This is a genomic window from Microbacterium sp. CFBP 8801, from assembly GCF_014839455.1.
Taxonomy (GTDB): domain Bacteria; phylum Actinomycetota; class Actinomycetes; order Actinomycetales; family Microbacteriaceae; genus Microbacterium.
The window spans coordinates 567910-625255 of record NZ_JACYNU010000001.1 but is presented as its reverse complement, the minus strand read 5'-3'; the positions used below and the strand labels follow the sequence as shown (position 1 = coordinate 625255).

Genomic DNA, 57346 nt, shown 5'->3' with positions numbered 1-57346 from the left:
TGCATTCCTGAACCGCGCTGGGTGACCTCGCCCCGCGGACGTGGTCCATCTGCATGACAGGTGGGGCAGGAGTTCATGGTCGGCGTCACCTCGGCCTCTCATCGCGCGGTCGGTCATGCAGATGTGCCATCACCTCGCGTTTCGCGGCCCCGAAATGCTGGCATCCGCCCGTCGGCATCCGCGTCTTTCCGGGCTTCGGAGGCCCGAAATGCTGTCAGTGTCAGCCGACGCGCCCGGGGGAGCGATGGGCGCTCATTACGGTGGTGGGCGACCCGAAGGAGCCCGAGTGACGACCCTCGCCACCCCGACCGCCCGTGATCGCCGCCGCTGGGCGCGCTATCTCGTCGACGAACGCGCCGAGGCGCGCGTCTACCGCGAGCTCGCCTCGCGGCGCACCGGCGAGGAACGCGACATCCTGCTCGCCCTCGCCGAGGCCGAGGGGCGCCACGAGCAGCACTGGCTCGACCTGCTGGGTGAGACTCCGCCGCGCCTGCCGCGGCCCGGGATCGGTACGCGGTCCCTCTCGTGGATGGCCCGCCGCTTCGGCTCGATCTTCGTGCTCGCCCTCGCCCAGAACGCCGAGGCCCGTTCGCCGTACTCCGACGAGCCGTACGCGACCCCCGCGATGGCCGCCGACGAGCGCGTGCACCACGAGGTCGTGCGCGGTCTCGCCGCCCGCGGCCGCCGCCGTCTGTCGGGAACCTTCCGCGCCGCCGTGTTCGGGGCCAACGACGGCCTCGTCTCGAACCTGGCCCTCGTGATGGGCGTGGGGGCCACCGGCGTCGCCCCGAGCTTCGTGCTGTTCAGCGGCATCGCGGGTCTGCTCGCCGGAGCGCTGTCGATGGGCGCGGGGGAGTTCGTCTCGGTGCGCTCGCAGCGCGAGCTGCTGGAAGCCACCGAAGAGAGCGACTTCGCCGACTCCGCGCTTCCCCACCTCGACCTGGATGCCAACGAGCTCGCCCTCGTGTACCGCACGCGCGGCATGGACCCCGAGGCCGCCCTCGATAAGGCCCGCGAGGCCGTGACCGCCGCGCGAGCGGGAACGGCGCCCGCCGCCGCGGCTCCGGGGGAGTCCGCGCACGACGTCGTCGGCAGCGCCTGGGGTGCCTCGATCTCGAGCTTCCTGTTCTTCGCCTCGGGCGCGATCATCCCGGTGCTGCCGTGGATTCTCGGCATGACGGGTCTCGGTGCCGTCGTCCTCGCCCTCGCCCTCGTGGGCATCGCGCTCATGGCGACCGGGGCGATGGTGGGGCTTCTGTCGGGGGCGTCGCCGCTGAAGCGGGGACTGCGCCAGCTGGCGATCGGCTTCGGCGCCGCCGCCGTGACCTACGCGCTGGGTCTGGTGTTCGGCGTCTCCGCGGCGTGACTCCGAGGCCTCTGGAGACGCCGCGCGAGACACACCGATTCGCGCGAGACACGGCGCGACACCGCGCGTCTCGCGAGAGCGAGCGTTTCTCGGCCGCGATGCCCGGGCGGCTGGGGGCGGCGCCGCATGCCGGGGCGACCCCGCGTCAGCCGCGACTCGCCGCCACGCGCGCGGCCTCGCGGACCGCCGTCACGTTGCGCCGGCCCGCCCGCGAACCGGCGAGCTTGGCGGCGATGTGCTCCCGCACGGTCACCGGGTCGTAGAGCGCGGGCGCGTCGGGCGAGACGAAGTGCGGCAGGGGAGCGATCACCGCGTCGGCGTTGCCGTCGTGGAAGAACGCCGCCGATCGTCGGCGTTCGATCGTCCCGTCGATGACGGGCGGCTTCACCCGGTGGAGCGTCGACATCCACCGGTCGTTGGTGAGCCGTGCCGCCACGTCGCCCAGGTTGACCAGCAGCGCGCCGTCGGCGGGCGAGACGTCGTTCCACGACCCGTCCGACCCCAGCACCTGCAACCCCTTCACCTGATCGGCCCAGAGCACGGTCACGAGTCCGAAGTCGGTGTGCTCGCCCATGCCCGTGAGCTCGCCGTCGAGTTCGATCGTGCCGGGCGGCAGGGCGTAGTTGTTCATGCGCAGCACGTCGATCGAGTGGCCGGTCAGGTCGTCGAAGAAGTCCTCCGGCACCCGCAGCGCTGCGGCGAACACGCGCGTGAGCGTGTGGGCGACCCGGCGTGCCTCGTCGTAATAGGTGCGGACCGCGGGCTCGAAGACGGTCGTGTCGGTGGGCCAGGTGTTCGCGGCGTAGTCCTCGGGGGTCGCCGTCGACCCCGGATACTCGGCGGCCGACGTTCCCACGTTGAACGCCTCGAAGAAGTCGTTCATGCGCGTGACCGGGTCGACGCCGAGGCTGTAGCTCAGCGACTCGCTCTTCGGCGGGCTGTACCCCCGGTTCTCGCTCGCCGGTCGCACGTACGTCTTCTTCGCCTCGAGAGGCAGGGCGAAGAATTCGTCGAGTCCGGCAGCGAGGTCCGCGACCGCGGCATCCGGGATGCCGTGCCCCACGATCTGCATGAACCCGACGGTGCGGCACGCGTGATCGACGGCGGCGACCACCGCCGCCCGGGCATCGGGCGAGCCGCGGCCCACCCAGGCGGAGATGTCGATCGTCGGCACGCGGAACGAGGGCATGCCTCGACGCTAAGCGGGCCGTGTCACGCCGGTGTTTCTGGGGCGTCACGTTCGCGCGGAACAGGCGCGGCGGGGGAGGGTTCCGAGGACACCGACGCCGGGCCGCGAGGGGAACAGAAAAGGCCCCGGGGATGAACCCGGGGCCTTCGTCGTTCTGTGCGCGAGGGGGGACTTGAACCCCCACGCCCGTTAAAGGGCACTAGCACCTCAAGCTAGCGCGTCTACCTATTCCGCCACCCGCGCATTGGGTGTTTCGTCGCTTTCGCAACGAGGAACGACATTACCATGCTCCCGACCCCGCCTCGAACCGGGGCGACGCCCCGGGCGCGTCTCACGATGACACGCGACGGGAGGGGTCGCGCTCCCCGGGTACCGTAGAACGCATGTCCGAGCTCGAAACCGACGTGCCCGAGGTCGCCCGCATCGCGTCCGACCTGATCCGGTTCGACACCTCGAACTACGGCGGGGGTCGTGCCGAGGGGGAGCGCGAGGCCGCCGAGTACGTCGGCGCCTACCTCGAAGCGCTGGGCCTCGACGTCGAGTACTACGAGCCGGTCGAGCGCCGCACCAACGTCTGCGCGCGCATCCCGGGCCGCAACCGCGACAAGCCCGCCCTGATCCTGCACGGCCACCTCGACGTCGTGCCGGCCGTCGCCGCCGACTGGAGCGTCGACCCGTTCGCGGGCGAGATCCGCGACGGGGTGCTCTGGGGCCGCGGCGCCGTCGACATGAAGGACATGGATGCCATGATCCTCACCGCCGTCGCCGACGTGCTGCGCGCGGGGGACCAGCCCGAGCGCGACATCATCGTGACCTTCTTCGCCGACGAGGAGAACGGGGGCGTCGAGGGCTCGGCGCGCGTGGTGAAGGACCGCCCCGAGTGGTTCGCCGGCGCGACCGAGGCCATCAGCGAGGTCGGCGGCTACTCGATCGCCGTCGGCGACCGCCGGGCGTACCTGTTGCAGGTGGGCGAGAAGGGCCTCATCTGGATCAAGCTCGTCGCCCGCGGCCGCGCCGGCCACGGCAGCGGTCTGCATCCCGACAACGCCGTGACGGCCCTCGCCGAGGCCGTGGCGGCCCTCGGGCGCACGGAATGGCCCATCCGGCTCACCGACACCACCACGCAGCTGCTGGCGGGACTCGCCGAGATCACGGGTGACGACGCGGGCGATCCCGATGCTCTCGCCCTGCGCACCGGCGCCGCATCCAGCTTCATCCGCTCCACGCTTCGCACCACCACGAACCCCACGGGTCTCACCGCCGGGTACAAGCACAACGTGATCCCCGACCGCGCCGAGGCCCTCATCGACGTCCGCGTGCTGCCGGGCACCGAAGAGGCCGCCCTCGCCGACATCCGCCGCATCGTCGGCCCGCACGTCGACATCGAGATCGTGCACCAGGACATCGGCCTCGAGGTGCCGTTCTCGGGCGACCTCGTCGACGCCATGATCGAACAGCTCGGTCGTCACGACCCGGGCGTGCCGGTCGTTCCCTACCTGATGGGCGGAGGCACCGACAACAAGGCGCTGTCGACCCTCGGCATCGCCGGCTACGGATTCGCACCGCTGCGACTCCCCGCCGATCTCGACTTCACCGGGATGTTCCACGGTGTCGACGAGCGCGTCCCCGTCGACGCGCTCGAGTTCGGTCGACGAGTTCTCGCCGACCTCCTCCGGACGTACTGAAGGACCGCATGCATATTCTCGAGGTCATCATCCTCGGGCTCGTTCAGGGCCTGACCGAGTTCCTCCCCATCTCCTCCAGCGCGCACCTGCGCATCGTGGGCGAGTTCCTGCCGTCGCGCGTCGACCCGGGCGCGACCTTCACCGCGATCACGCAGATCGGCACCGAGCTCGCCGTCCTGATCTACTTCCGCAAGAAGATCGGTCGGGTCCTCTCGCGCTGGTTCGGCTCGCTGACCGGCCGGGTTCCGCGCAGCGACCCCGACGCCCGCATGGGCTGGCTCGTGATCATCGGCACCATCCCGATCGCGGCGGCGGGCTTCCTGCTGCAGAGCCTCATCCGCGACAACTTCCGGAGCCTGTGGATCACCGCGATCGTGCTGATCGTGTTCGGCGTCCTGCTCGGTCTCGCCGACCACTACGGCAAGCGCCGCCGCGAGCTCGACGACCTGACCTATCCGCACGGCATCGCGTACGGCTTCGCGCAGGCGCTCGCGCTCGTCCCGGGCGTCTCGCGCTCGGGCGCGACCACGACGCTCGGTCGCGCCCTCGGCTACAAGCGCACCGCCGTGGCCGAGTACTCGTTCCTGCTCGCCGTGCCCGCCGTCTTCGCCAGTGGCTTCTACGAGCTGTACAAGAGCTTCGACGAGGGCACCGGTCCCTACAGCCTCGGTGAGACGGCCCTGGCCACGGTCATCGCGTTCGTCGTCGGCTACGTCGTGATCGCGTTCCTCATGCGCTACCTGCAGCGCGGCAGCTTCCTGCCGTTCGTGATCTACCGGGTCGCCCTCGGCATCCTGGTCATGGTGCTGCTGGCGCTCGGCGTGCTGCCGGCGTACTCGGCGATCACCGGCTGACGGGCCGCGCCCCGACGGGCCGGAACAACGGAAGGCGCCGTCCCCTCGGGGGCGGCGCCTTCGTTCTGTGTTCAGCGACGCGGCGGGTCGTCTCGACCGGGCTTCGTAGGACCGTCGCCGCCATGGCGGAGGTAGCGCTCGAACTCCTGCGCGATCGCGTCGCCCGACGCCTCGGGGGAGTCCCACGTGTCGCGGGTCTGCTCGAGCTGGCGGATGTAGTCGCTCATCTCGTCGTCGTCGGCGGCGGCCGCGTCGATCGAGGCGACCCAGGCGCGCGCCTCGGTCTCGAGGTCGCCGCGGGGCACCGCGATGCCGCTGATGGTCTCGAGGCGTTCAAGCAGTGCCAGCGTGGCCTTGGGTGAGGGGGTGTGCCCGGCGACGTAGTGGGGGACGCTCGCCCAGAGGCTCGCGGTGGGGATGCCGACGGCCTCGGCGGCGTGGCCGATCGCGCTCAGGATGCCGACCGGCCCCTCGTACAGGCTCTTCTCGAGGCCGAGCGACTGGCGGACGTTGTCGTTGTCGCTGCCGGCGAACACCGAGATGGGCCGCGTGTGGGGCACGTCCGACATCATCGAGCCGAGGGCCACGAAGCCGGTGACGTCCTCGCGCAGGGCGACGTCGATGAACTCGGCCGCGAAGGCCTGCCACGCGCGGGCGGGCTCGACGCCGACGAGCAGCCAGATCTCGGCCTCGTCGGAGCGCTCGACGGGCCGCAGCAGCGTCGCCTCGGGCCAGGTGAGCGTGCGCCGCCCCTCGGCATCCAATCCGATCTGCGGTCGTGTGTACTGGTAGTCGAAGTACAGCTCGGGATCGACCGTGTGCACGACCTCGTACTCGACGTCGGCGCGCAGCATGGCGGCCGCCGCCGACGCGGCTTCTCCGGCGTCGTTCCAGCCGTCGAATGCGGCGACGATGATCCGGCGACCCAGTGCGTCCACACAACCTCCTCTGCCCCGTCGGGGCTGGGTTCCAGGATAGGCGCACGCGCGCGACGACGGCCGGACGTGCGGCGCGGGGCCGCGCGGGGCGCTGGATACGATGGAACGATGACTTCCCCCGCGCGTCCCGCGCCGTCCGCGGTCCTCTGGGACATGGACGGCACCCTCGTCGACACCGAGCCGTACTGGATGGCCGCCGAGACCCCGCTCGTGGAGCGCTTCGGCGGCACGTGGTCGCACGAGCAGGCGCTGGGCATGGTCGGCCTCGCGCTCGAGGACTCCGCCCGCCTGCTGCAGAACGCCGGCGTGCCGTGGGGCGTCGACGAGATCATCTCGTACCTCACCGACGAGGTGCTGCGGCAGCTCGCCGTCACGGGGGTGCCGTTCCGCCCGGGCGCGCGCGAGCTGCTCGCCGATCTTCGCGCCGAGGGCGTCCAGACGGCGCTCGTGACGATGTCGATGCGGCGCATGGCGCTCTCGGTCGTCGATCTGATCGACTTCCCCGCCTTCGACATCGTCGTCGCCGGCGACGACGTCGAGCGCCCCAAGCCCCACCCCGACCCGTACCTGCAGGCCGCCGCCGCGCTCGGCGTCGCCATCGTCGACACCGTCGCCATCGAAGACTCCCCGAACGGCCTGCGCTCGGCCATCGCCAGCGGCGCCGTGTCGCTCGGCGTCCCTCTCATGGTGCCGCTCGAGGGCGTCGGAGCGCACGCGCTCTGGCCAAGCCTCGAGGGCCGCACCACCGCCCACCTGCGCGCGCTCCACGCCGCGCACGTCCCGACCCGCCAGGAGAACCGATGAGCGAGACCCCCCACCTGAGCGGTCCGTTCCGCATCGGCGATCGTGTGCAGTTGACCGGCCCCAAGGGCCGCATGCACACGATCACGCTGCGCGAGGCGGGCGAGCTGCACACCCACAACGGCGTGCTCAAGCACGAGCTGCTCGTCGGCCAGCCCGACGGCAGCGTGGTCACGAACAGCTCCGACCATGACTACTTGGCCGTGCGCCCGCTGCTGCGCGACTTCGTGATGTCGATGCCGCGTGGCGCGGCGATCGTCTACCCGAAGGACGCGGCGCAGATCCTCGCGCAGGCCGACATCTTCCCCGGCGCCACCGTCGTCGAGGCCGGCGTCGGCTCCGGCGCCCTATCGCTGTGGCTGCTGCGCGCGATCGGGCCCGCGGGTCGGCTGCTCTCGTTCGAGCGTCGTGAGGAGTTCGCCGAGGTCGCCCGCGCGAACGTCGCGACCTTCCACGGCGAGCTCCCCCCGACGTGGGACGTCATCGTCGGGGACCTCGTCGAGAGCCTTCCGGATGCCGTGGCCCCGGCATCCGTCGACCGCATCGTGCTCGACATGCTCGCGCCCTGGGAGTGCATCGACGCCGCCGCCGACGCCCTCACCCCCGGCGGTGTGGTGCTGTGCTACATCGCCACCGCGACGCAGCTGAGCCGTGTTGCCGAGTACATCCGTGCCACGGGTCTGTTCACCGAACCGGATGCCAGCGAGACGATGGTGCGCGGGTGGCACGTCGAGGGCCTCGCCGTGCGCCCCGACCACCGCATGATCGCGCACACGGGGTTCCTCATCACGGCCCGCCGTCTCGCGCCGGGCGCCGTCCCGCCCGAGGTCAAGCGCCGCGCGTCGAAGTCGAGCTACGGCGATGAAGACGTGGAGCTGTGGACCCCGGGAGCCGTCGGCGACCGCGAGATCACTGACAAGAATCTGCGCAAGCGCGTGCGCGAAGCGCAGAAGTCCGCCGAGGGTGTGCGGCAGTCCGTCGCGGGCGCGGCGGAGGAGTCGGGCCCGAGCGCCTAAACTGATCCGGTGCGCAGACTTCCCGCTCTCGTGGCCGTGACCGCTCTGGCCGGATTCGGCCTCGTCGGATGCTCGGCGACCGCCGCGTCCTCCTGCCCGACCCCCACCGACAGCTCGATCGCCTCGGTGGTCGAGGCGACCGGTAACTTCGGTACGACGCCCACGGTGACCGTGCGATCGCCGTTCATCCCGTCGCAGGCGGGCACGCAGACGCTCATCGAGGGCGACGGCACGCGCATCACGACCGACGATCAGCTCTCGCTGATCGACGTCACCGTGCTCGACGCCGCCACCGGCGAGCAGGTGGGGGCGACGAAGTACAGCTCCGACCTCACCACCGCCACCCCGATCACGCGCCTCACGCAGGCGGTGCCCGCCGTCGCCCCGCTGCTGAAGTGCGTGACCGAGGGCTCGCGCGTCGCGGTCGCCCTCCCGGGCGACCAGGTCGGTGCGCAGGGCGCCCAGGGCTTCGGTCTGGGCGAGGGCGACGGCGCGATCTTCGTGTTCGACGTGCGCAAGGTGTTCCTGCCCGCCGCCGACGGTGCCGACCAGTACAACGCCGAGTCCGGCATGCCCTCGGTCGTGCGCGCGCCTGACGGACAGCCCGGCATCGTGACCCCGGCGGGCGACGCCCCCACCGAGGTGCGTTCGCAGACCATCATGAAGGGTGACGGCGATGCGCTGACCGCCGACTCCTCGGTGGTCATCCACGTGCAGGGCGTGGCGTGGGGTGCCAAGACGACGTTCGCCTCCACCTGGAAGAACGGCGCGCCCGGCCAGGCGAAGGTGTCGGCTCTGCCGCCGGCTCTCGCCTCGGCCCTCGAGGGGCAGACCGTCGGTTCGCAGGTTCTGGTCGTCGTCCCCGCCGACCAGACCGAGCAGGACCAGCAGATCCTCCAGGCCCCGGCCGACACCGCCCTCGTGTACGTCGTGGACATCCTCGGCACCGTCGGCTGACCCGCCCCGACGCCTAGGATGGGCGGGTGCCCGCCACCCCGTCCAGAAGTGCTCCCGAGGAGCGCCTGGTGAACCTCGTCGTCGCCCTCATGGCGACCGAGCAGGGGCTGACCAAAGACACCATCCTCTCCTCGGTCGCGGGCTACCGCGAGCAGCTCGAGGCGGGCGCGTCGAAGGATGCGCTCGAGAAGATGTTCGAGCGCGACAAAGAGAACCTCCGCGGGCTCGGTGTGCCGATCGAGACGATCGGCAACCGCTCCGACCCCGACGATCTGCGCGAGGCGCGCTATCGCGTGCCGACCGCCGAGTACGAGCTGCCCGACGACATCTCGTTCAGCCCGGCCGAGGTGGCGCTGTTGAACATCGCCGGAGGCGTGTGGGGGAGCGAGTCGCTTTCGGTCGACGCCCGCAGCGGGCTGCGCAAGATCCGCGCGCTCGGCATCGCCGTCGACGAGCCGATCATCGGGTACGCGCCCCGCATCCGGGTGCGCGACGCGTCGTTCGCGACCCTGCAGCGGGCGATCGAGCAGTCGCGGGTGGTGACGTTCACCTACCTGCGTCCGGGCGAGGCGCGTCCGCGCGAGCGACGCATCCGTCCGTTCGCCCTCGTCGAGTACGAGGCGCGGTGGCACGTCTACGGGTTCGACCAGAACGTGCAAGCCGATCGCACCTTCCTCTTGGCCCGCATCGTCGGCGACGTCACCGTCGCGCGCGAGAAGTTCCCGGCCGACCTGCGAGACGGCGCCGGAGAACGGGCGCTGGCGGGCCTGCGGGCCGTCGCCGCGCGTCAGCGGGCGCTGCTCGAGGTGCACCCGGGAACCGAAGCCGCCCTGCGGCTGGCGCGCCGCGCCGATGCGGCGCCGCAGGGCATCCTGGTGCCGTACGTCGACCTGCACGTGTTCGCCGACGAGCTCGCCTCGTACGGTCCCGAAGTGCGCGTCGTCGCCCCCGACGACCTGCGCGTCGAGGTCATCCGTCGCCTCGAGGCGACGCTGGCCCTGCACGGAGGTGCCGCGTGAGCACCGATCGGCCCATCGCCGCCCTCGACCGCGCGGCTCTGCTGCTGCAGCTGGTGCCCTACCTGCTCGGCAAGGGCGAGGTCTCGGTGGCCGAGGCCGCGGCCGACTTCGACGTCGCTCCCGGGCAGATGCGCGCGATGGTGGAGCGCCTCACCGTCATCGGCCTTCCCGGCGAGCAGGGGTACTGGCAGCTGCCGCACGACCTCTTCGACATCGACTGGGACCTGCTCGACCGCGAAGACGTGATCGCGATCACCAACACCGTGGGATTGGAACGCTCGCCCCGGCTGACCGCACGCGAGGCCGCGGCTCTGCTGGCGGGTCTGCAACTCGCGCGGAGTCTGCCGGGCGTCGGCGACAACGACCTCGTCTCGGGGCTGCTCTCCAAGCTCGCTCGCGGTGCCGCCGCGGCGCCGCCCGCCGTCATCGTCGCGCCCGGGCCCGTCGACGGGGTGCGCGATGTCGTCGACGAGGCGCTCCGCGCCCGCGTGGCGGTCATGTTCACGTACCGCGCGCCCGGCGCCGGTCCCACCACGCGCACCGTCGACCCCATCAAGGTGCACATCGCCAACGACCAGTGGTACCTGCAGGGCTGGTGCCACCTGCGCCAAGCCGTGCGCACGTTCCACCTCGACCGCGTGAGCGACCCCACCCTCACCGACATCCCGGCCGTGCACGGCGGCGATCCGGTTCCCGACCTGTTCGCCCCGGCCGACGACGAGGTGGTGGCCCGGTTCCGCTTTCCCCGCGCGGTGGCGCCGTTGCTGGCCGACTACCTCGAGCGCGCCGACATCGACGACTCCGACGGGGTCACCTCGGTGGCCTCGCTCCATCTCGCCGACGAGCAGAGCCTGAAGCGCCTCGCAGCCCGGCGCGGCGGCGAGGTCGAGCTGCTCGAACCGGCCGGCGCCCGCCACGCGGCGGCGGCGTGGGCGGCGGCGGGGCTGGCGCAGTATCGCGCGGAGCCCTGAGCGCCTGCCCGCACGGCCCTCCGCGACGACGAGGAGCCGCTGGCCGACCCGATCGCCGCGCCTGAGCGTCCGCACCGAGTCGTCGCGCCCGTGGGCCTGTCCGGTCCGCGGCGGAAACCGCGGGTTAGACTGATGTCCACGCCCGAACAAGACGAGGAGTCCTCATGATTCAGGGATTGACCGGATGGCACCTGCTGATCGTCTTGGCCGTCATCCTTCTGCTGTTCGGCGCCGCCAAGCTCCCCGCCCTCGCGAAGAGCGTCGGCCAGTCAGCTCGCGTGTTCAAGAGCGAGATGAAAGAGATGAAGCGCGACGACGAGGTCGCGGCTCCCACTCCCGAGACGCCGCGCGCCACCGAGACCGGCACCGCTTCGACCGCCGCCCCCGAGCCGCGCAGGTCGAACGACCCCACGATCTAAGTCGTGGTGACGGCAGGCCCGCCGCGCATCGACCTCCCCGAGGGGCCGCGGCGCGATAAGCGCATGTCCATCGGCGCGCATCTCGTCGAGCTGCGCAAGCGTCTGATGATCGCCGCTGCCGCCCTCGTGGTGGGCATGGTGGTGGCCTTCATCATCACCGACCCGATCATCCACCTCATCACCGAGCCGATCCGTGCGATCGCGGAGCGCCGCGGCGACGACTTCTCGGCGCTCAACTTCACCTCGGTGACCTCGGCGTTCGACCTGCGTATGCGCATCGCCTTCTCGATCGGGATCTTCCTGTCGGCCCCGGTGTGGCTGTGGCAGATCTGGGCGTTCATCATGCCCGGACTCACGCGCAAAGAGGTGCGCTACACGGTCGGGTTCGTGGCATCCGCCGTCCCGCTGTTCTTCGTGGGCTGCTGGGTGGGGCTCCTGATCGTCCCGCACGTGATCGAGCTCATGTGGGGCTTCACGCCCGAAGGCGGCGTCAACTTCTACAACGCCACCGACTACTACGATTTCGTGTTCAAGCTCATGATCGTGGTGGGCGTGGCGTTCGTGCTGCCGGTGTTCCTGGTCGCGCTGAACGTCGCCGGCATCATGAGCGGCAAGGCGATCCTGAAGGGCTGGCGGGTCGCGATCCTCATCGCCACCCTGTTCTCTGCCCTCGCCACCCCCGCGGCCGACATCATCAGCATGCTCATGCTGGCTGCCATCCTCACCGTGCTGTTCTTCGCCGCCGCCGGGGTGTCGATGCTGTTCGACCGCCGCAAGGCACGTCGCGCCGCCGCGGCCGGAATGCCGTCGGGGCCCATCGCGTGAGCGCGCCGAGTCCGGCCGAGCGTTTCGCGCGCGCCAGCGCCCGTTCGACGCACCCGCACACGGCCGACTTCGCCGAGATGCAGCGGTTCGAGCTCGACGACTTCCAGATCGCCGGATGCCACGCCCTCGAAGACGGACGGAGCGTGCTGGTGGCGGCCCCCACCGGCGCCGGAAAGACCATCGTCGGCGAGTTCGCGATCCACCTCGCGATGTCGGAGCCCGGGGACAAGGCGTTCTACACGACGCCGATCAAGGCGTTGTCGAACCAGAAGTTCCACGAGCTGCAGGAGATCTACGGCGACGACGAGGTGGGCCTGCTCACCGGCGACACGAACATCAACTCCTCGGCGCGCATCGTCGTGATGACGACCGAGGTGCTGCGCAACATGCTGTACGCCGATTCGCCCGCCCTGCGTGGCCTGCGCTTCGTTGTCATGGACGAGGTGCACTACCTCGCCGACCGCTTCCGCGGCGCGGTGTGGGAAGAAGTCATCATCCACCTGCCGTCGTCGGTCAAACTCGTGTCGCTGTCGGCGACCGTGTCGAATGCCGAAGAGTTCGGCGACTGGCTCGACACCGTGCGCGGCGACACCGAGGTGATCGTGTCGGAGACCCGGCCCGTGCCCCTCGAGCAGCACGTGCTCGTGCGCGGCGACCTGCTGCCGCTGTTCGACGATCGAGCGGGAGTCGCCACCGCCCAGGTGAACCAGGAGCTGCTGCGCATCCGCGGGGGCAACTCCGGGGGATACGAGAACAACCGGCGCGCGCAGGAGTACCGCTCGGCGCGCCACGCCGGAGGTCCGCGTCACGCGGGCCAGCGCCGCGCCGGGCACAAGCCCACCCGTCCGGCGCAGGGGCCGCGCATCGAGCGCATCGACCGTCCCGAGGTCGTGGAGCTGCTGCAGCGCAACCACCTGTTGCCGGCGATCTTCTTCATCTTCAGCCGCGCCGGCTGCGACGCCGCCGTGCAGCAGCTGCGACGCGCGAACGTGCGGCTGACCTCGGCCGAGGAGCGCGTCGAGATCCGCCAGATCGTCGACGAGCTGACTTTCACACTGAAGGACGAGGACCTCGCCGTCCTGCACTTCTGGGAGTGGCGCGACAACCTCGAGCGCGGCATGGCCTCGCACCACGCGGGCCTGCTGCCGGCGTTCAAAGAGGTCGTCGAGGAGCTGTTCCGTCGCAAGCTCGTCAAGGTCGTCTTCGCCACCGAGACCCTGGCGCTCGGCATCAACATGCCGGCGCGAACGGTCGTGCTCGAGAAGCTCGAGAAGTTCAACGGCGAAGCTCGCGTGGCCATCACCTCGGGGGAGTACACGCAACTGACCGGTCGCGCCGGCCGCCGCGGCATCGACGTCGAGGGCCACGCGGTGGTGCAGTTCACCGAGGGTCTCGACCCGCAGTCCGTCGCGGCGCTGGCCTCGCGCCGCACCTATCCGCTGAACTCGAGCTTCCGGCCCACGTACAACATGGCCGTCAACCTCATCGACCAGTTCGGTCGGGCCCGGGCCCGCGAGGTGCTCGAGTCGTCGTTCGCGCAGTTCCAGGCCGACCGCTCGGTCGTCGGTCTCGCGCGTCAGGTGAAGGATGCCGAGGAGTCGCTCTCGGGCTACGAGCAGGCGATGACGTGCGACCGCGGGGACTTCCGCGAGTACTCCACGATCCGCCGCGAACTCAGCGATCTCGACAAGATCAACCGGCGCGACGCCACGGCGCCCCGTCGCCTGCGCGACGAGCGGCAGGAGCAGATCCAGTCGCTGCGCCGGCGCATGCAGCGGCACCCCTGCCAGTCGTGCCCCGATCGCGAGGCCCACGCCCGCTGGGCGGAGCGGTATTGGAAGCTCAAGCGCACCACCGACAAGACCCGGCAGCAGATCGATCAGCGCACCGGCAACGTCGCGCGCGTGTTCGACCGGGTCGTCGAGGTGCTCGCCGCCCTGGAGTACGTCGCGATCGAAGACGACGGTGCCACGGTGCTGACCCCCGCGGGTCGCACGATGCGCCGCATCTACGGTGAGCGCGATCTGCTCGTGGCCGAGTCGCTGCGCCAGCGCCTGTGGGACGGACTCGATGCTCCGTCCCTCGCCGCCCTCGCCTGCTGCCTCGTGTACGAACCGCGCCGCGACGAGGCCGGGCCGGGCGAGCGGGGTCTGCCGCGCGGCGCGTTCCGCGGGGCGCTCGATGCCACGCAGACCCTCTGGCAAGAGCTCGACGACCTCGAGCGCGACCACCGCCTGCCGGGCTCGGCGGAACCCGCCTCCGGCCTGGCCCCCGCCATGCACGCGTGGGCGAAGGGTCTGCCCCTCGACAGCGTGCTCACCCTCGCCGACATGGCCGCGGGGGACTTCGTCCGCTGGGTCAAGCAGACGATCGACCTGCTCGACCAGATCTCGCTCGTCGCCGAACCGAAGCTCGCGTCGACCGCGCGCACGGCGTTGGATTCCGTGCGGCGCGGCATCGTCGCGTACACGTCCGCGTGAGCGCCGTGTCGACGCGCCGTCCGCGCGCGCGCCTCGCCGAGCCCGCCCCGTCGGTGCTGCGTCTGGCGTTCGCGGCGCCGCTCTCGGTCGTGGCGGGTCTGCTGCTGGTCACCGCGTTCCCCGCGTTGGCGTGGTGGCCGATGGCACTGCCCGCCGTGGTGCTCGCGCTCGTCGTCCTCGCTGGTCGGGGCATCTGGTCGTCGCTGCTCGTGGGGTTCCTGTTCGGGGCGGCCTTCTTCTCGGTCAACCTGCTCTTCACGGCGCGCTACCTGGGACCCATCCCGTGGATCGCGCTGTCGGTGCTCGAAGCGCTGCTCACCGCGGTGTTCGCCATCCCCATCGCGCTGGCCTACCGATGGATGCCGCGGCTGGCGCCGGGAACGCTCGGACGGCTCGTGCTGCTGCCGGCCCTCGTCGCGGGGCTGTGGACGTTGCGCGAGCAGATCGTCGGCTCGTGGCCGTACGGCGGCTTCCCCTGGGGACGTATCGGCGTCTCGCAGGTGAACGGGCCCTTCGCCGAGGTGGCGTCGTGGGTCGGCATGTCGGGGCTGACGTTCCTCGTCGTGCTGCTGTGCGCCATGGCGATCGAGTTCGTGCGCACCGGGCGGTTCCGCCGTCTCGCGCGTGCCGTGCCGGCCGCGCTCGTGCTGATCGTGCTCGTGGCGCTGCCGCAGTTCCCGACCACCGACGCGGGCTCGCTGCGCGTGGGCGCGGCGCAGGGCAACGGTCCCGCCGGCTACTTCGACCAGCGCTCCCGCAACGCCGTGCTGAACGCGCAGCTGGCGGCATCCGCTCCGCTTCTCGGGCAGGACATGGACGTGCTGCTCTGGCCCGAGGGTGGCGTCGACTCCGACCCGACCGCCTCGCGACCGACCGCCGCCGTGCTCGACGAGCTGTCGCGCCGGGTCGACGCGCCGCTGCTCGTGTCGGCGGTGACCGAGCGCGGGCCCGACCTGTTCAACTCCGCGCTGCTGTGGACACCCGACGGCGGGGCGATCGCCACGTACGACAAACGGCATCCGGTGCCGTTCGGCGAGTACGTGCCCGACCGGGCGTTCTGGGAGCCGTTCGCTCCCGACCTGATCGGTCTCATCGGGCGCGAGTACACCCCCGGAACGGCGAGCCCGCTCTTCGACCTGAACGGTGTCGGCATCGGTGTGGCCATCTGCTTCGACGTGATCTACGACGACGTGGTGTGGGACGGCGCGGCCGCAGGGGCGCAGATCTACATGTTCCAGACCAACAACGCCGACTTCCGCGGCACCGACGAGAACCTGCAGCAGCTCGCCTTCGCGCGCATGCGGGCGATCGAGACCGGTCGCTCGGTGGTGAACCTCTCGACCGTGGGCACGAGCCAGGTCATCGCACCCGACGGGGCCACCCTCGACGAGCTGCCCGTCGACGTCGCGGGGCACATGCTCACCGACGTGCCGCTGCGCACCGGTCTCACCCCCGCGACGGTCATCGGACCCGCGGTCAAGATCGTGGTGGGCGGAGGGAGCCTCGTCGCTCTGCTGGCGGCCGGTGTGCTCGTCGCGGTGCGGTCCCGCGCCACGAAGAAGACGCCGACCCCCGAAGGGGCCGGCGTCTGAATCCGTTTCTCAGCGTCAGGCGCTGAGCTTCTCGTTCCCGGCGCCACGGCGGGCGCGGACGAAGGCGAGACGCTCTTCGAGCAGCTCTTCGAGCTCGGGGAGGGTGCGACGCTCCAGGAGCATGTCCCAGTGCGTACGGGCGGCCTTGTCGCCGCTGTGGTCGACGGTCGCGATGCCGTCACCGATGCGCAGCAGCGCTTCGGCGCCGCACGTGCGGCACTCCCAGGACTCCGGAACCTCGGCGTCTGCAGCGAACGTCAGGACGGTGTCGCGTCCGCAGGTGCTGCAGTTGTACGTGTGTTGTGCACGGTCGTGAAACACGACGCCGTCTTCGCTCTGGAGGCTTTGGGCGCCGAGTCGGATGCCGCGGAGACTGCGGTCTGCCATTGTGTGGTCCTCTCGTCGGTCCCCATGTATCACGCTCGCACCTGTGCGCTTTATTCGAACGGCGGGCCCGCGGCCGGGTTTCACAGAGAATGCTCAGTCAGCTGGAGTTCACCGTTCGTTCACCAGGGCCAGAGTCAGGTCGGCGCGGTCGGTGACCAGCCCGTCGACGCCCAGGTCGAGCAGGCGGTGCATGTCGGCGGATTCGTTGACCGTCCACACGTGCACCTCGACGCCGGCGGCGTGCGCGTCGCGGACGAAGCCCGGGGTCACGACCGGGATCACCCCGTGCCGCTCGGGCACCTGCAGCGCATCGAGGTCGGCGAGCAGCTCCCGCACACGCCGGCGCTGACCCAGCACGCGCGCCGCCAGCAGGCGGGCGATGGTCGCCGATCCGGGGGAGGTGGCCGGGCGGCGGGTCGCCCCCGCGCGGCGGGCCGCCTCAAGGGCGGTGCGACGGCGATCGTCGGAGAAGCTCGTGACGAGCACCCGCTCGGCGTGCGGCGCGATGAGCCGCCCGACCGGTTCGGCCGCGGCGGTGGCCTTGACGTCGAGGTTGAAGCGCACGTCGGGGAAGGCGTCGAGCGCCTGCGCGAGGGTGAGGAGGCCGCCGCGGTCCGACATGAGCTCCGCCAGCTCGTGCACGCGGACGTCGGCGATCGCCCGAGGGTCTTCGGCGACGCGCCGCAGGTCGTCGTCGTGGAACAGCACGACGGTGCCGTCGGCGGTGAGGTGGCAGTCCGATTCGACATAGACGGCGCCGGCGGCGTGCGCCGCGGCCACCGCGGCGAACGAATTGTCGACCAGCCCGTTCGCGACGGCATCCGGGGTGACGAGCCCCCGGTGCGCCAGCACGCGCGGCCCCTCGGGTGAGAGATAGGGATGCCGGGCGGCGGGCGATGCGGTCATGTCAGGGCCTCCGGGCCAGAACGTAGCACGCGCGTACGACACGCCCGTGCCCGTGGACAGGGGCTGTTCGCGGCGTCGTGGAGGCGTGCGTGGCCGTCGCGGGGAGCGGCGCGACTGCGGCCCGGCGCCGGTGGCGGTGGGCGGGGGATCGGTAGGCTGGGAGGGGCTCCGAGTGTCCCCCCGCTCGCGGTCCCCCTTTTTCGAATCGTCAGGAGAATCCGTGTCTCAGACCCTTCCGTCCGGCTCCCTGAGCGGCAAGACCGCGCTCGTCACCGGCTCGTCGCGCGGCATCGGCGCCGACACCGTGAAGTACTTCGCCGAGGCCGGCGCGAACGTCGTCATCAACTTCCGCAACAAGGCGCCGCGCGCCGAGAAGCTCGCGTCGCAGCTGCGTGAGCTGGGCGTCGAGGCGCTCGTCGTGGGCGCCGACCTCACCGACCCCGCGTCGGTGAAGGCGATGTTCGACGAGGTCGAGCGCACGTTCGGAGGCCTCGACGTGCTCGTGCTCAACGCCTCGGGCGGCATGGAGTCCGGCATGGCCGAGGACTACGCGCTGCTGCTCAACCGCGACGCGCAGGTCTCCGTGCTCGAAACCGCGCTGCCGTTGCTCAAGGCCGACGCGCGCGTGGTGTTCGTGACCAGTCACCAGGCGCACTTCATCCGCACCACCCCGACCATGCCCGAGTACGAGCCGGTCGCGCTGTCGAAGCGGGCCGGCGAAGACGCGCTGCGTGAGAAGATCCCCGCTCTCGAGGAGCGCGGCATCGGCTTCACCGTCGTCTCGGGCGACATGATCGAAGGCACCATCACGGCCACCCTGCTCGAGCGCGCCAACCCCGGCGCGATCGCCGCCCGCCGCGACGACGCCGGCAAGCTGTACAACGTGTCGGAGTTCGCGGCCGAGGTCGCCCGCGCGGCCCTCGACCCGGTTCCCGCCGACAACACCCGTCTCGTGGGCGACACGGGTTCGTTCGGAGGCGAGTGAGCATGCGCTCCGTCGACATCGAGGCGCTCGTCTCCGTGGGGCGCCCCGCGCTCTCGTCCGACGGCGACGTCGCCGTCTTCGCCACCTCGCGTCCCAATCTCGTCGCCGACCGCGGAGTGGGCCAGCTCTGGCGGGTCGACCTGCCCGACGGTGCGCCGCGCCGCCTGACGCGCGGTGTCGCTGACAAGGCGCCGCGCCTCTCGCCCGACGACGCCACCGTCGCGTTCCTCCGCGCCGATGAGCGCGGCCGCGCGCAGGTGTTCGTCGTCTCGGTCCTCGGTGGTGAGCCGGTCCAGGTGACCGACCAGCCCGGGGGAGTGACCGACGTCGCCTGGTCGCCCGACGGCACGCGTCTGGCGTTCTCGGCGCGCGTGCCCGAGCCCGGTCGGTACGGCACCGTCGAGGGGCGCGATGCCGCCGCCGAACCGCCGCGTCGGATCACCGGCATCCGGTGGCACTCGAACGGCGCCGGCTACCTGGACCGCCCGAGCCATCTCTTCGTGGTGGACGCGCCCTCGACCGAGGCGGAGCCCTTCTACACGCCCGCTCCGGCGCTGGAAGCGCCCGAGAAGCGCGTGATACCCGCCGAGCCCACGCGGCTGACCGAGGGTGACACCAGTTGGAGCGGCGTCGTCTGGACGCACGACGGCAGCGAGCTGCTGAGCGTTCCCGACGTGATCGAGACCGACCGCCGCGACCTGCGCGACCGCATCATGGCCGTCGCGGTCGAGGGTGGGGCCGAGCGCGAGGTGCTCTCGACCTCAGCCGACCTGTCGGTCGCCGAGGTCGCCGTGGCGCCCGACGGGGCGATCTTCGCGCTTGCGAACGACGTGGGTCCGGAGGGCGTGGACTTCGTCGCCCCCGGCGTCTCGCTGTTCCTGCTGGAGGCCGAGGGTCCGCGCCGGCTCACCGACGCCGAGACGATCGATCTCGGCGAGGTCGGCAGTCACCTGTCGTTCGACGACGGCGACGTGCTCGTGCAGGACCGCACCCGCGGGCGCCTGCGCCTGCTGCGCGTCACGCGCGGAGCAGACGTGTCCGAGGTCCTCGGCGGGGACCTCGAGGTCAACGGCCACGCCGTCGCGAACGGCCGGGTCGTGGCATCCGTCGCCGCGCCCGAATCGTTCGGTGAGCTGGTGCTCGTCGACCCCGTCGCGGGCGTTCGCGCCGTCACCGACTTCGGCGCCGCCGTGCGCGAGCGGGGTGTCGTCGTGCCGGTCGAGCACGAGATCGCCGGCCGCGACGGCTACCCGGTGCACGGGTGGGTCGCCACGCCCGAGGGCGAGGGGCCGTTCCCGGTCATCCTGCAGATCCACGGCGGGCCGTACGCGTCGTACGGGGTGCACGTCTTCGACGAGACCCAGGTGCTCGTCGACGCCGGGTACGCCGTCGTCTACAGCAACCCCCGCGGGAGCGCCGGATACGGTCGCGCCCACGGCCGGTCGATCCGACAGAAGATGGGCACCCTCGACTTCTTCGACGTGCTCGACTTCTTCGACGGCGTCGTGGCGGCAGATCCTCGCCTCGACGGCGACCGCGTCGGCGTGATGGGCGGGTCCTACGGCGGATACATGACCGCATGGATCATCGCGCATGACCACCGCTTCGCCGGCGCGATCGTGGAGCGCGGGTTCCTCGACCCGACCGCGTTCCCGGGCTCGAGCGACATCGGCTCGTTCTTCGGTCAGGAGTACGTCGGGACCGACCCCGAGCAGATGGCCGCGCAGAGCCCCATGGCCGCCGTCGACCGGGTGCGCACCCCCACGCTGGTGCTCCACTCCGAGCTGGACTTCCGCTGCCCGCTCGAACAGGCCACGCGTTACTACGCGGCGCTGAAGCGCCAGGGAACCGAGGCCGAGATGCTCGTCTTCCCCGGCGAAGACCACGAGCTCACCCGCGCGGGTCGGCCGCAGCACCGGGTGCAGCGCTTCGATGCGGTGCTCGAATGGTGGGCGNGGCCTTGCCGAACTGGATCGCTCGCACGATCTGGAAGATGCCGAGGATGACGAGCGAGATGCCGATGAGCAGGAACAGCGTCACCGCGCCCAGGAGCGGCGAGAACAGCAGCACGACGCCGGCGAGGATGCTGACGATCGCGAAGAAGATCGTCCAGGCCCGCGCCTTCGATCCGTGGCCGACGGTGGTGAGCGAGACGACGCCCTCGATGATCCACAGGATGCCGACGAGGGTGCCGATGAAGACGCCGAACCACGCGGTCGTGGCCGAGAGGTTGGCGAACGAGAAGATGCCCGCGACGATGAACAGCACGCCGAGCACGATGTAGCCGATGCGAGCCCAGCCGGAGCGCCAGAACAGGCCGATGCCGATGTTCACCAGTCCGGCGATGATGACGTAGACAGAGATAATGCCGACGGCGATCTCGGCGGTGCGGCCGGGCCACACCAGGATGAGCAGGCCGATGACGAGCGACAGCGCGCCGCTGACGCCGAGCGCGGTGCGGACGGCGCTGAGAGCGGGGCTGGTCGTGGACGAGGGCGACATTGCGTGCCTTTCTGGATGAACGCTGTGAACAGTGCTCACCTTAGACCGCACGACGAAACCGGCGCGACCCGGGCGTCCGCGCCGCGTCGAGCGGCGTCACAGAGGTCGTTTGATGGCGGCGCCGGCTGCGCCGAGACCGGGGGTGGTGTCGGTCGTGCGGGGATGGGGGTTGCGCCGGTCGTGCGGGACCGGGGAGTGCGCCGAGGGTTGAGTGTCCAGGACATGCCGCGAACGCCCGGCCACGCCCGGCGTGTCGTGGACACTCCACCCTTCTGCGGTCCTCGCTGCGTCGCGCGCGCTGTTGAGTGTCCCGGACACGCCGCACACGCACCGACATGCGCGGCGTTTCGCGGACACTGAACCCCTCTGCGGGCCGCGCGCGGGCCGACCCGTGTGCGCGATGCCGCCTCGGTCGTGCCGGGACCGCTGCGTTGGTGGGCGGCAGCGCGGAGGGTCGCGAGGTGGCGCGGCCGCTCACCGGCGCCACAGGGCGCGGACCGCCCGCTCAATCGCGACGAATCGTTCCGCCGTCGCTGAGGCGAAGTCGCGGGCACCCCGCAGCCCGCGCTCCAGCTCCTCGAGTAACGCCGCCCCCGCGGTGTGGGTCCGGTCGTAGGCTTCGCGCGCCGAGCCGTCCCAGTCCCCGCGAAGGCGACTGGCCTCCCGGTCGAGCAGGTCGATCTCGATCGCGATGCCGGAGAGGGCCTGGTCGAGGTGCGCGACGAGCTCGCCGTGGCGCGCGCTGTCGAACCGGATGTACACGGTGCAGTCCCGTCAGTAGGTGTCGCGCGGGTGGAGGCCGTCGGCCAGGTGGAAGCAGGGGGAGAAGGAGAGGATCTGGATGTAGGTGCGGTCCACGCTGAGCGCCATCATGTACACCGACCCGTGCGGACCGCGCACTTGAACGCTCGGAACACCGTCGTCGAGAGTCTCGCGGATCGCGGTGTACCCGGTCTTCTCGACGTAGGCGGCGACAACTGCATCCATGATCGCGGCCGTCTCCGACGCTCCGATCAAATGGACATTGGTGTGCCCCGCCCACTGAAATGCACGATCCGTTCCACAGCTGAGCAAGCCACTCTCTTCAGCCTGGTCAACGGACGCGACCTCAGCCGGTGGAACGAACTCGGCAAGAGAGAGCTCCATGTCTTGGGCAACCTTCTTGGCGCCCAACACATCGAGGTCGGGATCGACGTCGATACCTCCGGTCGGCGCGCACCCGGCCAACATCACGAGAGTGAGGATCATCAGGGGGGTGAGTAGACGACGGCGTTTCATTGGGTCACCTCGCGAAGAATGAGACGGAGAGCGGCCCTGTTCTCGGCAAGGTCGCTCGCGATGAGTTGGTGATTCTCGAGCGCGCGAAACGACACCCGGAAGCTGGGCGTGGGCTGCGGCTCGATTCCGGGTAGCCCGATCGCCGGGGGAGCGGGGAGCGGGATCTCGACGTCTCCGTCTCGCGCGTAGACGTGGCTCTCGAAGGCCGGCTCATGAGCGGGGACGCGTCCTTCCCAGACGACCCCCGTCTCCTGCGCCATGGTGAGCACGTCGGTGTACGCCCAGTGGGCGTACGTCGTTCGCGGATCGGGTGCCCACCCCTCCGGCATCCCGGCCCCCGCCAGCGAGTGAACCTGGTCGTACTGAGCACCGGCGACCTCCGAGGCGGTGATGGGTGCGAGACCCCAGGAATGCCCCATCGCCACGCTCTCACTGTCGGCGACGGCGTCGCTCGCGCCGCGGATCTCGGCAGCGAAGTCGGCGAGACGGTCTCCCATGGCGCGCGCGAGATCCGGATCGTTCGCCTGCGACAGCCCCGTCGCCAGCGGGAGCTCAGCGAGGGCGACGGAAGGCGGGGCCCCGGCCTCATCGCCGGGGAACACCCCGTCTTTCCAGACGAAGCCGAGCACACCGGCATCCTGCTGGTTCATCCACTCCACGACCTCTTGCGGACCCCCTCCGTAGAAGCTCTGCATGCTCGTGAAGGTGCCCGGCACGTAGGTGACGGTCGCCGTCGTGGACGCCGAGGGAGTCCCGATCATCTCGATGATGCGATGCGCGGGGGCGTCGTACATATAGAGCTGGACGTCGCCGTCGACCGCGCGCTGCAGGTAGTGCCTCTCTGCCGTGATCGCCGCGCGCTCCTCGGGGGCGAGGTGGGGGTCGTCGAGGGAACGCTGAAGTGCTGCCACGCGATCCGCGGCGTTCTCGCGGTTGGCGGCCACCCGAACGAGCGGGGGCAGCCCACCGAGGGTGCCCAGGACGGCCGGGATCGCGGCGAGCAGGGCGGAGCGGGCCGCCGGGTCGTCGATGCCCTCCCACCACGCCCGGACCTCGTCGTCGTCGGGTGGGAACTGCTCGAGAAGCGTCATCCAGTCGGGGTGAAGGGCGAGCAGCTCACTGATCTGCTGCTCCGCGTCGGCCCGGGACAGGCGCTCCAGGATGGAGATCCCCAGGCGGCGGGTAGCGGCCCGCGGGGCGAGCGCGTCGATCGACGGCGCGGGGGCGAAGAACAGAGCGGCGCTCCATCGCCCGTTCTCGCCCATCCCACGGGCGGCGGCCTCGATCGCCGCCGCGCACTCCTCGCCGCGGGTGCGCACGACCTCGCGGGCCTCGGACAGCAGCTCCTCGGCACGGACGCGGAGGGCCGCTCCGGTATCGGCGGCGCCCGGGGCAGGGTTCTGAGCGGCCGTCTCGAGCGTTTCGGTGAGACCCCGTCGATGCAGGTCGACGGCATCCACGGCCCGGCCCTGCGCCCAGGCGAGGGTCTCGGCGTACCGGTGCAGGCTGGCCGCGCACTCGACCAGCACCTGGGCGACGACCGACCAGTCGTCGGCGGCGGAGGTGCGGCGGAGCGAGAAATCGTCTGCGGCCTCACCCTGCCAGGCGTCGTGCACGGAGACGGCGAACAGCCGGTCGGCGAGCCCCACCGCCGCGTCGGACAGCTGGGTCCAGGCGCGGGCGGCGGAGAAGATCTGGTCGGGGCGACCGGGGATCAGGACGAGGGGGTCGGCGACGGAGGCGAGATCACCCATGCGCTGCTGCCGCCGCCTCGTCGGCCTCGTCGTAGGCATCCGCGGAAGCACGCAGGCGCGCGGCGATCTGCTCCGTCTCGACGAGTCGGCTGCGCCACGCACGCAGAAGAAGCGCCGAGAAGGATGCGGTCGCCGCGGCCAGTCCCCCGTGACCGAACTCGACGCGGGGGAGTGGGGCGGCGAGAGGCGCTTCGTCGCGTATGCCCTGCACCCGGGCGGCGATCTCGCGCACCGCTTCGGTGTCGATGGAGAACGACGTCATGAGGGCTCCCGCGGTGGGTCGGCGAAGGGGACGCGAGCATCGTAGGCTCACCGCGCCCGGCCGCCGTCAGAACTCTCCACAGGGTGAAGAGGGGGTGATGCCGTCGACGTGTGAGGGTGAGGTCACCCGAGCAGCAGGGCCACCGCGAACAGCACGGGAAGGCACCCGACGGTGGAGAGGAACACCACATCGCGCGACAGGATCTCGCCGACGCCGTACCGCTGCGCGAAGTTGAACACGTTCTGCGCCGTCGGGAGCGCGGCGAGAACGACGACCACGAACACCTGGTCGTCGGGCAGACCGAACCACAAGGCGACGAGCCACGCCAGAGCGGGCATGGCCACGAGCTTCAAGACCGACGCGATGACGACGTCGACGCGACGCCCGGGTTCGGTCAGCACCCGCTGGCCGTACAGCGACATGCCGTACGACATCAGCAGAACCGGCACGCACGCCCCCGCGATGAGGTGCAGCGGGTCGAAGACGATCGGCGGCAGGTCGATACCGAGCACCGCGACGAGCACGCCCAGCGCTGATCCGATGAGCATCGGGTTCTTGGCCGTCTGCGTCACGATCCGCTTGACGGAGCGGGAGCCCGAGGTGACGGCATCCAGGATCGACAGCGCGATCGGCATGAGCACGAGCAGCTGGAACAGGATGACGGGAGCCGAGAACGCCGCGTTGCCGAGCATGTAGAGCGAGATCGGGATGCCGATGTTGTTGCTGTTGACCTGGCCCGCCGACAGCGCGCCGATGACCGTCTCGCCGACCGGGCGACGCAGGATCAGCGCCGAGACGAGGGTGTACAGGCCGATGATCACGGCCGCGGTGATCATCGACACCGGCAAGAGCGCCGAGAACAGCGTCGCCACGTCGGCGCGGGCGAGCACCGTGAACAGAAGGAAGGGTGAGAGCACGTAGAACGTCAGGCGACTCAGAACGTGGCGCGCGTGCGGCCCGAGCAGATCGATGCGGGCGATCACGTAGCCCACCACCACGGCGAGGCCCACGACCGCGAAGCCGGTGAGGACGCCGGTCACGCGAGGACCCGGCGGGGCAGAGGAGCGGGGGTGGGGGGCATCGATTCGAGCGTAACGGGGGCGGAGACGGTCGCGATGCACGGTCGGCTCTCGCAGCGAGGAGGCAGACGAGGCTTGAGGGGGTGGCGCCTCGGAGGGCCTCACCTTCGACGATTGCCGACGGCTGAGGGGATCAGCGCTCGATGGCCGCCTTCACCGCGTTCTCGAGGTCGTTCACGCTCTGGAGGACGAGCGGGGCGCCGTCGACGAAGAACGTGGGAGTGCTGCGCACGCCGAGCGCGCGTGCATCGTCGAAGTCCGATTTCACCCGGGCGGCGGTCGCCGGGTCTGCGACCGCCGCGTCGTACGCCGCCATGTCGAGTCCCATCTCGGCGGCGTATCGGCGGAAGGTCTCGGCCTGTGACTCCTGCGCCTCGCCCCAGCTGCTCTGCGTCTGGAAGAGACGGTGGTACATGTCCTCGAACCGGTCCTGCTGGGCGGCGGCCTCGGCCGCGACGGCCGCAGTGGTGGAGTTCGCGTGGCCCGGGAGGGGGAAGTAGCGGACGGCGTACGTGATGCGCCCCGCGTACTTCTCACGCAGCTCCTCGACCACGGGGTACGTCGCGCTGCACGCTTCGCATTCGAAATCCAGGAACTCCACGACCGTCACCGCGTCTTCGCCGCCGTCGTCCAAGACCTGGGTGTCGTCTCGAATGATCGCGGGGTTCGCTGACGGGCCGGGGGACTGGGCTCGGTCGAAGAGGAAGGCGACCAGCCCGGCGACGATGAGGATCGCGAGCGCCGCGGCGGTCACGGTGAAGGGCGTGAAGAGGGATTTCATGGCTCAGTGATGGTCCTCGTGCGCGTGGTCGTGCGCGGTGGTGTCGTGGTCGGCGGGGTCATGGTCGGCCTCGAGGATCATCCCGACGGAGGTGGCGCAGGCGTCGCCGCGCCAGGCTTCCCGCCCCTCGCGCAGGGCGAAAGCGGCGATGACGAGGCCCGCGACGGCGTCGGCCCACCACCAGCCGAACACCCCGTTCAGGACGAGGCCGGTGAGCACCGCGGCCGACAGGTAGGTGCAGATCAGCGTCTGCTTCGAGTCGGCGACGGCGGTCGCCGACCCGAGCTCGCGGCCCGCGCGCCGCTCGGCCAGCGAGAGGAAGGGCATGATGACGACGCTGAGCGCCGTGAGGGCGATGCCGACGGGGGAGTGCTCGACCTCGACCCGGCCCACGAGGGCGAGACCGGAACTCACCGTGACGTAGGCGGCGAGGGCGAAGAACGCGACCGCGACGACGCGAAGAGTGCCCTTCTCCCATCGCTCGGGTTCGCGTCGAGTGAACTGCCACGCGACGGCGGCCGCCGAAAGCACCTCGATGGTCGAGTCCAGGCCGAAACCGATGAGGGCCGACGATGAGGCGATCGTTCCCGCCGTGAGGGCGATGACGGCCTCGACGACGTTGTAGACGATCGTGGCGGCGACGATCCACCGGATACGGCGCTGCAGGACCCGCCGCCTGTCGGTCGCGGCATCGCTCATGCGCAGGTGCACGTCTCACCCGCGCAGCAGTCGGGCTCGACATGGAGGACGACGCGCAGCAGCTCATCCAGCGCCGGCGCGAGGTGCGCGTCGGCGAGCCGGTACCAGGTGCGGCGCCCGTCCGGCACGGCCTCGACGAGCCCGCAACCGCGCAGACACGCCAGCTGATTCGACATCACCTGACGCGACACCCCGAGCGTGTCCGCCAGGTCGGACGGATACGCCGGAGCTTCCCGCAGAGCGAGGAGCACCCCCGCGCGCGTTCCGTCGGACAGAGCGTGCCCCAGGCGTGCCAGTGCGGCGGTGTGGGTCGCGGTGGCGCTCGGTGCGATCGTCGACATGCGGCCAGGATACAGAAAATCGTGAATTAAGCACAACGTGTATCAAGACGTTCTCCGTAGCGAGCGCGTTTCCGGCAACGGCACCTGGCCGCGGGTGAGGCCGTCGACGTGCGAGGCGCCGGCCGTGGGTGCTCGCGCGGTCAGCACGCCGTGCGCGGATGCGGATCTCGTCAGAGCGCACGTGCTCGGCATTTGCTGCGTGCTCTGCAGCGCGTCGGGGGTTCTTTCGCTCGATGCAGCCCAACCAGAGCGTACGCCGATAATGCACATTATGTCAGCTTGAAGAGGAACGACCCTTCCCCGGCACCCACACGACCGGCGGCGATCCCTCGACCCGATCAGGTCAGAACACGTCCGACACGACTCCGGCGGCGATGGCACCCGCCGCGAGCAGCAGAAAAACCGCGAGGGCGATGCGCGCCCCGACGCCCCGCCCCGCCGTTCGGCGCGATCGCGCGCCGCTCAGGAGTGCGACGCTGCCCGCGACGAGGCTCCCGCAGGCGAAGACACCGAGACCGAGAAGAAGGCTCGCGCCGATTTCAGGCGTGTGAAGGTAGCCGAGAAGCAGCGCCCCCGCGTAGACGATCGCCGCCGTGACGACACCCGCCAGCACTCGTGCGCCGATATCGCGCCAGAACTTCTCTTCGCGGACCCACACTCCGACCCAGCCCCAGGGGCCGGTCGACGGGGTGTCACTTTCCACAGGCACGTGTGCACCCTAGCGTCCCCGCCGCGAAGGGATACGCTGCACCTCGTGTGCACGCGAATCTTCTGGAACACCAACGACGTCGCCAAGACCGTCAGCCGCTGTATGGATTGGGCCGTCAGCGACGAGCCCGAGCTGTGGTTCCTGCCCCGCGGCACGGCCCGCGACGGCCGGGCCGACGACCATTCGCTGACCTGGACGTCGGCCTACGCGAGCGTCGTGACCAGCATGTGGGGCATGGGGACCGTCGACGGCCTCAACGAGAAGGGGCTCGGCGCCCACGCCCTGTACCTCGACCCCACTGACGTCGAGTTTCCCGAGCCCGACGGGCGGCCCTCGGTCGCCAACGCCCTGTGGGTGCAGTACCTGCTCGACAACTTCGCCACCGTGGCCGACGCCGTCGCCCACATCGACCGCGTGCGCATCACCTCGCCGTTGTTCCGCGGCATCCAGCTCGGGGTGCACATCGCCCTCGAAGACGCCTCCGGAGACTCCGCGATCATCGAGCCTCTCGGGGGCGAGTTGGTCGTGCACCACGGCCCCGAGTACACCGTGATGGCCAACTCCCCCACCCTCGACAAGCAGCTCGAGAACCTCGCCCGGTACCGTCCCTTCGGCGGTGAGTTCCCCCCGCCCGGCGACATCACCTCGACCGACCGGTTCGTGCGCTCGGCGTACTTCCTGCACTACCTGCCCGAGCCCGAGAACACCGAAGAGGCCGTGGCGGGAGTGTTCCAGCTCATCGCCAACGTCTCGGTCCCCTACGGCGCACCGTACTCGACGGGCGACGTGTACCCCACCTGGTGGCGCGCCGGGGCCGACCTCACGAACCGGGTCTACTACTTCGGTTCGACGCGGAGCCCGAACATCTTCTGGGTCACCCTCGACGACCTGTCCGACACCACCGAGGTACGAAAGATCGACCCGCGCGAGCTCACGCTCGTCGGAGACCAGACCGCCCATCTCGAGCCTGCGGCGCTGCTGTACTGAGCAACATGCTCCGCTGCTGAGACCGCCGGGCGTCCAGGGCGCGGGTCAGCGCACCCAGCTCGACGTCGCGTCGAGCACGCGCGCGCCCGACAGGTCGCTGATCGACAGACCGGCGAAGCGCACGGCGGCCTCCGACGTCTGCCAGCGGAAGCGCGGGTCATCGGTGAGCGCCGCTTCGATCACGGTCTCGGCGGCCTCGTCGGCGGGCTGCGCGTTCGCGAAAGACGTCGCGGCCCGCTCGAGGTAGGCCTGCTGCTGGGCGGCGTACGGGCCCGGCGCCGCGCGGTGCACCGAGTCGACGAACGACGAGGCGACGGCGGCGGGCTCGACGATCGACACGTCGATGCCGAACGGGGCGACGACCGGGGCGAGCGACTGCATGAGGCCCTCCACGGCGAACTTCGCCGCGCAGTACGCGTCGGAGAACGGCTGGCCCACCACTCCCCCGACGCTCGTCACCGTGACGATGCGGCCGCTCCCCTGGTCGCGCATACCGGGGAGCACGAGACGCGTCAGTCGCGCGACCGAGAGGTAGTTCGTCTCGAGCTGCTCCTGCAGCTGCGCGTCGGTGAGCTGCTCGAGCGTGCCGACGGCGCCGCGCCCGGCGTTGTTGACGAGGATGTCCACCGGGCCGACCGCGTCGACGAGGGCCTGGGCGGCCGCGGCATCCGTCACGTCCAGCGCGCGGATGTCGAGTTCGACACCGGCGTCGGATGCCGCGGTGCGCAGCGCGTCGGCGCGCCCGGTGTCGCGCACGGTGGCGACGACCCGTGCGCCGCGCTGAGCGAGGCCGATGGCCGTGTGCAGGCCGATTCCGCTGGTGGTTCCGGTGACGATCGCGAGAGTCATGAGGACATCGTCGCGCATGAATCCATGGACCGGGTGTGCGGTCAGCGCTCAGTCAAGCCTGCGATGCTCACGCGATGTCGCGCGATATCTGGGACGCACCCGTTCGCCTGCCACGACGAGCTCTGAGCGTGCTCTGCGGGTCGCTTTTCGTCGTTGCCGTCGCGGTCTTCGCCGCGGTGATGGCCGTGAGTGCGCGCGACGACGGGCGCACGCAGGTGCTCATCGCGTCGATGGATGCCGAATCCCTCGCCGCGGCGAGTGCCCTGGCATCCGCGGTTCTGTTCTTCTTGCTCGTCTGCGCCATTCGCGCACCGCGCTGGTGGTTGCTGCTCTTCGTCCCGCTGCGGTTGGCGGCGTTCGGGGCGATGCTCGTGGCCGGGCTCCTCGGCGTGCTGACGGGCGGGGGCACGGTGGTGCCCCTCGTTGCCCAGGGCTGCGAGACCGGCTACGTCGTGAGCGAGCGTCCGTTCCTGCTCTCGGCGCGGATCGAGGTCCTGCGTCCCGAGGGAATTCTCGCCACCTCCGTCGCACACGTGTCGACCGACGATGGGCACACGCCCTTCTCGCAAGGCTTGTACATGGTCGTCGTCGACGGTGATCTCCTGCGCGTGTGGCACACGTTCGACAGCGCGACCGAGCCGCCGGGCGCTGTCGGCGAGCCTCGGTTCGTGCTCCCCCGCATCGTCGATCCGGGCGACGTGCGGTGCGGCCTGGCGGGAGGGCCCGAGCCGGTCACTTCGCTCCCATCGCCAACGGTCGCCCCCGATCCTGACGGTGGCCCTCGACCGACCGCCGCGGGTGACCCTCGGGTCGAGGTCGTGCGGCTGGCCGCCCTCGTCGTGAACTCCGCGATAGGTCCGGTTACGGATGCCGCGGGCGCACCCGTCGCGATCCCCTCGGCCGCCGAGCTGCCCTGCGATGGAGCGACGGGCATCGATCTCGCCCTTTCCACAGGCGACAATGCTCGCTCCTACTCGGCGATCCTGGCCGCCTTCGACGCAGCCGGATTCGCGACGGACCGCGCGATGCAGGAGGACCTCCGGTATGACGCCGTCGTGCGTGTGTCGGCCCGCGATCGCTCGACGATCGACGGGATGCTGCACTTCGTTCTTGGTGCGGAGTGCCGCACGTCCTGACCCGCCGATCCCCTCCCCCGCAGCCTCTTACCCCCGGGCACTCACCCGGATGAGGAACGCCCCTGGCTCGCGGTCGCTGTCGAGCTCGACGAGCAGACCACGCTCGGGCAGATCGATCTGCACCTGCGTCGATGCCTGGCACGGCAGCACCAGCGGCTCGCCGATGGCCGTCCCCGCCGAGGTCGAGATGCGCCCGGTCACCGCGTCAGGTCCGGCGCAATCGATCGTGACCGCGTAGGCGCCGGGGTCGATCGTCTGGTTGTCGCTGCGGAACGGAGCGACGCCGCCCGAGTCGCCGAACGTGCCCCAGGACTGCCAGAGGAAGTCGCCGGGTGCGGCGGCGGCCACCTCATCGTCGAAGTACCCCGCCCACGGGTCGGGGGTCACGGACGGCGACGCGGAGGGCGACGGCGTCGTCTCGCTCGCCACGGCGCCGGGTGAGGGTGCCGCGTCGTCGTCTCCGGTGCATCCGGTGAGTGCGATGGCCGCTACGGCGACGATCGCGAGGGAACAGAACGTCCTGGTCGAGGGGGACATCCGGCGATCCTAGGCGCCCGTGGCCGCCCGGGCCAGGGTGTGGACGATTCCGGATGCCGAGCCCCGGCCCGTCATCCGCGCGGCGTCAACTCCACCCACTGCCCGCCGAACTTCGGCGCGCGGCCGTCGCCCGACGAGGTGCCGGCCAGTCGACGGCGCACCCACGGCGCGACGTGCTCACGGTAGTAGGCCGAGCCCCTCAGCCGCTCGATCTCGGGGATCTGGCGCAGGCGCCACCACTCCTCCGGTGCCGTCAGGCCGACCGACTCGAGCACGCGCGCGGCGACGCGGTGATGTCCACGGGTGTTCATGTGCAGTCGGTCGATCGACCAGAACTCCCCGCCGGCGAGCTCGCGGTCGAACCAGTTGTACGCCGTGATGACGTCGGTGCGAGACGCGAGGCGTTCCTCGACGGCTTTCGACAGCCGGTCGCCGCGCACCTGCAGCACGCGCCCGAGGGGAAGCCCCGCCGAGGGGTTGGCCCCCGAGAGCACGATCAGCTGCACCCCCTCGTCGTCGCACCGGCGCAGCACATGTTCGAACAGGCCGACGATGCGCTCGAGGTCGGCGCGCGGACGCAGCATGTCGTTGCCCCCGCCGTTGAACGACAGGTGCGTCGGCTTCAGCGCCAGCGCCGGTTCGAGCTGCTGTTCGACGATCGGCTCGATGAGCTTGCCGCGGATCGCGAGGTTCGTGTACTCGATCGGTTCGCCGGTGGCATCCGCCCATCCCTGAGCGGCGAGGTCGGCCCACCCCCGCACGGTTCCGTCGGGCAGTTCGTCGCCGACTCCTTCGGTGAACGAGTCGCCGATCGCGACGTAGCGGACGGATGCCATGGGTCGAGCCTACGCGCGGGGCCCACCCCTTCGAGTGTCCACGACACGCCGCGTCCGTCGGGGCGAGCACGGCGTGTCCTGGACACTCGACGGTGTGTGACGACGGTTCACGCCAACGCGCGACCCCGCTGCTCGCGCAAGAACGGCGCGGCGAGCACGGCGACGGGTCACGCCAGCGCGCGACCCCGCTGCTCGCGTAAGAACAGGGCCGCGACCACGGCGACGGCGAAGAACGCCGCGAAGACGATGAACAGCACCGGGGCGCCGCCCAGGGCGAGCAGCGGCGGCACCGCCAGCGGGGCGAGGATCGAGGCGATCCGTCCCACACCGGCCGCCCACCCGGCACCCGTTGCGCGCAGCGCCGTCGGGTACGTCTCGGGCGTGGCGGCGTACAGGGCGCCCCAGGCGCCCAGGTTGAAGAACGACAGCATCATGCCCGTGGCGATCAGCGACACCTCGCCCGACGCGGTGCCGAACAGCACCGCAGCGACGGCCGAACCCGCGAGGAAGGTGGCGAGCGTCGCGCGCCGGCCCCACGCCTCGATGAGCCACGCGGCGACCGCGTACCCGGGCAGCTGCGCGAGAGTGATGATGAGCGTGAAGCCGAACGAGCGCACGAGGTCGTAGCCCTGGGCGACGAGGATCGTCGGGATCCAGATGAAGGCGCCGTAGTACGAGAAGTTGACGCAGAACCACAGCACCCACAGGCTCGCCGTGCGCGCGCGGAGCGACCGCGACCACAGGGCGCCCACGCGAGCGCGCGGGGCGGGAGCGGATGCCGCGACTCCCTCGGACGAGGGCTCGAGCGAGATGCGCCCGGCGGCGGCCTCGAGATCGCGCACGATCGCGACCGCCTCGCTGTTGCGGCCGCGTGAGGCCAACCAGCGCGGCGACTCGGGGAGCCCCCACCGCACGATCAGGGCGTACACGGCGGGGATCGCGCCGAGCGCGAACGCCCACCGCCACCCGTCGGCCGACGCGGGGACGACGAAGTACCCGATGAGTGCGGCGGCGGTCCACCCGACGGCCCAGAACGCTTCGAGGAACACGATCAGGCGCCCGCGGATACGCGCCGGCGCGAACTCGCTCACGTAGGTCGAGGCCACGGGCAGCTCCGCACCGAGGCCCAGCCCCACCACGAAGCGCAACACCAGCAGGGCGCCGAGGCCCCCGACCAGGGCGCTCGCCCCGGTTGCCACGCCGTAGACCAGCAGCGTCAGGGCGAACACCTGGCGTCGACCGAAACGGTCGGCCAGCAGCCCGCCGAGGCTCGCCCCGATCGCCATCCCGGCGAAGCCCGCCGAGGCGATCCACGACGCCTGCGTGGGCGCGAGCTGCCACTGCACCGCCAGTGCGGCGATGACGAACGAGATGAGCCCGACGTCCATGGCATCCAGAGCCCAGCCCAGACCCGACCCCGTGAGGATCTTGCCGTGACGGCGGGTGAACGGCAGCGCGTCGAGGCGTTCGGACACCCGCACGGTGTCGGTCGTCGTGGTCACCGGATGCCGGGCAGGTCGGCGTCGACGGAGAGATCGGTGTCGGCGAGCATCTCGCGCACCAGCGGAAGCACGCGGGTACCGTACAGCTCGATGCCCGACATGAGTCGGTCGTGCGAGATGGAACCGCTGGCGAACTTCATCTGGAAGCGCGAGGCGCCGAGCACGCGCACGGTGGCGGCGATCTTGGTGGCCACGGTCTCGGGCGAACCGATGTACATCGAGCCCTCGGGGCCGACGTCCTGCTGGAAGCGCAGGCGGTTGTAGGCGGGCCAGCCGCGTTCGCGACCGATCGTCGTGTTCAGCTCGGCGACGCCCTCGTACGCCTCGTCCCACGCCTGCTGGTCGGTCTCGGCGACGTGGCCGGGCGAGTGCACCGAGATCGGCATGGCGGGCTTGCCGAGCTCCTGCAACGAGCGGCGGTACAGATCGGCGAAGGGGCGGAACCGGGCCGACGATCCGCCGATGATGGCGAGCACGAGGCCGTAGCCGTAGCGGGCGGCGCGCACGACCGACTCCGGCGACCCGCCGACGCCGACCCACGCCTTCAGGCCGTTCTCGGTCTTGGGGTACACGTCGGCATCCTGGAGACCGGCCCGCGTGCGTCCCGACCAGGTGACGGGCTTCTCGTCGAGCAGCAGCGAGAACAGCTCGAGCTTCTCTTCGAACAGCTGCTCGTAGTCGCTGAGGTCGTAGCCGAAGAGCGGGAACGACTCGATGAACGACCCGCGCCCGAGGATGACCTCGGCGCGACCGTTCGAGACGGCGTCGAGCGTGGCGAACCGTTCGTAGACGCGCACCGGGTCGTCAGACGACAGCACGGTCACCGCGGTGCCGAGATGGATGTTCGAGGTGCGGGCCGCTGCGGCGGCGAGCACGATCTCGGGGCTCGTGACCGCGAAGTCCTTGCGGTGGTGCTCCCCCACGCCGAAGAACGACAGGCCCACCTGATCGGCGAGCACGGCCTGCTCGACGACGTTGCGGATGGTCTGTGCGTCGGACTGGAGCGACCCGTCGGGGCCGCGCGAGATGTCTCCGAAGGTATCGAGGCCGAGCTCGACGGGGGTGGCGTCCATGGGGTCTCCTTGCATTCGGATGAATGAACTTTACGCGAGGACGAAACATTCCCCGCATCGGCGGAGGGGCGCCGCGATCGCGACGCCCCTCCCCTCGCTCAGCCGGAGGCCAGAGCCGCCCGCAGTGTGTCGAGACCGACGCCGCCGATGTCGAGCGCACGCGTGTGGAACTGCTTCATCGAGAAGTCGGCGCCGCGGCGCTCCTGCTCCTCGTCGCGCACCTGCTCCCAGATGCGCTGGCCGACCTTGTAGGCCGGCGCCTGCCCGGGCCAGCCGAGGTAGCGGTTGACCTCGAAACGCACGAACTCCTCGCTCATGTTGACGTTCTTCAGCATGAACGCGAGGGCGTAGTCGTGGTCCCACGTGCCGGTTCCGTCGAGGCGCGGCTTGCCGAGGTGCACACCGATGTCGAGCACCACGCGCGCCGCGCGCATGCGTTGACCGTCGAGCATGCCGAGGCGGTCGGCCGGGTCGTCGAGGTAGCCCAGCTGCTCCATCAGACGCTCGGCGTACAGCGCCCAGCCCTCGGCGTGACCGCTCGTGCCGGCCAGCAGTCGCCGCCACGAGTTGAGCTCGGCGCGGTTGTAGACGGCCTGCGCGATCTGCAGGTGGTGCCCCGGAATGCCCTCGTGGTAGACCGTGGTCAGCTCGCGCCAGGTGTCGAAGGTGTCGACGCCCTCGGGCACCGACCACCACATGCGCCCCGGGCGCGAGAAGTCGTCGGTCGGACCGGTGTAGTAGATGCCGCCCTCGTTGGTGGGGGCGATCATGCACTCGAGCGTGCGGATGGGCTCCGCGATGTCGAAGTGGGTGCGACCGAGCTCGGCGACGGCGTGGTCGCTCGTGCGCTGCATCCATTCCTGCAGGGCCTTCGTGCCGTGCAGCTTGCGCGACTCGTCCTTCTCGAGGAAGGCCACGGCCTCTTCGACGCTCGCACCGGGGAGGATCTCGTTCGCGATGGCCTCTTGCTCGGCGACCATGCGGGCGAGCTCTTCGACGCCCCAGTCGTAGGTCTCGTCGAGGTCGATCTCGGCGCCGAGGAACTGTCGGGAGTGCAGCGCGTACATCTCGCGGCCCACACCGTCGACGTCCCCCGCGACCGGGGCGAGCTCCGACGACAGGAACGAGGCCAACGCGTCGTACGCCACGCGCGCGGCTCCCGCGTTCTGGTCGAGATCGCGGGCGAGCGAGGCGGGGAGCTGTCCCTCGGCCGGAGCGGCGTTGCCGACGAACTCGGCGAAGAAGCCCGTGTCGGCGGTGTAGCGGCCGATCTGCGTCACCACCTCGGTCACCTGCCGCCGCGCGGGGACGACGCCCTCGGCGATGCCCCGACGCAGGGTTTCGACGTAGCCGTCGATCGCGGCGGGCAGGGCGCGCAGGCGCTGCGAGATCGTCGCCCAGTCGTCGGTGGTGGCGGTGGGCATGAGGTCGAAGGTCGCGCGGATGTCCTGCGCGGGCGAGGCGATGACGTTCAGGTCGCGCAGGTGCGTGCGCGCCGCGTGCTGCTCGATCATCAGATCGAGTTCGCGCACGAGGTCCATCTGCGTGACGGTGTCGATCGCGTCGACGGGCTGGGCCGCCTCGAGGGCGGCCTTCGCCGTACGCGCCTCGGCCACGAGGGCATCGGTGCCCTCGGGGCTGTAGTCGCCGAAGCGGCCGTTGTGCTCGTCGCGTCCGATGTACGTCGCCAGGGTGGGTACGCGCTCGGCCAGGGTGTCGACCCACGCGTCGGCGATCGTGTCGATCGGCGTGGGGGTGCGTTGTGCGTCAGTCATCTTTCGAGCCTAGGCAAGCCGGGGCGCAGATGCACCTCGGCCCCGGATCGCGCCGGATGCCGATACGGCAGATGACGCACGGTCGAGGGCGCCCGGGTGTGCGAACGCGCCGGAGCAAGCGGCCCGCGGCGCCGGTGCGGCAGCGTCGTCCGTGCGCCGAGGCGTGCGGCCCCCTACCCCGGCGCGGAAGCGCAGCGCCTGCCCCCGCGTCAGTGCCCGGCTTCGTCCCAGTCCGCGCCGCGGCCGATCTGCACGTCGAGCGGCACGGTGAGCTGGGCGGCGTCGGCCATGCGTGCACGCACGATCTGCTCCACGGCATCCCACTCCCCCGTCGCCACCTCGACGACGAGCTCGTCGTGGATCTGCAGCAGCACACGCGAGCGCAGACCCGCGGATGCCAGCTCGTCGCTGATGCGGAACAGCGCGACCTTCATGATGTCGGCGGCGCTGCCCTGGATGGGGGCGTTGAGGGCTGCACGCTCGGCGTTCTCGCGCAGCACGCGGTTCATGCTGGTGAGGTCGGGGAACGGGCGGCGGCGGCCGAAGATCGTCTCGGTGTAGCCGTCTTGGCGGGCCTGCTCCACCGACCCCCGCAGGTAGTCGCGGACGGCGCCGAAGCGGGCGAAGTACTCGAGCATGAGCTTCTTCGCCTCGGACTGCTCGATGCGCAGCTGCTTCGACAGCCCGAACGCCGACAGGCCGTACACGAGGCCGTACGACATGGCCTTGACCTTGGTGCGCATGGCCGGGGTGACCTCGGTGGGGTCGACGCCGAAGACGCGCGCGCCGACGAAGCGGTGCAGGTCTTCGCCCGAGTTGAACGCCTCGATCAGCCCGGGGTCGCCCGACAGGTGCGCCATGATGCGCATCTCGATCTGCGAGTAGTCGGCGGTGAGCAGGGTCTCGTACCCCTCGCCGACCTCGAAGGCCGCACGGATGCGGCGACTCTCTTCGGTGCGGATCGGGATGTTCTGCAGGTTGGGGTCGGTGCTCGACAGGCGCCCCGTCTGGCTGCCGGTCTGCACGTAGGTCGTGTGGATGCGCCCGTCGGCGCCGGTGGCCGCGTCGAGTGCGTCGATGATCTGCTTGAGCTTGGTCGCCTCGCGGTGCTTGAGCAGCAGGTCGAGGAACGGGTGCGGCGCGCTCTCTTGCAGGTCGGCGAGGGCGGCGGCGTCGGTCGTGTAGCCGCTCTTCGTCTTGCGCGTCTTCGGCAGCTGCAGCTCGTCGAACAGCACCTCTTGCAGCTGCTTGGGGGAACCGAGGTTCACCTCGTGGCCGATCGCCGCGTAGGCGTCACGGGCGAGCGCGTCGGCTCGCGCGCCGAGCTCGGCCGAGAAGCTCGACAGCTTCTCGTGCGAGACGGCGACACCGGCGAGCTCCATGTCGGCCAGAGCGGTGAGCGAGGGCAGCTCGATGTCGTCGAGCACCTCGGCGACGCGCGCGGGCATGTCGGCGCGCTGCGCCTCGGCCACGCGGCGGATGAACCACGCGAGCTGGCCGGGCGTGGCGCCCTCGGTCTCGGGGACGAGCTGCGTGGGGTCGGCCTCGGGGAGCTTCTCGTCGAGGAAGCGCTCGACGAGGTCGCCCAGCGTCTTGTCGGGGAAGCTGGGGCGCACGAGCCAGCCGGCCAGGATGACGTCGGAGGCGATGCCGCGCAGGGTCACGTCTTCGCGGGCGAGCGCCTTGATCTGGGGCTTGGCATCGGCCAGGACCTTGGGCGCATCGGAGGCCAACCACTCGGCGAGGGAGTCGCGGACCGCGGGGGTCCACGCGGCCTCGACCGCGGCGTCGGCGGTCGCCAGACCGAGGTGCGCCGGTCGGCCGCCCTCGAGGGTGAGGGACAGTCCCACGGGTCCCGTGACGCCCGTCGCCCACTCGACGAGAGCCGTGGCGTCGAGGGTGGCGGGAGTCGGCGCGGTCGCCGTGGGCAGAGCCTCGTCGACGGCATCGCCCGAGTCGCCGCCGAGGGCGTCGAACACGCGCGGCAGAAGCGTGCGGAATTCGAGACGCGCGAAGATGTCGCGCACGGCCTGCGCGTCGAGCGGCTGCATCGCGAGGTCGCCGGGGGCCTTGTCGAGCTCGACGTCGCGCAGCAGACGGTTGAGGGTGCGGTTGCGCCGCACGCCGTCGATGTGCTCGCGCAGGTTGCCGCCGACGACGCCGGTGATCTTGTCGGCGTTGTCGAGCAGGGCGTCGAGCGAGCCCCACTGGGTCAGCCACTTCACGGCCGTCTTCTCGCCGACCTTGGGCACACCCGGCAGGTTGTCGCTGGTCTCGCCGACCAGGGCGGCGATCTCGGGGTACTGCGCCGGCGGCAGGCCGTACTTCTCGATGACGGCGGCGGTGTCGTAGCGCTTCAGCTGCGACACGCCCTGCACGTTCGGGTACAGCAGCGTGACGTCGTCGGTGACGAGCTGGATGGTGTCGCGGTCGCCCGAGCACACGAGCACGGTGAAACCCTCGGCCTCACCCTGCGTGGCGAGGGTGGCGAGGATGTCGTCGGCCTCGAAGTCCTCTTTCGCGAGCACGGGGACGCCCATCGCCCGCAGGCAGTCCTGCAGCAGCGGGATCTGGCCCTTGAACTCGGCGGGAGACTCGCTGCGGTTCGCCTTGTACTCGGCGTACTCGCGCGTGCGGAACGACTGCCGCGAGGTGTCGAACGCCACAGCCAGGTGCGTCGGCTTCTCGGCCTTCACGAGGTTGACGAACATCGACAGGAAGCCGTAGATGCCGTTGGTGTGCTGTCCGTCCTTCGTGGAGAAGTTGTCGACGGGCAGCGCGTAGAACGCGCGGTAGGCCAGCGAGTGGCCGTCGACGACGAGGAGAGTAGGCTTTTCGGCATCCGTCACTCCTCCAGCGTAACGAGTGCCACGGACACTCCCCCGGTCCCGGCCCGACGAAGGCGATGATGACGTCCACACCCTCCGACTCCGTGTCCGGCCTCGACTGGGCGAAGCTGCGCGGAATGGGCGCCCTCGCCGAGAAGATGGGCCTCGAGTGGGTCGAGTTCACCGTCGACCGGTGCGTGGCCACCATGCCCGTCGAAGGCAACACCCAGCCCGTCGGCCTGCTGCACGGCGGCGCGTACGTCGTGCTCGGCGAGTCGCTGGGATCGATGGCCGCCAACCTGCACGCGGGTCCCGGGCGCCTGGCCGTCGGCATCGACATCAACGCCACGCACACGCGCTCCGCCACCTCGGGCCATGTCACCGGCGTCTGCACGCCGATCCACCTGGGTCGTTCGCTGACGGTGCACGAGATCGCGATCTCCGACGAGCAGGGCCGCCGCTGCTCGACGGTGCGCATCACGAACATGATCAAGGACGCCCCCGCGCGCTGATCGTGGTCGCGCGCGCGGCCCTTGCCGTCGCGCTGACCGGCTCTGCTCCTGCGCCGACCCCCTCCCCCGGGTACGAAAAATGGATGCCACCGGAGTGGCATCCATTTCGCGAGAGGTCTCGTCAGCCCTTCTTGGGGGCCAGCTGCTCGATGATCGCCTTCGCGACGTCCTGCATGGTCAGGCGGCGGTCCATCGACGCCTTCTGGATCCAGCGGAAGGCCTCGGGCTCGCTGAGGCCCATCTTCTCGTTGAGCAGGCCCTTGGCCCGGTCGACGAGCTTGCGGGTCTCGAAGCGCTCGACCATGTCGGCGACCTCGGCTTCGAGCGTGATGATCTGCTCGTAACGGGCGAGGGCGATCTCGATCGCGGGAAGCAGGTCGTTCGGCGTGAAGGGCTTCACCACGTACGCCAGGGCGCCGGCCTCGCTGGCACGCTCGACGAGCTCCTTCTGGCTGAAGGCGGTGAGCAGCACCACGGGGGCGATGTGGTTCTTGCTGAGCTTCTCGGCGGCGCTGATGCCGTCGAGCTGCGGCATCTTGACATCCATGATCACGAGATCGGGACGCAGTTCGGTGGCGAGCTGCACGGCGGTCTCGCCGTCGCCCGCTTCGCCCACGACGTCATAGCCGTTGTCGCGCAGGATCTCGACGATGTCGAGGCGGATGAGCGACTCGTCTTCGGCCACGACGACGCGTCGAGGTGCGTTCGGAGCGCTGGCCGGAACGGCTTCTTGATCAGTCACGGAACCATCCTAAGTCTGGGAGGGGACAATCCCCCGGATCGCAGCCCCCGATCGCACGGGATGCTGTCGCGGGTACCGGTGGTGGGACTCGAACCCACACGTCTTTCGACAGAGCATTTTGAGTGCCCCGCGTCTGCCATTCCGCCACACCGGCAGGTGTTGCGTTCCCAATCTACCGGGCGGGAACGAAGGCGACGCGCGCCGGAACGAACCGGCGCGCGTCGTCGGGACTCAGACGTCCTGGTAACCGGGAGCCGCACCGTGCACGGCGTCGCCGACGCGGTGCACGCGCAGGTCGTTGGTCGAGCCCGCGATTCCGGGAGGGGAACCCGAGATGACCACGACCTTGTCGCCGACCTTGGCCAGGTCGTTCGACAGCAGGTAGTCGTCGACCTGCAGGAACATCTTGTCGGTGTGCGACACGTGCTCAACCAGGGTGGAGCGCACGCCCCACGTCAGCGCCAGGCGGCGGCGGATGCCGGGCTCGGGCGTGAACGCGATCATGGGGATGGTCGCACGCAGGCGCGACATGCGACGTGCCGAGTCGCCGGACTCGGTGAAGACGCAGAGGTACTTGGCCTCGACGAAGTCGGCGACCTCGACGGCGGCGAGGGTGATCGCGCCGCCCTGGGTGCGCGGCTTGTTGGTCAGCGGCGCGATGCGATCGAGACCGTGCTCTTCGGTGGACTCCACGATGCGCGCCATGGTCTCGACGACCACGACCGGGTAGTCGCCGACGCTGGTCTCGCCCGAGAGCATGACAGCGTCCGCACCGTCGAGGACGGCGTTGGCGACGTCGCTGGTCTCGGCGCGGGTGGGCACCGGGCTGGTGATCATCGATTCGAGCATCTGCGTCGCGACGATGACGGGCTTCGCCATGCGGCGGGCCAGCTCGACGGCGCGCTTCTGCACGATCGGCACGGCCTCGAGCGGCAGCTCGACGCCCAGGTCGCCACGGGCGACCATGATGCCGTCGAACGCGTCGATGATCTCTTCGAGGTTGTCGACCGCCTGCGGCTTCTCGATCTTGGCGATGACGGGGACGTAGCGTCCCTCTTCGGCCATGATCTCGTGCACGCGGGTGATGTCGCTGGCGTCGCGGACGAACGACAGCGCGATCAGATCGGCGCCGGCGTTGAGGCCCCAGCGCAGGTCGGCTTCGTCCTTCTCGCTCAGCGCGGGCACGTTGACCGCGACGCCGGGCAGGTTGATGCCCTTGTTGTTCGAGACCGGACCGCCGACGATGACCTTGGTGGTCACGACGGTGCCGTCGGTCTCGACGACCTCGACGCGGACCTTGCCGTCGTCGATCAGCAGGAAGTCGCCGGGGCGGACGTCCTGCGGAAGGCCCTTGAACGTGGTGCCGACGATCTCTTTGGTGCCGAGGATGTCTTCGATGGTGATCTTGAAGATGTCGCCGGGCAACAGGTCGTGGGGGCCGTTCTCGAACTTGCCGAGGCGGATCTTCGGACCCTGGAGGTCGACGAGGGCGGCGACCGGGCGACCGGCGTCTTCTGCCGCCTTGCGCACGTTGGCGAAGTTGGCATCGTGCACGGAGTAATCTCCGTGGCTCAGGTTGAGGCGGGCGACATCCACACCGGCGTCGATGATGGCGCGAACCATCTCATACGACGACGTGGCGGGCCCGAGTGTTGCGACGATCTTGGCGCGTCTCATCCGGTTTCAAGCTCCGTGAAATTTTCGGGAAGTGGCCGATCGGCCCTTGCCAGCTTAGGTGGGCAGAAGGCCGATGGCGACATCGGTCGGGCGCACCGGTGCGGGCAGCACCGTCTCGCCCATGAGGAACGTGTCGACCTCGGCGGCGGCCGCACGGCCCTCGGCGATGGCCCACACGATGAGGGACTGGCCGCGACCCGCGTCGCCGGCGACGAACACGCCCGGCGTCGAGGTCGCGTACGTGGCATCGCGTTCGACGTTGCCGCGATCGGTGAACCGCGTGCCCAGCTGGTCGCTGAGGTGCGCGCTCTCGGGGCCGGTGAAGCCCATGGCGATCAGCACGAGGTCGGCGGGGATCTCGCGCTCGGTGCCGCTCTTGGGCACACGGCGGCCGTCGAGGTACTCGGTCTCGGCGACCCGCAGGGCCCGGACCTCGCCCGCGGCGTTGCCGAGGAACTCGACGGTCGACGCGAGGAAGGAGCGCTCCCCTCCCTCTTCGTGGGCCGAGGCCATCTCGAAGAGGTTCGGCATCATCGGCCACGGCTGATTCTCGGGGCGCTCCGACGGCGGCTGCTTGCCGATGGCGAGGTTCGTCACGCTCAGCGCGCCCTGACGGTGCGCGGTGCCGATGCAGTCGGCGCCCGTGTCTCCACCGCCGATGACGACGACGTGCTTGCCCTCGGCCGAGATCTGCTGCGGCACCTGGTCGCCGGCGACGGCCTTGTTGCCCTCGATGAGGTACTCCATGGCGTAGTGCACGCCGTCGAGGTCGCGGCCCGGAATGGCCAGGTCGCGCGGCAGGGTCGAACCGGTGGCCACCACGACGGCGTCGTAGCGCGCCCGCAGGTCGCTCCACGAGATGTCCTTGCCGATCTCGACGCCCGCGCGGAAACGCGTGCCCTCGGCCTGCATCTGGCGCAGTCGCAGCTCGAGGTGGCGCTTCTCCATCTTGAAGTCGGGGATGCCGTAGCGCATGAGGCCGCCGATGCGGTCGTCGCGCTCGAACACGGCCACCGTGTGACCCGCACGCGTCAGCTGCTGTGCCGCGGCGAGGCCGGCGGGACCGGAGCCCACGACGGCGACGGTCTTGCCGGTGAGGCGCTCGGGCGGCTCGGGCTCGACCCAGCCGTTCGAGAAGGCCTCGTCGATGATCGAGACCTCGACCTGCTTGATCGTCACGGCGGGCTGGTTGATGCCCAGCACGCACGAGCTCTCGCAGGGCGCCGGGCAGAGCCGACCGGTGAACTCGGGGAAGTTGTTCGTCGCGTGCAGGCGCTCGATGGCGGCACGGCCCTCGCCCCGCCACGTGAGGTCGTTCCACTCGGGGATCAGGTTGCCGAGCGGGCAGCCCTTGTGGCAGAACGGGATGCCGCAGTCCATGCAGCGCCCGGCCTGGCGTTTGATGACGGCCGAATCCCCCGGCTCGTACACCTCTTTCCAGTCCATGATGCGCACGGGCACCGGTCGACGCTTGGGGAGCTCGCGCTCCGTCGTCTTGAGAAAGCCCTTCGGGTCAGCCACCCGTCACCTCCAGAATGCGCTTCCAGACGACGTCGCCGTCGGGGTCGAGCCCCTCGGCAACCGCCTCCTGGCGGGTCTGCAGCACGGCGGCGTAGTCGCGCGGCAGCACCCGGACGAAATTGTCCACCTCGGTCTCGAAGTCGTCGAGCAGACGACGGGCGAGGGTGGAATCGGTCTCTGCGACGTGCTTCTCGAGCAGGTCGCGCAGGATCTCGGCATCCCCGGATCCGAGGGCGCCCAGCACGAGCTCGCCGGATGCCAAGGCCTCGCGGTTCACGAGGTCGCTGTCGAGTCGGTAGACGTAGGCCTGGCCGCCCGACATGCCGGCGCCGAGGTTGCGGCCCGTGTCGCCGAGGATGACCGCGAGTCCACCGGTCATGTACTCGAGCGCGTGGTCGCCCACGCCCTCGACGACCGCCGTCGCGCCGGAGTTGCGCACGAGGAACCGCTCGCCGACGACGCCGTTGAGGAACATCTGCCCCTGCGTGGCGCCGTAGCCGATGACGTTTCCGGCGATGACGTTCTCGGAGGCCGCGAACGACGAGCCGCGCGGCGGCCGCACGACGATCGTCCCGCCCGACAGGCCCTTGCCGACGTAGTCGTTGGAGTCGCCCTCGAGGCGCAGCGTGATGCCGGCGGGCATGAACGCACCGAACGACTGTCCGGCCGAGCCGGTCAGACGCACGTCGATCGAGTTCTCGGGCAGACCGTGCTCGCCGCGCGCCTTGGTGACGTGGTGGCCGAGCATGGTCCCGACCGCGCGGGCCGTGTTGCGGATGGGCAGGTCGATCGTGAGCTGACCGCCGTGCGCGATGACGTCCTGCGCGCGCTCGATGAGCTGCACGTCGAAGTGCTCTTCGAGCTCGTGGTTCTGGTTGCGCGCGTGTCGACGCGGTTCGTCGTCGGCGAAGCGGGGTCCCTCGAGGATCGGCGCGAGGTTGAGTCCGCGCGCCTTCCAGTGCTGGATCGCCTCGTTGACGTCGAGCAGGTCGGTGCGCCCGACGATCTCGTCGATCGAGCGGTAGCCGAGGGCGGCGAGGTACTCTCGCACCTCCTGGGCGATGAACTCCATGAAGGTGACGATGTACTCGGCCTTGCCGGTGAAGCGCGAGCGCAGTACGGGGTTCTGCGTCGCGACACCCACGGGGCACGTGTCGAGGTGGCACACGCGCATCATGATGCAGCCCGAGACGACGAGGGGGGCGGTCGCGAAACCGAACTCCTCGGCGCCCAGCAGCGCGCCGATCACGACGTCGCGGCCGGTCTTCATCTGCCCGTCGACCTGCACGACCACGCGGTCGCGCATGCCGTTGAGCATGAGCGTCTGCTGCGTCTCAGCCAGGCCGAGCTCCCAGGGCGTACCCGCGTGCTTGAGCGAGTTCATGGGGCTCGCACCCGTGCCGCCGTCCTGGCCCGAGACCAGGATGACGTCGCTGAGCGCCTTGGCGACGCCGGCGGCGACCGCACCGATGCCCGACTGGCTCACGAGCTTGGTGTGGATGCGGGCCGACGGGTTGGCGCGCTTGAGGTCGAAGATCAGCTGCTTGAGGTCTTCGATCGAATAGATGTCGTGGTGCGGCGGGGGCGAGATGAGGCCCACGCCCGCGGTCGCGTGACGCGTCCGCGCCACCCACGGGTACACCTTGGTCGGAGGCAGCTGACCGCCCTCGCCGGGCTTCGCGCCCTGGGCGAGCTTGATCTGGATGTCCTCGGCCTGGGTGAGGTACAGGCTCGTCACACCGAACCGACCGGATGCCACCTGCTTGATGGCGCTGCGACGCTCGGGGTCGAGCAGGCGGTCGACGTCTTCTCCGCCCTCGCCGGTGTTCGACTTGCCGCCGATCCGGTTCATGGCGACCGCGAGGACCTCGTGCGCCTCTTTCGAGATCGAGCCGTAGCTCATCGCGCCGGTCGAGAAGCGCTTCACGATGGCCGAGACCGGTTCGACCTCGTCGATCGGCACGGGCGGACGCACGTCGGTGCGCAACGCGAACAGGCCGCGGAGCGTCTTGAGCTCGTGCGCCTGGTCGTCGATGAGATGCGTGTACTCGCGGAAGATGTCGAAGCGGCGCTCGCGCGTGGCGTGCTGCAGGCGGAACACCGTGTCGGGGTTGAACAGGTGCGGGGCACCGTCGCGACGCCACTGGTACTCGCCGCCGGTCCACAGACGCTCGTGCGCGCGGGCCGCGGCGTCTTGGGGGTAGGCGTACTCGTGGCGCGAGGCGTTCTCGGCGGCGATGACGTCGAGTCCGACACCACCGAGCTTGGACTCGGTGCCGGTGAAGTACGCATCGACGAAGTCGCGCGACAGGCCCACGGCCTCGAAGACCTGGGCGCCGGCGTACGACGACACCGTCGAGATGCCCATCTTCGACATGATCTTCAGCACGCCCTTGCCGAGCGCGTAGATCAGGTTCTTGACGGCCTTCTGCGGCGTGACGCCCGTGATGAAGCCCGCCCGTACGAGGTACTCGACGGTCTCCATCGCCAGGTAGGGGTTCACCGCCGACGCGCCGTACCCGATGAGGGTCGCCACGTGGTGCACCTCGCGCACGTCGCCGGCCTCGACGACCAGCCCGACCTTCATGCGCGTCTCTTTGCGGATGAGGTGGTGGTGCACGGCGGCCAGCATGAGCAGCGACGGGATCGGAGCGAGGTCCTTGTTCGAGTCGCGGTCGCTGAGCACGATGAACTCGGCACCGTCTTCAATCGCCTGGTCGACCTCGCTGCACATCTGCGTCAGACGCTTCTGCAGCCCCTTGTGACCGGCCTCGACGCGGTACAGACCGCGGATCGTCACCGACGACCGTCCGCGCAGGGCGGTGTCGATGTGCTGGATCTTGGCGAGCTCGTCGTTGTCGATCACGGGGAAGTCGAGCGTGACCGTGCGGGTGTGGTCGGGTCCCCAGTCGAGCAGGTTGCGCTCGGGACCGAGACCCAGCGACAGCGAGGTGACGACTTCTTCGCGGATCGAGTCGAGCGGCGGGTTGGTGACCTGCGCGAACTGCTGCGAGAAGTAGTCGAACAGCATGCGCGGACGGTCGCTCAGCACGGCGACGGGCGCGTCGCTGCCCATGGCGCCGAGGGGCTCGGCGCCGCCCTGACCCATGGGGGTGAGCAGGATGCGCACCTCTTCTTCGGTGTAGCCGAAGGTGCGCTGGCGGCGGGTGATCGAGGCGATCGGGTGCACGATGTGCTCGCGCTCGGGCAGCTCGCTGAGCTTGACGCGGCCCTTGTCGACCCACTCGCCCCACGGCTGCAGGCTCGCGAGCTCGGCTTTGATCTCTTCGTCTTCGACGATGCGGCGCTGGGCCGTGTCGACGAGGAACATGCGACCGGGCTGCAGCCGGCCGCGACGCTTGATGCGCTCGGGCGCGAAATCGAGCACGCCGGTCTCGGAACCGATCACGACGAGGCCGTCGGTGGTCTCGGTCCAGCGACCCGGGCGCAGCCCGTTGCGGTCGAGCGTGGCGCCGACGACCGTGCCGTCGGTGAAGATGAGGGCGGCGGGGCCGTCCCAGGGCTCCATCTGCATGGAGTGGTAGTCGTAGAAGGCGCGCAGATCGGGGTCGATCGTGGCCTGCTTCTCATACGCCTCGGGGACCATCATCATGATCGCGTGCGGGAGGCTGCGCCCGGTGAGCGTGAGCAGCTCGAGCACCTCGTCGAACGAGGCCGAGTCGCTGGCACCCTCGGTGCAGATCGGCAGCAGCGGACGCACGTCGCCGATGAGCTCGGACTCGAGCTGCGACTGGCGCGCGCGCATCCAGTTGCGGTTGCCCTTGACCGTGTTGATCTCGCCGTTGTGCGCGAGCATGCGCAGCGGCTGCGCGAGCGGCCACGACGGGAAGGTGTTGGTGGAGTACCGCGAGTGCACGACGGCGAGCTCCGAGACGAAGCGCTCGTCCGACAGGTCGGGGTAGAACGGCTCGAGCTGCAGGGTCGTGACCATGCCCTTGTAGCCGAGCGTCCGGCTCGACAGCGACACGAAGTACGCGTCGATCTCGTGGCGTGCGCGCTTGCGCAGGCGGTACACGCGGCGGTCGAGCTCGATCCCCGAGAGGGCGGGCTGATCGCCGACGGCCGGGCGCGCGATGAACAGCTGCTCGAAGGCGGGTCGGGCCTCGTAGGCGAGCTTGCCGAGGTTCTCGTGCTCGACGGGCACCTCGCGCCAGCCGAGGACCTCGAGGTTCTCGTGGCGGGCGATCTCTTCGATCCCCGCCTTCATCGCCGCGCGCTCGTCGTGGCCGAGCGGCAGGAAGACCATGCCGGCGGCGTACTCCCCCACCGGCGGCAGGTCGAAGTCGACGACAGCGCGCAGGAAGGCGTCGGGCATCTGGGTGAGGATGCCGGCACCGTCGCCCGTGCCCGCGTCGGAGCCGATGGCCCCGCGGTGCTCGAGGTTGCGCAGCGCCGTCAGCGCCAGATCGATGATGTCGTGGCCGGCCACGCCGCGGAGAGTGGCGACCATGGCGAGGCCACAGGCGTCTTTCTCGAACGACGGGTCGTACATTCCCTGGCGGACCGGGAACGTTCCTCCGACGGTGTCGGAACGCAGGCTGGAAGCCATATCAACCGTCCTCACGTTGATGCTTCGAATGGGACGACGTCGGCCCGGAGAATTAGTTCGTGGCGGGGCTGCTTGTGGCGCTGGTGCCGACGGTGTCGCTCGTCGCGGGCGGCTCGCTCACGTCGACGAAGTCAGAGGGGTCGCCTGAGTCTACAGCCCCGGGAGCCTTGCTCTCGCGACCGGGGACGTAGGGCGACGGCTCCAGACCGAGGTGACGACGCGACTGCACGGCGAAGATCACGATGCCCAGGACGACGCCGAAGATGGCCGCCCAGACGTTCGTGCGCAGGCCCAGGATGATCTCGCTGGGGTCGATTCGGATGGACTCCCAGACGATGCGGCCCGCGGAGTACCAGACGAGGTAGATCGCGAACTGCTTGCCCCACTGCAGGGTGAAGCGCTTTCCCGCCCACAGGATGACGGCGGCGCCGAGCAGGTTCCAGATGACTTCGTAGAGGAAGGTCGGCTGGAAAAGCGTGCCGGTTGGCAGTCCGACGGGGATGGCCGTGTTGCCCGCGGCGATTTCGAGGCCCCAGGGAAGGTCGGTGGGCTGACCGAAGAGCTCCTGGTTGAACCAGTTGCCGAAGCGGCCCATGGCCTGGGCGATGATGAGCCCGGGAGCGAGTGCGTCGGCGAAGGTCCAGAACCGGATACCGGTCCACTTGCAGCCGAGGAACGCGCCGATGGCGCCACCGATCAGTGCGCCGTAGATGGCGATGCCGCCCTCCCAGATGGCCCACACGGAGCCCGGCTCGGTGATGTTCCACGGGTTGGAGCCCGGGCCGAAGTAGAAGCCCGGGTGCGTGACGACGTGATAGATGCGCGCGACCACGATCGCGAGTGGAACCGCCAGCAGGCAGATGTCGATGACGACCCACTTCTCGGCGCCACGACGCGTCAGGCGCGCGTTCGTGAGGAAGATCGCGACGATGATTCCCGCGACGATGCACAGGGCATAGAAGTGGATGCGGAGCGGACCCAGGTCGACGTAGGAGATCGTCGGGCTCGGGATGCTTGCGAGCACGCCGGAGGCGGCGCTCGAGAGGGCGAACGTCATGCTGACGAGTCTAAGCGCGCTGCACGGCACCCGCGGACAGCTCGCGAGCAAGGGTGGACAACCCTTCGACGCCGCCGTCGCGGAGCGCCTTGACCAGGGCCGTGCCCACGATCGCGCCATCGGCGTACTCGACCACGCCCGCCACCTGGGCGGCGTTGGAGATGCCGATGCCGACGCACGCGTGCGTGGCGCCGAACGCGCGGAGCCGCGCGACCAGGTCACGGGCCGCGGCGTCGAGCTGGGTGCGCTCGCCCGTGATCCCCATGGTCGAGACGGTGTAGACGAAGCCGGTGGAGGCCTCGACGATCATTCTCAGGCGGTCGTCGGACGACGTCGGTGCGGCGAGGAACACCCGGTCGAGGCCGGTGCGCTCGCTCGCGGCGATCCACTCGGCCGCGGCATCCGGGGTGATGTCGGGGGTGATGAGCCCCGCTCCCCCGGCGCCGACGAGGTCGTCGGCGTAGCGGTCGACGCCGTACTGCTCGACGAGGTTCCAGTACGTCATGACCAGCACCGGCACGTCGGTGCGGGCGGTGACCTCGCGGATGATCGTGAACAGGTCGCGCATGCGGAACCCGTTCGCCAGCGCCGTCTGGGTGGCCTCCTGAATGACGAGGCCGTCCATGACGGGGTCGCTGTAGGGCGGGCCGAGCTCGATGACGTCGGCGCCGGCTTCGGCCAGCGCCACAGCGGCCTCGATGCTCTTGGCGACGTCGGGGAAGCCCGCGGGCAGGTAGCCGACGAAGGCGCCCCGACCCTCGGCGTGGGCGGCCTCGATGGCCGCGGCGACACGAGAGGTCACAGCTCCACTCCCGCACCGCTCGCGGCATCCGGAGCCGGCGTCACCTCGACGGGCGAACCCGGGGCCGCGGACACGGTCTCTGCGGCGTGCGTCTGCGCGCCGCCCTCGGGGCCCTCGGTCGCGTGCTCGGCGTCGTACAGGTCGAAGTAGCGCGCGGCGGTGTCCATGTCTTTGTCGCCGCGCCCCGAGAGGTTGATCGCGATGATGGCGTCGGGGCCCAGCTCGCGCCCCACGCGCAGCGCCCCGGCGAGGGCGTGCGCCGACTCGATGGCGGGGATGATGCCCTCGGTGCGCGACAGCAGACGCAGGGCCTGCATGGCCTCGTCGTCGGTGGCGGGGATGTACTGCGCCCGACCGATGTCGGCGAGCCACGCGTGCTCGGGGCCGACGCCCGGGTAGTCGAGACCCGCCGAGATCGAGTGCGACTCGGTGGTCTGCCCGTCTTCGTCCTGTAGCACGTAGGTGCGCGCGCCGTGCAGCACGCCGGGGCGGCCCCGGCCGATGGATGCCGCGTGCTTGGGCGTGTCGACGCCGTCACCGGCGGCTTCGACGCCGTAGAGCGCGACGCCCTCGTCGTCGAGGAACGCGTCGAACATGCCGATCGCGTTGGAACCGCCGCCGACGCAGGCGAAGACGGCGTCGGGGAGGCGGCCGAGGCGCTCGAGGAACTCCGCTCGCGTCTCTTCACCGATGATCTTCTGGAAGTCGCGCACCATTGCGGGGAACGGGTGCGGGCCCGCGGCGGTGCCGAAGATGTAGTTGGTCGTCTCGACCGAGGCCACCCAGTCGCGGTACGCCTCGTTGATGGCGTCCTTCAGCGTGCGCGATCCGGTCGTGACGGGCACGACCTCGGCGCCGAGCAGTCGCATGCGTGCGACGTTCAAGGCCTGACGCTCGGTGTCGACTTCGCCCATGTACACGACGCACTCGAGGCCGAACAGGGCCGCGGCGGTCGCGGTGGCGACGCCGTGCTGGCCGGCGCCGGTCTCGGCGATCACGCGCGTCTTGCCCAGGCGCTTGGTCAGCAATGCCTGGCCGAGCACGTTGTTGATCTTGTGCGAGCCGGTGTGGTTGAGGTCTTCGCGCTTGAGGAAGATCCGCGCGCCGCCGGCGTGCTCGGCGAAGCGCGGCACCTCGGTGAGAACCGAGGGGCGGCCCGCGTAGTCGTGCAGCAGCGCGGTCAGCTCGGTGTGGAAGGCCGGGTCGGCCATCGCCGACTCGTAGACCGCGGTGAGCTCGTCGATCGCGGCGATGAGCGATTCGGGCATGTAGCGGCCGCCGAAGTCGCCGAAGAACGGCCCCTTCTGATCGCGCAGCTTCTGATCGCGCACGGTGGTCATGAGGTCTCCTGGAGGAACGCGCGGAGCGTGGCGACGGGGTCGCCGGTGACGAGGGCCTCGCCCACGAGCACGACGTCCGCACCCGCGGCGCGGTAGTGGGCCACATCGGCGGGGGTGAGCACGGCCGATTCGGCGATCTTGGTCGCGTCGGCCGGGAAGCGATCGGCGAGGGAGCCGAACAGGTCGCGGTCGAGCTCGAAGGTCGAGAGGTTGCGGGCGTTGACGCCGATGAGCCTGGCTCCGATGTCGGCGGCGCGCTCCAGCTCGTCGGCCGAGTGCGTCTCGACGAGGGCGGTCATCCCGAGCTCGTTCGTGAGCGTGTACAGCTCACCCAGCGTCTTCTGGTCGAGCGCGGCGACGATCAGCAGCACCAGGTCGGCGCCTGATGCGCGGGCCTCGAGCACCTGGTACGGCGTGGCGATGAAGTCTTTGCGCAGGACCGGCACGTCGACCGCCGCGCGGACGGCTTCGAGGTCGGCGAGGCTTCCCTTGAACTTGCGGCCCTCGGTGAGCACGGAGATCGCTGAGGCGCCACCCTGCTCGTACAGTCGGGCCTGGAGCGCGGGGTCGGGGATGTCGGCGAGATCGCCGCGCGAGGGACTCGCGCGCTTGACCTCGGCGATGATCTTCACCCGGTCGGCGGGGGCCAGCAGCGCCAGTGCGTCACGCGCCGGTGACTGCGCGAGCGCGTCGTGCTCGACCGACGACAGAGAGCGCGTGCTTTCGCGCTTCTGCGCGTCTTCGACTGCCCCGGCCGTGAGATCGGCCAGCACGGTCAGTGCGCCTTCGGGTTGGACTTCGCGCCGTTCGCGCCGTAGCCGGCCTTGGACATGGCCCAGCCCACGATGGCGCCGACGACGAGCAGACCCACCGAGGCCCACACGAGCACGGGCAAGTCGAGCCAGAAGAACAGCGTGCCGAACGCGAAGGCGGCGAGCATGATGATCACGGCCGTCCAGGCGGCGGGCGAGTGTCCGTGGCCGGGATCGCCGATGGGGTTGCTCATGGGGCTCCTTACAGTCGCGCGCGGGCGCGGGGGAAAGCGTGGACCAAGTCTATCGAAGCGCGAGCGTCTCCCCGGTCCCGACGTCTCGATGTCGCGAGGTCGGTCTCGACCCGGCCGCCGCGCGACGGATCAGGCCGTGGGGTCGTCGCCGCGCGACAGATCGTCCCACGAGTCGATCGCGTCGTGGGGGCGGCCGCTGTCGGCGCCCGCCTCGGTGGCGGTGCGGTACTTACGGCTCGCGCCCGACGTCCAGCCGCGCGCGGTGACGAGGGTGAACACGGCGGCAGCGGCCAGCACGACCTGTGCGAGCAGCGTCACCGCGGGCCACGGGGTGAGCGACAGGTTCGACACGAGCGCGGCCACGGCATCCGTTCCCGAGATGCCGGTGGCGTCGGTGACCGTGGCGGCGGTCGCCGAGACGGGCGTGGCCACGAGGATCTGAACGGTGCCGAACCCGACGAGCGCGGCGATCGCGAGACCCAGGGCACCGAAGACGTAGCGCAGGACGGGGCCGACGATCGAGAGAGCCGCTCCCAGCGCGAGGGCGGCGAGGCTCAGCGGGGTGAGCACCGGGAGCGCCTCGGCGCCGGGCACCGCGAGCGTCTGCTGCGCGCCGTCGTCGAGGGTGACATCGATCCACGTCTGCGTCGAGGAGATGACGCCGATGGCTCCCGCCAGCAGCATCGCGAGCACCGACATCGATCGGGCGCGACGCATCACCGTTCCCCCACGACCGGCTGCAGGTCGTCGGCGTCGAAGCAGGTGTGGTCGCCCGTGTGGCACGCGGCGCCGATCTGGTCGACCTCGATGAGCAGGGTGTCGCCGTCGCAGTCGAGGCGCGCCCCCTTCACGAGCTGGATGTGGCCCGACGTGTCGCCCTTGCGCCAATACTCCTGACGCGAGCGAGACCAGAAGGTCACCCGGCCGGTGGTCAGCGTACGGCTGAGGGCCTCGGCATCCATCCACCCGACCATCAGCACCTCGCGCGAGTCGAACTGCTGGATGACGGCGGCGACGAGTCCGTCGGCGTCGTACTTCACGCGGTCGACGCTCACCGGCGCACCTCGATCCCCTCGGACGCCATCGCGTCTTTGACCTGACCCACGGTCAGCTGACCGGAGTGGAAGACGGATGCCGCGAGCACGGCGTCTGCACCGGCCTGCACCGCCGGGGCGAAGTGCTCCAGTGCTCCCGCGCCGCCCGAGGCGATGACGGGCACGGCGGCCACCTGACGCATCAGGCGGACGAGTTCGAGGTCGAAGCCCTGTTTCGTGCCGTCGGCGTCGATCGAGTTGACCAACAGCTCGCCGGCCCCGCGTTCGACGGCCTCGCGTGCCCACTCCAGGGCGTCGAGGGTCGTCTCGGTGCGCCCACCGTGGGTGGTCACGACGAAACCCGAGGGGGTGGATGCCGCCCGCTTGACGTCGAGCGAGAGCACGATCACCTGAGCGCCGAAGCGGTCGGCGATCTCGTCGATGAGGGCGGGGCGCGCGATCGCGGCGGAGTTCACGCCGATCTTGTCGGCGCCGACCGACAGCAGCCGGGCGACATCGTCGGCAGAGCGCACTCCCCCGCCGACGGTGAGGGGGATGAACACCTGCTCGGCGGTGCGGCGGACGACGTCGTAGGTCGTCGAGCGCTCGTCGACCGTGGCGGTGACGTCGAGGAACGTGACCTCGTCGGCGCCCTGGTCGAAGTAGAGCTTCGCGAGTTCGACGGGGTCGCCCATGTCGCGCAGGTCGAGGAAGTTGACGCCCTTCACGACGCGGCCGCCCGCGACGTCGAGGCACGGGATGACGCGACGCGCGAGGGTCATCAGAGCCTCGCGGCGAGGATCTCGGTGACGAGGATCGCGCGGGCGCCGATCGCGTACAGCGCGTCCATGACCTGGTTCACGTCGCGGCGCGGGCTCATCACCCGCACGGCCACCCACTCGGGGTCGCGCAACGGCGAGATCGTCGGCGACTCCAGGCCCGGGGCCACGGCGACGGCCTGCTCGACGAGCGCCGCCGGCAGGTCGTAGTCGATCAGCACGTACTTGCGGGCCGCGAGCACGCCGCGCAGGCGCCGCAGCAGCGTCTCGGTGCCAGGGGCCTCTTCGGGACCGGCGATCAGCACGGCGTCGGACTGCAGCAGCACGGGCCCGAAGATCTCGAGCCCCGCCTGACGGAGTGTCGTGCCGGTGGAGACGACGTCGGCCACGGCATCCGCCACTCCGAGCTGCACGGCGGACTCGACCGCGCCGTCGAGCGGAACGATGTCGACGGCGATGCCGCGCTCGTCGAGGAACGCATCGACGAGGCCCGGGTAGGCGGTGGCGACGCGGAGCCCCTCGAGGTCGGCGATCTCGGTGAAACGTCCGGGGCGACCGGCGAAACGGAACGTGGAACCGGCGAAGCCGAGCGACTCGACCTCGCGGGCGCCGGGCATGCGCGCATCCAGCAGCAGGTCGCGGCCGGTGATGCCGACGTCGAGCGCACCGGAGCCGACGTAGGTCGCGATGTCACGGGGGCGGAGGTAGAAGAACTCGACCTCGTTGACGGGGTCGACGGTGTAGAGGTCTTTGGAATCGCGTCGTCCGGTGTACCCGGCCTCCGAGAGCATCTCGGCGGCGGTTTCGGCGAGCGACCCCTTGTTCGGCACGGCGATTCGCAGCATGACGGGGGCTTTCGTGTGGGGCGAGCTGTGGGAGGAGGAGCGGGGCTCAGAGATGTCGGTAGACGTCTTCGAGCGACAAGCCCTTGGCCAGCATGAGCGTCTGGAGGTGGTAGAGGAGCTGCGAGATCTCTTCGGCGGCGGCGGCGTCGGACTCGTACTCGGCGGCCATCCATACCTCGGCGGCCTCTTCGACGATCTTCTTGCCGATGGCGTGCACGCCCGCGTCGAGCTGAGCGACGGTGCCGGACCCCTCGGGTCGCTCGACGGCCTTGGCGCTGAGTTCCGCGAACAGGTCGTCGAAGGTCTTCACGGTTCCAGGGTATCGGGTCGGCGGGGGTGGGGATGCCCGCAGGGGTGCGCGGCGGGTGCGGCGGGGTCGGCGGGCGGCGGCGGCGGCGGTGCCGGCTGCGGGTGCGGCGGGGTGGGTGGCGCCCGCGGCGGGCGGGGCGACGCGCCGCGGAAAGGCCGTCAGCGCCCATGCGGCCCCGGTGACGGCATCCGGGTGCCCCCGTCACCTCGCATAAACGCTGATCCTGCGCGTAAACGGTACGGCAGCGCGTTTATGCGCAGGATCAGCGTTTATGCGTGAGGGCGACACCCGATGGGGCCAGACGCGGCGCCGGGCGGTGGCGCGGGCGCGGCTCAGTGGTGGTGGCGGGCGGCGGAGGCGCGGAGGGACTGGATGGCGCGGTCGGGGTCGTCGGCGCCGAAGACGGCGGATCCGGCGACGAAGGTGTCGGCCCCGGCCTCGGCGGCCTGGGCGATCGTCGATTCGCCGATGCCGCCGTCGACCTGCAGCCAGACGGCCGAGCCGCGACGCTTCGCCTCGTCGGCGAGTGAGCGGAGCTTGGGCATCGTCTCGGGCATGAACGACTGCCCCCCGAAACCCGGTTCGACGGTCATCACGAGGATCTGGTCGAACTCGTTCAGCACGTCGAACAGGTTCTCGACGGGGGTGCCGGGCTTCACCGCCACTCCGGCGCGCGCGCCCATCGCGCGCAACTGCCGGGCCAGAGCCACGGGTGACGCCGCGGCCTCGAGGTGGAAGGTGACCGACGCTGCACCCAGCTCGGCGTAGGCGGGAGCCCAGCGGTCGGGGTCGTCGATCATGAGGTGCACGTCGAGGGGCACCGGGCTCGTCTGCTGGATGCGGCCCACCATCTGCGGCCCGAACGTGAGGTTCGGCACGAAGTGGTTGTCCATCACGTCGACGTGCACGAAGTCGGCGCCCGCGATGCGTGCGAGCTCGGCCTCCATGTTCACGAAGTCGGCGGCGAGGATGCTCGGGTTGATGCGCGGGGCGTCGGTAGGCACTCGACCATTATGGGCGCGTCGGTCGGCGGACCCCGGTGCAGGGATGCGTGAGGTGCCACGATGTGTCGCCGCAGGCGGCGTGGGAGCGACAAATCGTGGCGACTCACGCGTGGTGAGTGTCTCAGCGCTTGCGCAGGAGGGCAATCGACATGGCATCCGTGCCGTGGCGGTGGGGCCACAGCTGGGCGCGGAGCGAACCGTCGGCCTGGTCGGGCAGATCGATGGGCTCACCGACGATGTCGCGCACGACGGCGCGGGCATCGAGCTCCTCCACCGCATCGCCCAGGGCGCGCTTGACCTCGGCCACGACGCCCGCGGTCTCGGCGAGGTGCGGCGAGCACGTGACGTAGGCGACGACTCCCCCGGGCTTCAGCGCCTCGAAGGCCGCGAGCACGAGGTCGTGCTGCAGAGCGGTGAGGTCGGGAACGTCGCTCGGAGTCTTGCGCCACCGCGCCTCGGGTCGGCGTCGCAACGCCCCGATCCCCGTGCACGGGGCATCGACGAGGATGCGGTCGTACTCCCCCGGCGTGCGGGTCGCGCGTTCGCGACCGTCTTCTTCGCTCACCTCGATGTCGAGGGGGACGGATGCCACGGCCTGGCGCACGAGCCCCGCGCGCGCCGGGGCGATCTCGTTGGCGTCGAGGTGCGCACCGTGGGCGAGGGCCTCGGCACCGAGCAGGGCGGTCTTGCCGCCGGGACCCGCACACAGGTCGAGCCAGCGCTCTCCCTCGCGCACGGGGAACGCGCGGCTGAGGGCGAGGGCCGCGAGCTGGGATCCCTCGTCTTGCACACGGATGCGGCCACCGGAAGAACGGATGAGCGCCTCGGG

Annotated in this window: 54 protein-coding genes, 2 tRNA genes and 1 pseudogene (2 of these 57 running past the window's edge); 18 read left to right on the top strand and 39 right to left on the bottom strand. The window is 70.4% G+C overall.

The window, feature by feature from the left end:
• Positions 1-11: part of a DEAD/DEAH box helicase coding region (locus tag IFR11_RS02965; protein WP_191915150.1), annotated on the top strand (this coding region is incomplete at its 5' end). Its footprint begins 1847 nt before the window's first position; the window shows 11 of its 1858 annotated nt.
• A 233-nt stretch (positions 12-244) separates the two neighbouring features.
• A complete protein-coding gene (locus tag IFR11_RS02960; protein WP_197978823.1) occupies positions 245-1366 on the top strand; it encodes a VIT1/CCC1 transporter family protein in 1122 nt (373 codons plus the stop codon).
• Between the two features lie 145 nt (positions 1367-1511).
• Here the strand turns inward: IFR11_RS02960 and IFR11_RS02955 are convergent, their stop codons facing one another.
• Together IFR11_RS02955 and IFR11_RS02950 are read right to left on the bottom strand one after the other, a co-directional pair.
• Positions 1512-2555, bottom strand: a complete 1044-nt coding sequence (locus IFR11_RS02955; RefSeq protein ID WP_191915148.1) for an isopenicillin N synthase family dioxygenase — start codon at positions 2553-2555, stop codon at positions 1512-1514.
• Positions 2556-2712: 157 nt separating this feature from the next.
• Positions 2713-2798: transfer RNA gene (locus IFR11_RS02950), tRNA-Leu, on the bottom strand.
• A gap of 140 nt (positions 2799-2938) precedes the next feature.
• Here IFR11_RS02950 and IFR11_RS02945 point away from each other — a divergent pair.
• Positions 2939-4240 carry a M20/M25/M40 family metallo-hydrolase gene (locus IFR11_RS02945; RefSeq protein WP_191915147.1) on the top strand — a complete coding sequence of 434 codons (1302 nt, stop codon included), beginning with the start codon at positions 2939-2941 and terminating at the stop codon, positions 4238-4240.
• Between the two features lie 8 nt (positions 4241-4248).
• The gene (locus IFR11_RS02940) at positions 4249-5094 is read left to right on the top strand and encodes an undecaprenyl-diphosphate phosphatase (protein WP_055837560.1); all 846 of its coding nucleotides are present in this window, start codon (positions 4249-4251) and stop codon (positions 5092-5094) included.
• Between the two features lie 71 nt (positions 5095-5165).
• Here the strand turns inward: IFR11_RS02940 and IFR11_RS02935 are convergent, their stop codons facing one another.
• On the bottom strand, positions 5166-6032 hold the full coding sequence (locus tag IFR11_RS02935) for a PAC2 family protein (RefSeq protein WP_055837557.1): 867 nt from the start codon (positions 6030-6032) through the stop codon (positions 5166-5168).
• 108 nt (positions 6033-6140) lie between these two features.
• Between IFR11_RS02935 and IFR11_RS02930 the strand changes: the two genes are divergently transcribed.
• The 9 genes from IFR11_RS02930 (at position 6141) to lnt (ending at position 16112) form a co-directional block, all read left to right on the top strand.
• A complete protein-coding gene (locus IFR11_RS02930) occupies positions 6141-6836 on the top strand; it encodes an HAD family hydrolase (protein ID WP_055837554.1) in 696 nt (231 codons plus the stop codon).
• Complete coding sequence (locus IFR11_RS02925) at positions 6833-7849, top strand: tRNA (adenine-N1)-methyltransferase (RefSeq protein ID WP_191915146.1); 1017 nt, start codon at positions 6833-6835, stop codon at positions 7847-7849. Before IFR11_RS02930 ends, IFR11_RS02925 begins: the two co-directional genes overlap by 4 nt.
• A 9-nt stretch (positions 7850-7858) precedes the next feature.
• Positions 7859-8806, top strand: a complete 948-nt coding sequence (locus tag IFR11_RS02920; protein ID WP_191915145.1) for an FKBP-type peptidyl-prolyl cis-trans isomerase — start codon at positions 7859-7861, stop codon at positions 8804-8806.
• Positions 8807-8832: 26 nt separating this feature from the next.
• Complete coding sequence (locus IFR11_RS02915; RefSeq protein WP_055837545.1) at positions 8833-9825, top strand: helix-turn-helix transcriptional regulator; 993 nt, start codon at positions 8833-8835, stop codon at positions 9823-9825.
• Positions 9822-10796: a WYL domain-containing protein gene (locus IFR11_RS02910; protein ID WP_191915144.1), complete on the top strand. Its 975-nt coding sequence runs from the start codon at positions 9822-9824 to the stop codon at positions 10794-10796. The genes IFR11_RS02915 and IFR11_RS02910 overlap by 4 nt, the downstream gene beginning before the upstream one ends.
• Before the next feature lie 164 nt (positions 10797-10960).
• The gene (gene tatA / locus IFR11_RS02905) at positions 10961-11215 is read left to right on the top strand and encodes a Sec-independent protein translocase subunit TatA (protein ID WP_191915143.1); all 255 of its coding nucleotides are present in this window, start codon (positions 10961-10963) and stop codon (positions 11213-11215) included.
• A 63-nt stretch (positions 11216-11278) separates the two neighbouring features.
• Entirely contained in the window at positions 11279-12040 is a 762-nt protein-coding gene (gene tatC, locus IFR11_RS02900) for a twin-arginine translocase subunit TatC (protein WP_191915170.1), read from the top strand.
• Positions 12037-14520, top strand: a complete 2484-nt coding sequence (locus IFR11_RS02895; protein ID WP_191915142.1) for a DEAD/DEAH box helicase — start codon at positions 12037-12039, stop codon at positions 14518-14520. Before tatC ends, IFR11_RS02895 begins: the two co-directional genes overlap by 4 nt.
• Positions 14521-14525: 5 nt before the next feature.
• On the top strand, positions 14526-16112 hold the full coding sequence (gene lnt, locus IFR11_RS02890; RefSeq protein WP_441005405.1) for an apolipoprotein N-acyltransferase: 1587 nt from the start codon (positions 14526-14528) through the stop codon (positions 16110-16112).
• Between the two features lie 15 nt (positions 16113-16127).
• On the opposite strand, the gene IFR11_RS02885 is transcribed toward lnt, so the two are convergent.
• Together IFR11_RS02885 and IFR11_RS02880 are read right to left on the bottom strand one after the other, a co-directional pair.
• On the bottom strand, positions 16128-16499 hold the full coding sequence (locus IFR11_RS02885) for an RNA polymerase-binding protein RbpA (RefSeq protein WP_055837532.1): 372 nt from the start codon (positions 16497-16499) through the stop codon (positions 16128-16130).
• Between the two features lie 108 nt (positions 16500-16607).
• Positions 16608-17405 carry a glycerophosphodiester phosphodiesterase family protein gene (locus IFR11_RS02880; RefSeq protein WP_191915141.1) on the bottom strand — a complete coding sequence of 266 codons (798 nt, stop codon included), beginning with the start codon at positions 17403-17405 and terminating at the stop codon, positions 16608-16610.
• A gap of 220 nt (positions 17406-17625) precedes the next feature.
• On the opposite strand from IFR11_RS02880, the gene IFR11_RS02875 reads away from it, so the two are divergent.
• Positions 17626-18390: an SDR family oxidoreductase gene (locus tag IFR11_RS02875; protein ID WP_055837526.1), complete on the top strand. Its 765-nt coding sequence runs from the start codon at positions 17626-17628 to the stop codon at positions 18388-18390.
• 2 nt (positions 18391-18392) lie between these two features.
• A pseudogene (locus IFR11_RS02870) lies at positions 18393-20345 on the top strand (S9 family peptidase); the annotation flags it as partial.
• Position 20346: 1 nt separating this feature from the next.
• Here IFR11_RS02870 and IFR11_RS02865 read toward each other — a convergent pair.
• The 10 genes from IFR11_RS02865 to IFR11_RS02820 form a co-directional block, all read right to left on the bottom strand.
• Positions 20347-20892 (bottom strand): HdeD family acid-resistance protein (locus tag IFR11_RS02865; protein ID WP_191915167.1); only part of this gene is annotated, 546 nt, incomplete at its 3' end.
• Positions 20893-21366: 474 nt separating this feature from the next.
• The gene (locus IFR11_RS02860) at positions 21367-21654 is read right to left on the bottom strand and encodes a WXG100 family type VII secretion target (RefSeq protein ID WP_191915140.1); all 288 of its coding nucleotides are present in this window, start codon (positions 21652-21654) and stop codon (positions 21367-21369) included.
• A 12-nt stretch (positions 21655-21666) separates the two neighbouring features.
• A complete protein-coding gene (locus IFR11_RS02855; protein WP_191915139.1) occupies positions 21667-22140 on the bottom strand; it encodes a hypothetical protein in 474 nt (157 codons plus the stop codon).
• 26 nt (positions 22141-22166) lie between these two features.
• The gene (locus IFR11_RS02850) at positions 22167-23924 is read right to left on the bottom strand and encodes a putative T7SS-secreted protein (protein ID WP_191915138.1); all 1758 of its coding nucleotides are present in this window, start codon (positions 23922-23924) and stop codon (positions 22167-22169) included.
• Positions 23917-24186 (bottom strand): hypothetical protein, encoded by a 270-nt coding sequence (locus IFR11_RS02845; protein ID WP_191915137.1) that lies wholly within the window; start codon positions 24184-24186, stop codon positions 23917-23919. Before IFR11_RS02845 ends, IFR11_RS02850 begins: the two co-directional genes overlap by 8 nt.
• A gap of 122 nt (positions 24187-24308) precedes the next feature.
• Positions 24309-25226, bottom strand: coding sequence for an AEC family transporter (locus tag IFR11_RS02840; RefSeq protein ID WP_055837505.1), 918 nt, complete (start codon positions 25224-25226; stop codon positions 24309-24311).
• Positions 25227-25398: 172 nt separating this feature from the next.
• A complete protein-coding gene (locus tag IFR11_RS02835; RefSeq protein ID WP_191915136.1) occupies positions 25399-26046 on the bottom strand; it encodes a DsbA family protein in 648 nt (215 codons plus the stop codon).
• Positions 26047-26049: 3 nt separating this feature from the next.
• Complete coding sequence (locus tag IFR11_RS02830; RefSeq protein ID WP_191915135.1) at positions 26050-26745, bottom strand: cation transporter; 696 nt, start codon at positions 26743-26745, stop codon at positions 26050-26052.
• The gene (locus IFR11_RS02825) at positions 26742-27086 is read right to left on the bottom strand and encodes an ArsR/SmtB family transcription factor (protein WP_055837498.1); all 345 of its coding nucleotides are present in this window, start codon (positions 27084-27086) and stop codon (positions 26742-26744) included. Before IFR11_RS02825 ends, IFR11_RS02830 begins: the two co-directional genes overlap by 4 nt.
• A gap of 343 nt (positions 27087-27429) precedes the next feature.
• Positions 27430-27795, bottom strand: a complete 366-nt coding sequence (locus IFR11_RS02820; protein ID WP_191915134.1) for a hypothetical protein — start codon at positions 27793-27795, stop codon at positions 27430-27432.
• 45 nt (positions 27796-27840) lie between these two features.
• Between IFR11_RS02820 and IFR11_RS02815 the strand changes: the two genes are divergently transcribed.
• A complete protein-coding gene (locus IFR11_RS02815; RefSeq protein ID WP_191915133.1) occupies positions 27841-28782 on the top strand; it encodes a linear amide C-N hydrolase in 942 nt (313 codons plus the stop codon).
• Positions 28783-28827: 45 nt separating this feature from the next.
• On the opposite strand, the gene IFR11_RS02810 is transcribed toward IFR11_RS02815, so the two are convergent.
• The gene (locus tag IFR11_RS02810; protein ID WP_191915132.1) at positions 28828-29631 is read right to left on the bottom strand and encodes an SDR family NAD(P)-dependent oxidoreductase; all 804 of its coding nucleotides are present in this window, start codon (positions 29629-29631) and stop codon (positions 28828-28830) included.
• Positions 29632-29705: 74 nt separating this feature from the next.
• On the opposite strand from IFR11_RS02810, the gene IFR11_RS02805 reads away from it, so the two are divergent.
• Positions 29706-30767: a hypothetical protein gene (locus IFR11_RS02805; RefSeq protein ID WP_191915131.1), complete on the top strand. Its 1062-nt coding sequence runs from the start codon at positions 29706-29708 to the stop codon at positions 30765-30767.
• Between the two features lie 27 nt (positions 30768-30794).
• Here IFR11_RS02805 and IFR11_RS02800 read toward each other — a convergent pair whose 3' ends face one another.
• From IFR11_RS02800 to polA, 6 genes are all read right to left on the bottom strand, one after another.
• Complete coding sequence (locus IFR11_RS02800) at positions 30795-31304, bottom strand: hypothetical protein (RefSeq protein ID WP_191915130.1); 510 nt, start codon at positions 31302-31304, stop codon at positions 30795-30797.
• A gap of 71 nt (positions 31305-31375) precedes the next feature.
• Positions 31376-32140: an SGNH/GDSL hydrolase family protein gene (locus tag IFR11_RS02795; RefSeq protein ID WP_055837481.1), complete on the bottom strand. Its 765-nt coding sequence runs from the start codon at positions 32138-32140 to the stop codon at positions 31376-31378.
• A gap of 167 nt (positions 32141-32307) precedes the next feature.
• A complete protein-coding gene (locus tag IFR11_RS02790) occupies positions 32308-33642 on the bottom strand; it encodes an MFS transporter (RefSeq protein ID WP_055837478.1) in 1335 nt (444 codons plus the stop codon).
• On the bottom strand, positions 33639-34715 hold the full coding sequence (locus IFR11_RS02785; protein ID WP_055837474.1) for an LLM class flavin-dependent oxidoreductase: 1077 nt from the start codon (positions 34713-34715) through the stop codon (positions 33639-33641). Before IFR11_RS02785 ends, IFR11_RS02790 begins: the two co-directional genes overlap by 4 nt.
• A 98-nt stretch (positions 34716-34813) precedes the next feature.
• Complete coding sequence (locus IFR11_RS02780; RefSeq protein ID WP_055837471.1) at positions 34814-36490, bottom strand: DUF885 domain-containing protein; 1677 nt, start codon at positions 36488-36490, stop codon at positions 34814-34816.
• A gap of 209 nt (positions 36491-36699) precedes the next feature.
• Positions 36700-39339, bottom strand: a complete 2640-nt coding sequence (gene polA, locus IFR11_RS02775; protein ID WP_191915129.1) for a DNA polymerase I — start codon at positions 39337-39339, stop codon at positions 36700-36702.
• A 59-nt stretch (positions 39340-39398) separates the two neighbouring features.
• Here polA and IFR11_RS02770 point away from each other — a divergent pair, with 59 nt between their 5' ends.
• Positions 39399-39830: a hotdog fold thioesterase gene (locus IFR11_RS02770; RefSeq protein ID WP_055837944.1), complete on the top strand. Its 432-nt coding sequence runs from the start codon at positions 39399-39401 to the stop codon at positions 39828-39830.
• 121 nt (positions 39831-39951) lie between these two features.
• On the opposite strand, the gene IFR11_RS02765 is transcribed toward IFR11_RS02770, so the two are convergent.
• From IFR11_RS02765 to IFR11_RS02685, 17 genes are all read right to left on the bottom strand, one after another.
• Entirely contained in the window at positions 39952-40572 is a 621-nt protein-coding gene (locus tag IFR11_RS02765; RefSeq protein WP_055940193.1) for an ANTAR domain-containing response regulator, read from the bottom strand.
• 73 nt (positions 40573-40645) lie between these two features.
• A tRNA-Leu gene (locus IFR11_RS02760) sits at positions 40646-40726 on the bottom strand.
• A 77-nt stretch (positions 40727-40803) separates the two neighbouring features.
• Positions 40804-42249, bottom strand: a complete 1446-nt coding sequence (gene pyk, locus IFR11_RS02755) for a pyruvate kinase (protein WP_055837460.1) — start codon at positions 42247-42249, stop codon at positions 40804-40806.
• Between the two features lie 54 nt (positions 42250-42303).
• Positions 42304-43770, bottom strand: a complete 1467-nt coding sequence (locus IFR11_RS02750) for a glutamate synthase subunit beta (protein ID WP_055837457.1) — start codon at positions 43768-43770, stop codon at positions 42304-42306.
• Complete coding sequence (gene gltB, locus IFR11_RS02745) at positions 43763-48340, bottom strand: glutamate synthase large subunit (protein ID WP_244630513.1); 4578 nt, start codon at positions 48338-48340, stop codon at positions 43763-43765. The genes IFR11_RS02750 and gltB overlap by 8 nt, the downstream gene beginning before the upstream one ends.
• Before the next feature lie 52 nt (positions 48341-48392).
• The gene (gene lgt / locus IFR11_RS02740) at positions 48393-49397 is read right to left on the bottom strand and encodes a prolipoprotein diacylglyceryl transferase (protein ID WP_191915128.1); all 1005 of its coding nucleotides are present in this window, start codon (positions 49395-49397) and stop codon (positions 48393-48395) included.
• 10 nt (positions 49398-49407) lie between these two features.
• Positions 49408-50199, bottom strand: a complete 792-nt coding sequence (gene trpA / locus IFR11_RS02735) for a tryptophan synthase subunit alpha (protein ID WP_191915127.1) — start codon at positions 50197-50199, stop codon at positions 49408-49410.
• Positions 50196-51539 (bottom strand): tryptophan synthase subunit beta, encoded by a 1344-nt coding sequence (gene trpB / locus IFR11_RS02730; protein WP_191915126.1) that lies wholly within the window; start codon positions 51537-51539, stop codon positions 50196-50198. The genes trpA and trpB overlap by 4 nt, the downstream gene beginning before the upstream one ends.
• A complete protein-coding gene (gene trpC, locus IFR11_RS02725) occupies positions 51536-52312 on the bottom strand; it encodes an indole-3-glycerol phosphate synthase TrpC (RefSeq protein ID WP_191915125.1) in 777 nt (258 codons plus the stop codon). The genes trpB and trpC overlap by 4 nt, the downstream gene beginning before the upstream one ends.
• Positions 52313-52314: 2 nt before the next feature.
• Positions 52315-52545: a DUF6704 family protein gene (locus IFR11_RS02720; RefSeq protein ID WP_055837438.1), complete on the bottom strand. Its 231-nt coding sequence runs from the start codon at positions 52543-52545 to the stop codon at positions 52315-52317.
• A gap of 129 nt (positions 52546-52674) precedes the next feature.
• Positions 52675-53262, bottom strand: coding sequence for a Trp biosynthesis-associated membrane protein (locus IFR11_RS02715; RefSeq protein WP_191915124.1), 588 nt, complete (start codon positions 53260-53262; stop codon positions 52675-52677).
• On the bottom strand, positions 53262-53600 hold the full coding sequence (hisI, locus tag IFR11_RS02710) for a phosphoribosyl-AMP cyclohydrolase (protein ID WP_055837432.1): 339 nt from the start codon (positions 53598-53600) through the stop codon (positions 53262-53264). The genes IFR11_RS02715 and hisI overlap by 1 nt, the downstream gene beginning before the upstream one ends.
• Positions 53597-54361, bottom strand: coding sequence for an imidazole glycerol phosphate synthase subunit HisF (hisF, locus tag IFR11_RS02705; RefSeq protein WP_055940204.1), 765 nt, complete (start codon positions 54359-54361; stop codon positions 53597-53599). The genes hisI and hisF overlap by 4 nt, the downstream gene beginning before the upstream one ends.
• Positions 54361-55203, bottom strand: coding sequence for an ATP phosphoribosyltransferase (hisG, locus tag IFR11_RS02700; RefSeq protein ID WP_055837425.1), 843 nt, complete (start codon positions 55201-55203; stop codon positions 54361-54363). Before hisG ends, hisF begins: the two co-directional genes overlap by 1 nt.
• 46 nt (positions 55204-55249) lie before the next feature.
• Positions 55250-55513: a phosphoribosyl-ATP diphosphatase gene (locus tag IFR11_RS02695; RefSeq protein WP_055837422.1), complete on the bottom strand. Its 264-nt coding sequence runs from the start codon at positions 55511-55513 to the stop codon at positions 55250-55252.
• Between the two features lie 332 nt (positions 55514-55845).
• A complete protein-coding gene (rpe, locus tag IFR11_RS02690; RefSeq protein ID WP_082509713.1) occupies positions 55846-56517 on the bottom strand; it encodes a ribulose-phosphate 3-epimerase in 672 nt (223 codons plus the stop codon).
• Positions 56518-56638: 121 nt separating this feature from the next.
• On the bottom strand, positions 56639-57346 hold the 3' portion of the coding sequence (locus tag IFR11_RS02685; protein WP_191915123.1) for an RsmB/NOP family class I SAM-dependent RNA methyltransferase. 663 nt of this gene lie beyond the right edge of the window; only the last 708 of its 1371 coding nucleotides appear in the window; its start codon lies beyond the right edge, outside the window; it ends in the stop codon at positions 56639-56641.

Excerpts from the sequence above, each read along its gene's own strand:
- IFR11_RS02960 (WP_197978823.1), top strand. The coding sequence starts at position 245 with ATGGGCGCTCATTACGGTGGTGGGCGACCCGAAGGAGCCCGAGTGACG.
- IFR11_RS02955 (WP_191915148.1), bottom strand. The coding sequence starts at position 2,555 with ATGCCCTCGTTCCGCGTGCCGACGATCGACATCTCCGCCTGGGTGGGC.
- IFR11_RS02945 (WP_191915147.1), top strand. The coding sequence starts at position 2,939 with ATGTCCGAGCTCGAAACCGACGTGCCCGAGGTCGCCCGCATCGCGTCC.
- IFR11_RS02940 (WP_055837560.1), top strand. The coding sequence starts at position 4,249 with ATGCATATTCTCGAGGTCATCATCCTCGGGCTCGTTCAGGGCCTGACC.
- IFR11_RS02930 (WP_055837554.1), top strand. The coding sequence starts at position 6,141 with ATGACTTCCCCCGCGCGTCCCGCGCCGTCCGCGGTCCTCTGGGACATG.
- IFR11_RS02925 (WP_191915146.1), top strand. The coding sequence starts at position 6,833 with ATGAGCGAGACCCCCCACCTGAGCGGTCCGTTCCGCATCGGCGATCGT.
- tatA (WP_191915143.1), top strand. The coding sequence starts at position 10,961 with ATGATTCAGGGATTGACCGGATGGCACCTGCTGATCGTCTTGGCCGTC.
- tatC (WP_191915170.1), top strand. The coding sequence starts at position 11,279 with ATGTCCATCGGCGCGCATCTCGTCGAGCTGCGCAAGCGTCTGATGATC.
- IFR11_RS02885 (WP_055837532.1), bottom strand. The coding sequence starts at position 16,499 with ATGGCAGACCGCAGTCTCCGCGGCATCCGACTCGGCGCCCAAAGCCTC.
- IFR11_RS02880 (WP_191915141.1), bottom strand. The coding sequence starts at position 17,405 with ATGACCGCATCGCCCGCCGCCCGGCATCCCTATCTCTCACCCGAGGGG.
- IFR11_RS02855 (WP_191915139.1), bottom strand. The coding sequence starts at position 22,140 with ATGATCCTCACTCTCGTGATGTTGGCCGGGTGCGCGCCGACCGGAGGT.
- IFR11_RS02850 (WP_191915138.1), bottom strand. The coding sequence starts at position 23,924 with ATGGGTGATCTCGCCTCCGTCGCCGACCCCCTCGTCCTGATCCCCGGT.
- IFR11_RS02845 (WP_191915137.1), bottom strand. The coding sequence starts at position 24,186 with ATGACGTCGTTCTCCATCGACACCGAAGCGGTGCGCGAGATCGCCGCC.
- IFR11_RS02835 (WP_191915136.1), bottom strand. The coding sequence starts at position 26,046 with ATGAAATCCCTCTTCACGCCCTTCACCGTGACCGCCGCGGCGCTCGCG.
- IFR11_RS02830 (WP_191915135.1), bottom strand. The coding sequence starts at position 26,745 with ATGAGCGATGCCGCGACCGACAGGCGGCGGGTCCTGCAGCGCCGTATC.
- IFR11_RS02825 (WP_055837498.1), bottom strand. The coding sequence starts at position 27,086 with ATGTCGACGATCGCACCGAGCGCCACCGCGACCCACACCGCCGCACTG.
- IFR11_RS02810 (WP_191915132.1), bottom strand. The coding sequence starts at position 29,631 with ATGACTCTCGCGATCGTCACCGGAACCACCAGCGGAATCGGCCTGCAC.
- IFR11_RS02805 (WP_191915131.1), top strand. The coding sequence starts at position 29,706 with ATGTCGCGCGATATCTGGGACGCACCCGTTCGCCTGCCACGACGAGCT.
- IFR11_RS02800 (WP_191915130.1), bottom strand. The coding sequence starts at position 31,304 with ATGTCCCCCTCGACCAGGACGTTCTGTTCCCTCGCGATCGTCGCCGTA.
- IFR11_RS02795 (WP_055837481.1), bottom strand. The coding sequence starts at position 32,140 with ATGGCATCCGTCCGCTACGTCGCGATCGGCGACTCGTTCACCGAAGGA.
- IFR11_RS02785 (WP_055837474.1), bottom strand. The coding sequence starts at position 34,715 with ATGGACGCCACCCCCGTCGAGCTCGGCCTCGATACCTTCGGAGACATC.
- IFR11_RS02780 (WP_055837471.1), bottom strand. The coding sequence starts at position 36,490 with ATGACTGACGCACAACGCACCCCCACGCCGATCGACACGATCGCCGAC.
- IFR11_RS02770 (WP_055837944.1), top strand. The coding sequence starts at position 39,399 with ATGACGTCCACACCCTCCGACTCCGTGTCCGGCCTCGACTGGGCGAAG.
- pyk (WP_055837460.1), bottom strand. The coding sequence starts at position 42,249 with ATGAGACGCGCCAAGATCGTCGCAACACTCGGGCCCGCCACGTCGTCG.
- gltB (WP_244630513.1), bottom strand. The coding sequence starts at position 48,340 with ATGGCTTCCAGCCTGCGTTCCGACACCGTCGGAGGAACGTTCCCGGTC.
- lgt (WP_191915128.1), bottom strand. The coding sequence starts at position 49,397 with ATGACGTTCGCCCTCTCGAGCGCCGCCTCCGGCGTGCTCGCAAGCATC.
- trpB (WP_191915126.1), bottom strand. The coding sequence starts at position 51,539 with ATGACCACCGTGCGCGATCAGAAGCTGCGCGATCAGAAGGGGCCGTTC.
- IFR11_RS02720 (WP_055837438.1), bottom strand. The coding sequence starts at position 52,545 with ATGAGCAACCCCATCGGCGATCCCGGCCACGGACACTCGCCCGCCGCC.
- IFR11_RS02715 (WP_191915124.1), bottom strand. The coding sequence starts at position 53,262 with ATGCGTCGCGCCCGATCGATGTCGGTGCTCGCGATGCTGCTGGCGGGA.
- hisF (WP_055940204.1), bottom strand. The coding sequence starts at position 54,361 with ATGACCCTCGCGCGTCGCGTCATCCCGTGCCTCGACGTCGCGGGCGGC.
- hisG (WP_055837425.1), bottom strand. The coding sequence starts at position 55,203 with ATGCTGCGAATCGCCGTGCCGAACAAGGGGTCGCTCGCCGAAACCGCC.